The organism is Micromonospora sp. CV4, from assembly GCF_003667455.1.
Taxonomy (GTDB): domain Bacteria; phylum Actinomycetota; class Actinomycetes; order Mycobacteriales; family Micromonosporaceae; genus Micromonospora.
Map to the genome: position 1 here is coordinate 1 of NZ_RCVI01000231.1, position 57671 is coordinate 57671.

At 72.2% G+C, this 57671-nt stretch carries 50 protein-coding genes (1 of these 50 running past the window's edge); 37 read left to right on the top strand and 13 right to left on the bottom strand.

Going from position 1 to position 57671, the window contains the following annotated elements; translation table 11 throughout:
- The 3 genes from EAD98_RS10745 to EAD98_RS10755 all read right to left on the bottom strand — a co-directional run.
- Window positions 1-1322, bottom strand: a 1322-nt coding sequence (locus EAD98_RS10745) for an FAD-binding oxidoreductase (protein ID WP_121653970.1), incomplete at its 3' end; no start/stop codon positions are given.
- 14 nt (window positions 1323-1336) lie between these two features.
- Window positions 1337-2683 carry an aspartate aminotransferase family protein gene (locus tag EAD98_RS10750; protein ID WP_121653910.1) on the bottom strand — a complete coding sequence of 449 codons (1347 nt, stop codon included), beginning with the start codon at window positions 2681-2683 and terminating at the stop codon, window positions 1337-1339.
- Between the two features lie 367 nt (window positions 2684-3050).
- The gene (locus EAD98_RS10755; RefSeq protein ID WP_089017637.1) at window positions 3051-3563 is read right to left on the bottom strand and encodes an Lrp/AsnC family transcriptional regulator; all 513 of its coding nucleotides are present in this window, start codon (window positions 3561-3563) and stop codon (window positions 3051-3053) included.
- 206 nt (window positions 3564-3769) lie between these two features.
- On the opposite strand from EAD98_RS10755, the gene EAD98_RS10760 reads away from it, so the two are divergent.
- From EAD98_RS10760 to EAD98_RS10795, 8 genes are all read left to right on the top strand, one after another.
- Complete coding sequence (locus tag EAD98_RS10760) at window positions 3770-4954, top strand: spermidine/putrescine ABC transporter substrate-binding protein (protein WP_121653911.1); 1185 nt, start codon at window positions 3770-3772, stop codon at window positions 4952-4954.
- A gap of 4 nt (window positions 4955-4958) precedes the next feature.
- Complete coding sequence (locus tag EAD98_RS10765) at window positions 4959-6110, top strand: ABC transporter ATP-binding protein (RefSeq protein ID WP_121653912.1); 1152 nt, start codon at window positions 4959-4961, stop codon at window positions 6108-6110.
- On the top strand, window positions 6107-7021 hold the full coding sequence (locus tag EAD98_RS10770) for an ABC transporter permease (protein WP_121653913.1): 915 nt from the start codon (window positions 6107-6109) through the stop codon (window positions 7019-7021). The genes EAD98_RS10765 and EAD98_RS10770 overlap by 4 nt, the downstream gene beginning before the upstream one ends.
- Complete coding sequence (locus EAD98_RS10775) at window positions 7022-7864, top strand: ABC transporter permease (protein WP_121653914.1); 843 nt, start codon at window positions 7022-7024, stop codon at window positions 7862-7864. It abuts the gene before it with no gap.
- Window positions 7861-9282, top strand: coding sequence for an FAD-binding oxidoreductase (locus EAD98_RS10780; RefSeq protein WP_121653915.1), 1422 nt, complete (start codon window positions 7861-7863; stop codon window positions 9280-9282). Before EAD98_RS10775 ends, EAD98_RS10780 begins: the two co-directional genes overlap by 4 nt.
- Window positions 9282-10484 carry a saccharopine dehydrogenase family protein gene (locus EAD98_RS10785; RefSeq protein ID WP_121653916.1) on the top strand — a complete coding sequence of 401 codons (1203 nt, stop codon included), beginning with the start codon at window positions 9282-9284 and terminating at the stop codon, window positions 10482-10484. Before EAD98_RS10780 ends, EAD98_RS10785 begins: the two co-directional genes overlap by 1 nt.
- Entirely contained in the window at window positions 10481-11494 is a 1014-nt protein-coding gene (gene speB, locus EAD98_RS10790; protein ID WP_121653917.1) for an agmatinase, read from the top strand. The genes EAD98_RS10785 and speB overlap by 4 nt, the downstream gene beginning before the upstream one ends.
- Window positions 11495-11716: 222 nt before the next feature.
- Complete coding sequence (locus EAD98_RS10795; protein ID WP_233583795.1) at window positions 11717-12460, top strand: G5 domain-containing protein; 744 nt, start codon at window positions 11717-11719, stop codon at window positions 12458-12460.
- A gap of 153 nt (window positions 12461-12613) precedes the next feature.
- On the opposite strand, the gene EAD98_RS10800 is transcribed toward EAD98_RS10795, so the two are convergent.
- Genes EAD98_RS10800 through EAD98_RS10810 form a run of 3 tightly spaced genes read right to left on the bottom strand, consistent with a single transcriptional unit; the run spans window position 12614 to window position 15789 of the window.
- Window positions 12614-12961 carry a DUF779 domain-containing protein gene (locus tag EAD98_RS10800; RefSeq protein ID WP_121653971.1) on the bottom strand — a complete coding sequence of 116 codons (348 nt, stop codon included), beginning with the start codon at window positions 12959-12961 and terminating at the stop codon, window positions 12614-12616.
- On the bottom strand, window positions 12958-14463 hold the full coding sequence (gene adh / locus EAD98_RS10805) for an aldehyde dehydrogenase (RefSeq protein ID WP_121653919.1): 1506 nt from the start codon (window positions 14461-14463) through the stop codon (window positions 12958-12960). Before adh ends, EAD98_RS10800 begins: the two co-directional genes overlap by 4 nt.
- 48 nt (window positions 14464-14511) lie before the next feature.
- Window positions 14512-15789, bottom strand: a complete 1278-nt coding sequence (locus tag EAD98_RS10810; protein ID WP_121653920.1) for a GAF domain-containing protein — start codon at window positions 15787-15789, stop codon at window positions 14512-14514.
- A 237-nt stretch (window positions 15790-16026) separates the two neighbouring features.
- On the opposite strand from EAD98_RS10810, the gene EAD98_RS10815 reads away from it, so the two are divergent.
- The 6 genes from EAD98_RS10815 to EAD98_RS10840 all read left to right on the top strand — a co-directional run bounded on the left by EAD98_RS10815 (window position 16027) and on the right by EAD98_RS10840 (window position 21435).
- Window positions 16027-16692 (top strand): response regulator transcription factor, encoded by a 666-nt coding sequence (locus EAD98_RS10815; protein ID WP_121653921.1) that lies wholly within the window; start codon window positions 16027-16029, stop codon window positions 16690-16692.
- The gene (locus tag EAD98_RS10820) at window positions 16689-17753 is read left to right on the top strand and encodes a HAMP domain-containing sensor histidine kinase (protein WP_121653922.1); all 1065 of its coding nucleotides are present in this window, start codon (window positions 16689-16691) and stop codon (window positions 17751-17753) included. Before EAD98_RS10815 ends, EAD98_RS10820 begins: the two co-directional genes overlap by 4 nt.
- A gap of 117 nt (window positions 17754-17870) precedes the next feature.
- Window positions 17871-18899, top strand: a complete 1029-nt coding sequence (locus tag EAD98_RS10825; RefSeq protein WP_121653923.1) for a threonine/serine dehydratase — start codon at window positions 17871-17873, stop codon at window positions 18897-18899.
- Window positions 18896-20026 carry a D-alanine--D-alanine ligase family protein gene (locus EAD98_RS10830; RefSeq protein ID WP_121653924.1) on the top strand — a complete coding sequence of 377 codons (1131 nt, stop codon included), beginning with the start codon at window positions 18896-18898 and terminating at the stop codon, window positions 20024-20026. Before EAD98_RS10825 ends, EAD98_RS10830 begins: the two co-directional genes overlap by 4 nt.
- Window positions 20023-20694 carry a M15 family metallopeptidase gene (locus EAD98_RS10835; protein WP_121653925.1) on the top strand — a complete coding sequence of 224 codons (672 nt, stop codon included), beginning with the start codon at window positions 20023-20025 and terminating at the stop codon, window positions 20692-20694. Before EAD98_RS10830 ends, EAD98_RS10835 begins: the two co-directional genes overlap by 4 nt.
- Before the next feature lie 63 nt (window positions 20695-20757).
- Window positions 20758-21435, top strand: a complete 678-nt coding sequence (locus EAD98_RS10840) for a DUF5979 domain-containing protein (protein WP_121653926.1) — start codon at window positions 20758-20760, stop codon at window positions 21433-21435.
- A 97-nt stretch (window positions 21436-21532) separates the two neighbouring features.
- On the opposite strand, the gene gabT is transcribed toward EAD98_RS10840, so the two are convergent.
- Both gabT and EAD98_RS10850 read right to left on the bottom strand, forming a co-directional pair.
- Window positions 21533-22804, bottom strand: coding sequence for a 4-aminobutyrate--2-oxoglutarate transaminase (gene gabT, locus EAD98_RS10845; protein WP_121653927.1), 1272 nt, complete (start codon window positions 22802-22804; stop codon window positions 21533-21535).
- Window positions 22805-22807: 3 nt separating this feature from the next.
- Window positions 22808-24244, bottom strand: a complete 1437-nt coding sequence (locus EAD98_RS10850; RefSeq protein WP_121653928.1) for a gamma-aminobutyraldehyde dehydrogenase — start codon at window positions 24242-24244, stop codon at window positions 22808-22810.
- 143 nt (window positions 24245-24387) lie between these two features.
- Here EAD98_RS10850 and EAD98_RS10855 point away from each other — a divergent pair, with 143 nt between their 5' ends.
- Window positions 24388-25827 carry an aldehyde dehydrogenase family protein gene (locus tag EAD98_RS10855; RefSeq protein WP_121653929.1) on the top strand — a complete coding sequence of 480 codons (1440 nt, stop codon included), beginning with the start codon at window positions 24388-24390 and terminating at the stop codon, window positions 25825-25827.
- A gap of 39 nt (window positions 25828-25866) precedes the next feature.
- On the opposite strand, the gene EAD98_RS10860 is transcribed toward EAD98_RS10855, so the two are convergent.
- Complete coding sequence (locus tag EAD98_RS10860) at window positions 25867-27108, bottom strand: SUKH-3 domain-containing protein (RefSeq protein ID WP_121653930.1); 1242 nt, start codon at window positions 27106-27108, stop codon at window positions 25867-25869.
- 78 nt (window positions 27109-27186) lie between these two features.
- Between EAD98_RS10860 and EAD98_RS10865 the strand changes: the two genes are divergently transcribed.
- From EAD98_RS10865 to ahcY, 13 genes are all read left to right on the top strand, one after another.
- Window positions 27187-27609 carry a YbaB/EbfC family nucleoid-associated protein gene (locus EAD98_RS10865; protein WP_121653931.1) on the top strand — a complete coding sequence of 141 codons (423 nt, stop codon included), beginning with the start codon at window positions 27187-27189 and terminating at the stop codon, window positions 27607-27609.
- Window positions 27606-27938 (top strand): hypothetical protein, encoded by a 333-nt coding sequence (locus EAD98_RS10870; RefSeq protein ID WP_121653932.1) that lies wholly within the window; start codon window positions 27606-27608, stop codon window positions 27936-27938. The genes EAD98_RS10865 and EAD98_RS10870 overlap by 4 nt, the downstream gene beginning before the upstream one ends.
- A gap of 16 nt (window positions 27939-27954) precedes the next feature.
- Complete coding sequence (locus tag EAD98_RS10875; RefSeq protein ID WP_121653933.1) at window positions 27955-32109, top strand: toxin glutamine deamidase domain-containing protein; 4155 nt, start codon at window positions 27955-27957, stop codon at window positions 32107-32109.
- Window positions 32081-32368, top strand: a complete 288-nt coding sequence (locus EAD98_RS10880) for a hypothetical protein (RefSeq protein ID WP_147457365.1) — start codon at window positions 32081-32083, stop codon at window positions 32366-32368. Before EAD98_RS10875 ends, EAD98_RS10880 begins: the two co-directional genes overlap by 29 nt.
- 131 nt (window positions 32369-32499) lie before the next feature.
- Window positions 32500-32811: a hypothetical protein gene (locus tag EAD98_RS10885; RefSeq protein WP_121653935.1), complete on the top strand. Its 312-nt coding sequence runs from the start codon at window positions 32500-32502 to the stop codon at window positions 32809-32811.
- Window positions 32812-32957: 146 nt separating this feature from the next.
- Entirely contained in the window at window positions 32958-33590 is a 633-nt protein-coding gene (locus EAD98_RS10890; protein ID WP_233583793.1) for an endonuclease V, read from the top strand.
- Window positions 33591-33752: 162 nt separating this feature from the next.
- The gene (locus EAD98_RS10895; RefSeq protein WP_121653972.1) at window positions 33753-34817 is read left to right on the top strand and encodes a hypothetical protein; all 1065 of its coding nucleotides are present in this window, start codon (window positions 33753-33755) and stop codon (window positions 34815-34817) included.
- Window positions 34818-34885: 68 nt separating this feature from the next.
- Complete coding sequence (locus EAD98_RS10900) at window positions 34886-36271, top strand: phosphomannomutase/phosphoglucomutase (RefSeq protein WP_121653937.1); 1386 nt, start codon at window positions 34886-34888, stop codon at window positions 36269-36271.
- 61 nt (window positions 36272-36332) lie between these two features.
- Entirely contained in the window at window positions 36333-36518 is a 186-nt protein-coding gene (locus EAD98_RS10905; protein ID WP_091394023.1) for a Trm112 family protein, read from the top strand.
- A complete protein-coding gene (locus EAD98_RS10910) occupies window positions 36515-37711 on the top strand; it encodes an SIS domain-containing protein (RefSeq protein ID WP_121653938.1) in 1197 nt (398 codons plus the stop codon). Before EAD98_RS10905 ends, EAD98_RS10910 begins: the two co-directional genes overlap by 4 nt.
- A 67-nt stretch (window positions 37712-37778) precedes the next feature.
- A complete protein-coding gene (locus EAD98_RS10915; protein ID WP_121653939.1) occupies window positions 37779-38786 on the top strand; it encodes a cation diffusion facilitator family transporter in 1008 nt (335 codons plus the stop codon).
- A 3-nt stretch (window positions 38787-38789) separates the two neighbouring features.
- Window positions 38790-39953, top strand: coding sequence for a mannose-6-phosphate isomerase, class I (manA, locus tag EAD98_RS10920; RefSeq protein WP_121653940.1), 1164 nt, complete (start codon window positions 38790-38792; stop codon window positions 39951-39953).
- Between the two features lie 275 nt (window positions 39954-40228).
- Entirely contained in the window at window positions 40229-41728 is a 1500-nt protein-coding gene (gene ahcY / locus EAD98_RS10925; RefSeq protein WP_121653941.1) for an adenosylhomocysteinase, read from the top strand.
- A gap of 92 nt (window positions 41729-41820) precedes the next feature.
- Here the strand turns inward: ahcY and EAD98_RS31240 are convergent, their stop codons facing one another.
- Window positions 41821-41973 carry a hypothetical protein gene (locus EAD98_RS31240; protein ID WP_199723367.1) on the bottom strand — a complete coding sequence of 51 codons (153 nt, stop codon included), beginning with the start codon at window positions 41971-41973 and terminating at the stop codon, window positions 41821-41823.
- Between the two features lie 156 nt (window positions 41974-42129).
- Between EAD98_RS31240 and efeU the strand changes: the two genes are divergently transcribed.
- From efeU to raiA, 8 genes are all read left to right on the top strand, one after another.
- Entirely contained in the window at window positions 42130-43086 is a 957-nt protein-coding gene (gene efeU, locus EAD98_RS10930; protein WP_233583794.1) for an iron uptake transporter permease EfeU, read from the top strand.
- Window positions 43087-43109: 23 nt separating this feature from the next.
- Entirely contained in the window at window positions 43110-44243 is a 1134-nt protein-coding gene (gene efeO / locus EAD98_RS10935; RefSeq protein WP_121653942.1) for an iron uptake system protein EfeO, read from the top strand.
- Between the two features lie 25 nt (window positions 44244-44268).
- Window positions 44269-45546: an iron uptake transporter deferrochelatase/peroxidase subunit gene (gene efeB, locus EAD98_RS10940; protein WP_121653943.1), complete on the top strand. Its 1278-nt coding sequence runs from the start codon at window positions 44269-44271 to the stop codon at window positions 45544-45546.
- Between the two features lie 220 nt (window positions 45547-45766).
- Window positions 45767-46456: an MtrAB system response regulator MtrA gene (gene mtrA / locus EAD98_RS10945; protein WP_109818783.1), complete on the top strand. Its 690-nt coding sequence runs from the start codon at window positions 45767-45769 to the stop codon at window positions 46454-46456.
- A gap of 108 nt (window positions 46457-46564) precedes the next feature.
- Entirely contained in the window at window positions 46565-48223 is a 1659-nt protein-coding gene (gene mtrB / locus EAD98_RS10950; protein ID WP_233583796.1) for an MtrAB system histidine kinase MtrB, read from the top strand.
- Entirely contained in the window at window positions 48220-50013 is a 1794-nt protein-coding gene (locus EAD98_RS10955; protein ID WP_121653945.1) for an LpqB family beta-propeller domain-containing protein, read from the top strand. Before mtrB ends, EAD98_RS10955 begins: the two co-directional genes overlap by 4 nt.
- Window positions 50014-50017: 4 nt before the next feature.
- Complete coding sequence (locus tag EAD98_RS10960) at window positions 50018-50725, top strand: ComF family protein (protein ID WP_121653946.1); 708 nt, start codon at window positions 50018-50020, stop codon at window positions 50723-50725.
- Between the two features lie 245 nt (window positions 50726-50970).
- A complete protein-coding gene (raiA, locus tag EAD98_RS10965; RefSeq protein ID WP_121653947.1) occupies window positions 50971-51606 on the top strand; it encodes a ribosome-associated translation inhibitor RaiA in 636 nt (211 codons plus the stop codon).
- Between the two features lie 88 nt (window positions 51607-51694).
- Here the strand turns inward: raiA and EAD98_RS10970 are convergent, their stop codons facing one another.
- On the bottom strand, window positions 51695-52807 hold the full coding sequence (locus EAD98_RS10970; protein WP_121653948.1) for a GNAT family N-acetyltransferase: 1113 nt from the start codon (window positions 52805-52807) through the stop codon (window positions 51695-51697).
- Window positions 52804-53955 (bottom strand): GNAT family N-acetyltransferase, encoded by a 1152-nt coding sequence (locus tag EAD98_RS10975; RefSeq protein ID WP_121653949.1) that lies wholly within the window; start codon window positions 53953-53955, stop codon window positions 52804-52806. Before EAD98_RS10975 ends, EAD98_RS10970 begins: the two co-directional genes overlap by 4 nt.
- A 168-nt stretch (window positions 53956-54123) precedes the next feature.
- Between EAD98_RS10975 and secA the strand changes: the two genes are divergently transcribed.
- Window positions 54124-57048 carry a preprotein translocase subunit SecA gene (gene secA / locus EAD98_RS10980; RefSeq protein WP_121653950.1) on the top strand — a complete coding sequence of 975 codons (2925 nt, stop codon included), beginning with the start codon at window positions 54124-54126 and terminating at the stop codon, window positions 57046-57048.
- Between the two features lie 428 nt (window positions 57049-57476).
- On the opposite strand, the gene EAD98_RS10985 is transcribed toward secA, so the two are convergent.
- Window positions 57477-57671, bottom strand: the final stretch of a protein-coding gene (locus tag EAD98_RS10985) for an Rv3235 family protein (RefSeq protein WP_121653951.1). It continues 504 nt past the right edge of the window; only the last 195 of its 699 coding nucleotides appear in the window; its start codon lies off the right edge, out of view — the gene reads right to left on this strand; its stop codon occupies window positions 57477-57479.

Genomic DNA, 57671 nt, shown 5'->3' on the forward strand with positions numbered 1-57671 from the left:
TCCGTCGCGTCGGCGTTGGTCAGCACCCGTAGGGCGGTGTTGACCGCCAGCCACCGCAGCGGCTCGGGCTCCCAGCGGCGGGAGTGGTGGTTCACCCAGGGCAGGGCGGTCAGCTCGGTGCGCTCACCCCGGATCAGGTCTGCCAGGGTGCGGCCGGCGAGGTTGCTCGAACCCACCCCGTCCCCGACGTAGCCGCCCGCCCAGGCCAGCCCGCTCGCCCGGTCGAAGCCGACGGAGGCCGCCCAGTCCCGGGCCACCCCCAGCGGGCCTCCCCAGGTGTGCGTCACCGGCACATCCGGGCCGAGCGCCGGGAAGAGCTCCCCGAGCGTCCGCCGCAGAGCCGCGAAGACCCGTGGCTCGCGGTCGTAGCCGGGGGAGACCCGGGACCCGAAATGGTACGGAGCGCCACGCCCGCCGAAGGCCAGCCGACCGTCCGCGGTGCGCTGCCCGTAGATGATCACGTGTCGGTGGTCGGAGAACGTCTCCCGGCGGGCCAGTCCGATCCGCTCCCAGGTCTCGGGCGCAAGCGGTTCGGTGGCCACCATCAGCGAGTACACCGGCGCCACGGCGCGGCGCTGACCGGGCAGCGTGGGCGTGTACCCCTCGGTCGCCCGGACCACCACCGGCGCTCGTGCCGTGCCGGCCGCGGTGACCGCCGCGCCGGCCCGGATCGCGGTGACCGCGGTCCGCTCGTGAATGGTGACCCCGAGACGTTCCACCACCCGGGCCAGGCTGCGGACCAGCTTCGCCGGGTGCACCGCCGCGCAGTGCGGGGTGTACGTCCCACCGCGTACCCCCTCGGCGGCGCAGCGGGCGGCGGCCTCGCCGGGGTCGAGGAGCGCCAGGTGCTCCGCGCCGAAACCGAACGCGCGGGCCTCGTCCACGGCGGCCCGGGCCCGGGCGAGCTGCGGGCCGGTGCGGGCCAGGGTGACCGTGCCGCCGTCCGCCCAGTCGCAGTCGATGCCCTCCGCCGCGACCACCCGGCCCACCTCGCGCACCGTCTCGTGCAGGGCCCGCTGCATGGCGACCGCCGCGTCCCGGCCGTGCCGGCGGGCCAGGCCGGTCAGCGACGTGGGAAAGAGCGCGGAGCACCAGCCGCCGTTACGGCCGGACGCGCCGTACCCCGCGATCTCCTTCTCCACCACGATGATCCGCAGCGCCCGGTCCGCCCGGGCCAGGTGGTACGCCGTCCACAGTCCGGTGTACCCGGCGCCCACGATCACCACGTCGGCGTCCGCGTCACCGGGTAACGCGGGCCGAGGTGTCAGCGGCTCGTCCAGGGTGGACAGCCAGTACGACAGCTCCCGATAGTGGGACGTCACGGCCGCACCGCCGGTCAGAGCCGTGCCCACGCCTCCGTGAGCACCGTTCGTAGAATCTGCTCGATCTCGTCGAAGTGCCGCTGCTCGGCGATCAGCGGCGGGGCGAGCTGCACGACGGGGTCGCCCCGGTCGTCGGCCCGGCAGTAGAGCCCGGCCTGGAACAGAGCGGTGGAGAGGAAGCCGCGCAGCAGCCGCTCCGACTCGGCCTCGTCGAAGGTCTCCCGGGTCGTCTTGTCCTTGACCAGCTCGATGCCGTAGAAGTAGCCGTCGCCGCGCACGTCGCCGACGATCGGCAGGTCGTTGAGCTTCTCCAGAGTGGACCGGAACGCGTTCTCGTTGGCCCGTACGTGACCGACCAGGTCCTCGCGGGCGAAGACCTCCAGGTTGGCCAGGGCGACCGCGCAGGAGACCGGGTGGCCGCCGAAGGTCACCCCGTGGGCGAACATGCCGGTCTCGGTGAGGAACGGCTCCATCAGCCGGTCACTGGCGATCATCGCGCCGAGCGGGGCGTACCCGGAGGTGATGCCCTTGGCGGTGGTGATGATGTCCGGCTGGTAGCCGTAGCGCACGGCGCCGAAGTATTCGCCGAGCCGCCCCCAGGAGCAGATCACCTCGTCGGAGACGAGCAGCACGTCGTACGCGTCGCAGATCTCCCGTACCCGCTCGAAGTAGCCGGGTGGTGGTGGGAAGCAGCCGCCGGAGTTCTGCACCGGCTCCAGGAAGACCGCGGCGACCGTGTCCGGCCCCTCCCGCTCGATCGCCCGGCCGATCTCGTCGGCGGCCCAGCGGCCGAACGCCTCCGGGTCGTCGCCGTGCTCGGGCGCCCGGTAGAAGTTGGTGTTCGGCACCTTGATCCCGCCGGGCACCAGCGGCTCGAAGTCACTCTTGATCCCGGGCAGGCCGGTGATCGACAGCGCGCCCATCGAGGTGCCGTGGTAGGCGATGTACCGGCTGACCACCTTGTGCTTGTTGGGCTGGCCGGTGCGCTTGAAGTAGGCCCGGGCCAGCTTCCACGCCGCTTCGACGGCCTCCGAGCCGCCGGTGGTGAAGAAGACCCGGTTCAGGTCGCCGGGGGTGAGTGACGCGATCTTCTCGGCCAGCTCCACGGCCTTGGGGTGGGCGTACGACCAGAGCGGAAAGTACGCCAGCTCGCCGGCCTGCTTGGCGGCCGCCTCGGCGAGTTCGGTGCGGCCGTGGCCGGCGTTGACGACGAAGAGCCCGGCGAGCCCGTCCAGGTAGCGGCGGCCCTGCGCATCCCACACGTACGCGCCCTCGCCGCGCACGATGGTCGGCACCTCGCCGGCGGAGTAGCTCGCCATCCGGGTGAAGTGCATCCAGAGGTGGTCGGTGGCGTTGGCCATGTCAGCCCCATCGGTCGTCGGGCCGGTCCAAGGGGTGACGCCGGCCGCTCTGCCCACGGTTATCGCACAGCACGACCCGCGAAAGCAAGTGTGATCGATGGTAGTTGGGCGGCATGGCGACGGATTCAGCGAGAACCTGCCTTACTCGCGACGGAATCCGCACGCCGCAGTCGGCCTGTCAGGTTGGTGGTTTGTCGGCCGGGTGGGCCTGCCGGGTGATCAGTTGTTCGTCGGCCACGATCCACTCCGTTTCGCCGATGTCGGGGTGCTGATCCACTCGGGATCAAGGATGTCGGGCTGTCGGCGCGGCGTGGACATCGCGACTTCCGGAAAGTCGAGTGGATCAAGCGGCGGGACGGCGTGCGCGTCAGGCCGTACCCCAGGTGTAGGTCTGCTTGCGCAGCTTGAGGTAGACGAACGCCTCGGTGGACAGCACGCCGGGCACCGCGCGCAGCCGTTGCAGGATCTCCAGCAGGTGGTCGTCGTTGCGGCAGACCACCTCGGTGAGCAGGTCGAACGACCCGGCCGTGATCACCACGTAGTCGACCTCCTCCAGCTCGGCCAGCCGGTCGGCCACCGCCTCCAGGTCGCCGTCGGTACGCAGGCCGATCATCGCCTGCCGGGGGAAGCCGAGCTGGAGCGGATCGGTCACCGCGACGATCTGCATCACGCCGGAGTCGAGTAGCCGCTGCACCCGCTGACGAACCGCCGCCTCGGAGAGCCCGACCGCCTTGCCGATGGTGGCGTACGGTCGGCGGCCGTCCTCCTGGAGCTGTTCGATGATCCGCTTGGCCACGTCGTCCAGCAGAGCGTGATTGGCACCTTCACGGACAGCGACGCGTCGGCCGCCGTTGCCGTTCTCGTGCTGCCGGTTCGTCATCGTCCGCTCCCCATGTCCTGAATCGTGATGTCGCGCGTGTGTCCTCGCGCAGTCTGGCGTATTTCGTCGTGCATCGCTAACACCGCAACGGAATCCCTTGTAAGGAAGGTCACCTCATGTCAGGATCAGTCGTCCATGGCACCTGACCCTCCCGCCGGCGCGCCACCCCCGTCCCGCCCGCCGACGATGACCCTTTAGGAGTCGTCATGCGTACTCCCCTCCGGCCCCTCACCCGGCGTGGACTGCTCACCGGCACTCTCGGTTCGGCCGCGCTCCTCGCCACGGGCGGCAGCCTCGCCGGCTGCGGCACCAAGGGCGCGCAGCAGACCGAGGCCGGCTGCGTCAGCGAAGACCTCTCCGGCACCGAGAAGAAGCTTGCCTTCTCCAACTGGCCGCAGTACATGGACGTGGACGAGAAGGACGAGTCCAAGCGACCCAGCCTGGACGGGTTCATCACGAAGACCGGCATCCAGGTCACGTACACCGAGGACATCAACGACAACAACGAGTTCTTCGGCAAGGTGCAGAACCAGCTCGCGGCCTGCCAGAGCACGGACCGGGACCTCATCGTGCTGACCGACTGGATGGCGGCCCGGATGATCCGGCTCGGCTGGATCCAGAAGCTCGACCCGGCGAAGATCCCGAACGTCCAGGCCAATCTGCTTCCGTCGCTGCTCAACCGCTCCTTCGACCCCGAGAACCGGATCTCCATCCCGTGGCAGTCCGGCCTCGCCGGTCTGGCGTACAACGGCGACGTCACCAAGGAGCTGCGCACCGTCGACGAGCTGCTCACCCGTCCCGATCTCAAGGGCAAGGTGACCGCGCTCAGCGAGATGCGCGACACGATGGGCCTGCTGCTCGGCTCCAACGGGCACGACCCGGCCAACTTCACCACCGCCCAGTTCGACGACGCGCTCAACAAGCTGAAGAAGGCCGTCGACTCCGGGCAGATCCGCAAATTCACCGGCAACGACTACGCACCCGACCTGGCCAAGGGTGACATCGCCGCGTGCATCGGCTGGTCCGGGGACGTCATCCAGCTCTCCAGCGAGAACGAGAAGGTGCAGTTCGTCGCGCCCGACTCCGGCGTGATGCTGTTCAGCGACAACATGATGGTCCCCAACAAGGCCACCCACAAGGGCAACGCCGAGGCGCTCATCAACTACTACTACGAGCCGGCCGTCGCCGCGACGCTCGCCGCGTACGTCAACTACATCTGCCCGGTCAAGGGCGCCCAGGCCGAGATGGAGAAGATCGACCCCGAGCTGGCCGCCAACCCGCTGATCTTCCCCGATGAGGCGCTGCTGTCGAAGTCCAAGGTGTTCATGGCCCTGGACGAGAAGCAGGAGAAGGAGTACGAGGGCAAGTTCCAGCAGGTCATCGGGGCGTGACGGGATGACGCGCGAAACACCGGCCGGCGACCTGCGCCTGGCCAACCTCACCAAGCGGTTCGGCATCTTCACCGCCGTCGACGACCTCAGCCTGACCGTCCCGCAGGGCTCGTTCTTCGCCCTGCTCGGCGCGTCCGGCTGCGGCAAGACCACCACGCTGCGCATGATCGCCGGCCTGGAGGAGCCGACCAGCGGTCAGGTGCTGCTCGGCGACCGCGACATCGCGCGGCTGCGGCCGTACAAGCGGCCGGTCAACACCGTGTTCCAGAGCTATGCGCTCTTTCCGCATCTGAACATCTTCGAGAACGTGGCGTTCGGGCTGCGCCGGCGCGGCATCCGCTCGGTCGACGACGAGGTCCTGCGGATGCTGTCGCTGGTGCAGCTCGACGGCTACGGCAACCGCCGCCCGGCACAGCTCTCCGGCGGCCAGCAGCAGCGGGTGGCGCTGGCCCGTGCGCTGATCAACCAGCCGCAGGTGCTGCTGCTCGACGAGCCGCTGGGTGCGCTCGACCTGAAGCTGCGCCGGCAGATGCAGATCGAGCTGAAGCGGATCCAGACCGAGGTGGGCATCACGTTCGTGCACGTCACCCACGACCAGGAGGAGGCCATGACCATGGCCGACACCGTCGCGGTGATGAACGCCGGCCGGATCGAGCAGCTCGGCGCACCGGCCGACATCTACGAGTTCCCGGCCACCGCGTTCGTCGCGAACTTCCTCGGCCAGTCCAACCTGCTCGCCGGCGAGGCCGCCGGCACCGCCGGCGGCGAGGTGGCGGTGACGGCACACGACGCGCGGTTCTCGGTGCCCGCCGGCCGCGCCCGGGCCGACCGTGGCCCGATCCACCTGGGGGTACGCCCGGAGAAGCTGCAGCTGGTCGGCTCCGCCGACCAGGTGCCCGCCGGCCATCAACACGTGACCGGGGTGGTCACCGACGCCTCCTACGTCGGGGTCAGCACGCAGTACCTGCTGCGGACCGGCTGGGGCACCGAGCTGTCGGTCTTCACGGCCAACAGTGGAGCGGTGGCTCAGGTGCCGGTCGGCAGCGAGGCCGTGGCGTACTGGGATCCGCGGCACGCGTTCCTGCTGCCCCGGGACGTTGCCGACAGCGACCGGACCGCGCCGGTGGTCGACGAGCCGGTGGGTGCGTCGTCGTGACCGTCCTGGCCCAGGTGCCGACGGGATCGGGGCAGCCGCCGCCCACGCCGCCGGCAGCCCGGTCCGGGCGGCACCGCCTGCTGCCGTACCTGTTGCTGCTGCCGGGCGCGGCCTGGCTGCTGATCTTCTTCGGCGTGCCGCTGCTGCAGCTCGCCGCGGCCAGCCTCTACGACCCCAGCGGCTCGCTCTCCACCGGGTACGCGATGACCTGGGCGTTCGGCAACTACCCGGACGTGTTGCAGGCGTACTGGCCGCAGTTCCTGCGCTCGTTCGGCTACGCCGGCGTGGCCCTGGTGCTGGCGCTGCTGCTCGGCTACCCGCTGGCGTACGCCATCGCGCAGAAGGCCGGCCGCTGGAAGAACCTGCTGCTGGTCTGCGTGGTCGCGCCGATGTTCACCAGCTTCCTGGTCCGCACGCTGGCCTGGAAGACGATCCTGTCGGACAACGGCGCACTGGTCGGCGTGCTGCGCGACGTGCACCTGCTCGCCCCGGACGGCCGGCTGCTGGCCACCCCGTTCGCGGTGGTGCTCGGCCTGACGTACAACTTCCTGCCGTTCCTGGTGCTGCCGCTGTACGCGAGCCTGGAGCGACTGGACCACCGGCTGCTGGAGGCGGCCAGCGACCTGTACGCGAGCCCGGTGCAGGCGTTCCGCCGGGTGACGCTGCCGCTGTCCATGCCGGGCCTGGTCGCCGGCACGCTGCTGTTCTTCATCCCGGCCAGTGGCGACTACATCAACGCCGAGCTGCTCGGCACCCCGAACGAGTACATGATCGGCAACGTCATCGACTCGGCGTTCCTGGTCCGGCTGGACTACCCGCAGGGCGCCGCGCTGTCGTTCCTGCTGATGGCGGCGATCCTCGCGGTGGTCTTCGGCTACCTCCGTCGGGCCGGCACGGAGGAGGTGCTCTAGATGAGAGTGTCCCGCTGGTTGGCCGACCGCTGGGTGATGATCGTGGCGCTGCTGGTGCTCGGCTACCTGGCGCTGCCGATCCTGGTGGTGGCCGGGCTGTCGTTCAACCGTCCGTCCAGCCGGCTGTCGTACGACTTCAACGAGTTCACGCTGGACAACTGGCGTCAGCCGTGCGCCACGTCGGACATGTGCGACGCGGTCGTCCGCAGCGTGCAGATCGGTTTCATCGCCACGGTGGTCGCCACCGTGCTCGGGACCCTGATGGCGTTCGCGCTGGTCCGGCACCGCTTCCGCGGTCGTTCCGGCGTCAACGTGCTGATCTTCCTGCCGATGGCGACCCCGGAGCTGGTGATGGGCACCTCGCTGTTGGCGCTCTTCGTCTCCGCCGGGGTGCCGCTGGGCTTCTGGACGATCGTCATCGCGCACGTGATGTTCTGCGTCTCGTTCGTGGTGGTGACGGTCAAGGCGCGGCTGGCCGGGATGGACCGGCGGCTGGAGGAGGCCGCCATGGACCTCTACGCCAGCGAGTGGCAGACCTTCCGGCGGATCACCCTGCCGCTGGTGCTGCCCGGCATCGTGGCCGCCGCGCTGCTGGCCTTCTCGCTCAGCTTCGACGACTTCATCATCACGAACTTCAACGCCGGCACCACCGTCACGTTCCCGATGTACGTCTGGGGCGCTGCCCAGCGGGGCATCCCACCGCAGGTCAACGTCATCGGCACCGCGATGTTCGCGATCGCGCTGCTGCTGGTCGGGCTCAGCTCGCTGCGGGGGCGGCGGGCCCGCCGCGCCGATCTGCTGGCCGGTCCGGCCCCGGCTCGTCCGGCCCGTCGGTCGTCATGACCCTTCCGCACACCGGCCGGGCGCTCGCCGACGCGGCCCCCGTGCCGTACTGGCTCGACCGTCCGGACCGCCCGGACCCGCTGCCGCCGCTCACCGGCCCGCGGACCGCCGACCTGCTGGTGATCGGCGGCGGGTACAGCGGGCTCTGGGCCGCCCTGCTGGCCAAGCAGGCCGACCCCGACCGTGACGTGCTGCTGGTCGACGCGGGCACCTGCGGCTGGGCCGCGTCCGGGCGCAACGGCGGGTTCTGCGCCGCCTCGCTCACCCACGGCCTGGCCAACGGCGTCGACCGGTTCCCCGACGAGGTCGGTGAGTTGGAACGCCTCGGCCGGGAGAACCTGGACGCCATCGCCGCCACCGTCGCGAAGTTCGACATCGACTGCGACTTCGAGCGCACCGGCGAGCTGGCGGTCGCCGTCGAGCCGTACCAACTGGCCGGGCTCGCCGACGACGCGGAGCTGGCCCGCCGGTACGGCCACCGGGTGCGGCTGCTGGACCGCGACGAGGCGCGCGCCGAGGTGCACTCGCCCACGTACCTGGGTGGCATGTTCGACGCCGACCGGGTGGCCATGCTGGACCCGGCGAAGCTGGCGTGGGGGCTGCGCCGCGCCTGCCTCGACCTCGGCGTCCGGGTGCACGAGCACACGCGGGTGACGGGGCTGCGCGCCGACGGCCCCGCGCTGCACGCGCGGACCGCCGGCGGGCCGGACGGCGCGCCCGGGTCGGTGCGGGCCCGGCGGGTGGTGCTGGCCACCAACGCCTTCCCGCCGCTGCTGCGCCGGCTGCGGGCGTACCTGGTGCCGGTCTACGACCACGTGCTGATGACCGAGCCGCTCACCCCGGCCCAACGGGACGCGATCGGCTGGCGCAACCGGCAGGGGCTGGCCGACACCGGCAACCAGTTCCACTACTACCGGATCACCTCGGACGGGCGCATCCTGTTCGGCGGCTACGACGCGGTCTACCACTACGGCAACCGGGTCGCCCCCGAGCTGGAGCAGCGCGAGGCCACCTTCACGGCTCTCGCCGAGCACTTCTTCACCACGTTCCCGCAGCTCGCCGACGTGCGCTTCAGCCACCGCTGGGGTGGCGTCATCGACACCTGCACCCGGTTCTGCCCGTTCTTCGGCACCGCGTACGGGGGTCGGCTGGCGTACGCGGCCGGCTACACCGGTCTCGGCGTGGGCGCCACCCGCTTCGGTGCCCGGGTGCTGCTCGACCTGCTGGCCGGCGGGGAAACCCCGTTGACCGGGCTCGATCTGGTCCGCCGTAAGCCACTGCCGTTCCCACCGGAACCCGTCCGCTCGGTCGGCATCAATCTCACCCGCTGGTCACTGGCCCGCGCCGACGCGCGCGAGGGCCGGCGCGACCTCTGGCTCCGTACTCTCGATCGTCTCGGTTTGGGGTTTGATTCCTGATGCGTGTCCTGCTCGTCGGCGCCGGTGGCGTCGGCTCCGCCGCCGTAGCCATCGCCGCCCGACGCTCCTTCTTCGAGACCATGGTGGTCGCCGACCACGACCCGGGCCGCGCCGAGCGCGCCGTCGCCGGGCACGGGGACCGCTCCGTCGCCGCCCAGGTGGACGCGTCGTCGGCGGAGGCGGTCGCCGCGCTCTGCCGGGAGCACCGGATCACCCACGTGCTCAACGCCGTCGATCCGCGCTTCGTCATGCCGATCTTCGACGGCGCGTTCGCGGCCGGCGCGGACTACCTCGACATGGCGATGTCGCTGTCACACCCGCACCCGTCCCGCCCGTACGCCGAGACCGGAGTGATGCTCGGCGACGCGCAGTTCGCGCTCTCCGACGACTGGTCCGCGGCCGGCCGGCTGGCCCTGTGCGGCATCGGTGTCGAGCCCGGCCTGTCCGACGTCTTCGCCCGGTACGCCGCCGACGAGCTGTTCAGCGAGATCGACGAGATCGGTGTCCGGGACGGGGCGAACCTCACCGTCGACGGCTACGACTTCGCGCCCTCGTTCTCCATCTGGACGACGATCGAGGAGTGCCTCAACCCGCCGGTGGTGTGGGAGCAGGAGCGGGGCTGGTACACCACCGAGCCGTTCAGCGAGCCGGAGGTCTTCCACTTCCCCGACGGGATCGGGCCGGTCGAGTGCGTCAACGTGGAGCACGAGGAGGTGCTGCTCATCCCGCGCTGGGTCAAGGCCCGCCGGGTCACCTTCAAGTACGGCCTCGGCGAGGAGTTCATCGAGGTGCTCAGGACGTTGCACAAGCTCGGGCTGGACTCGACGGCGCCCGTCAACGTGCGCGGCGTCCAGGTGTCCCCGCGCGACGTGGTGGCCGCCTGCCTGCCCGACCCGGCGACCCTCGGTGAGCGGATGCGCGGCAAGACCTGCGCCGGCACGTGGGTGCGCGGCCTGGGCCCGGACGGGCAACCGCGGGAGGTCTACCTGTACCACGTGGTCGACAACGAGTGGTCCATGCGGGAGTACGGTCACCAGGCGGTGGTCTGGCAGACGGCGGTCAACCCGGTGGTCGCGCTGGAACTGATCGCCGGCGGCGCCTGGTCCGGCGTCGGGGTGCTCGGCCCGGAGGCGCTGCCCCCGGTGCCGTTCCTCGACCTGCTGGCCGGCTACGGGTCGCCATGGGGGATGGAGGAGCGATGAGCCGCTACGGAGCCATGTACGGGCCGGACGTCACCTTCCTGGGCGTGGACCGGTGCGCGCTCGACGACCCCGGGTCGTACGCCGACGCCGACGTGGTGATCGTCGGTGCGCCCTTCGACGGCGGCACGTCGCACCGGCCCGGCACCCGGTTCGGACCGTCGGCGATCCGGCAGGCGTGCTACCTGGCCCACGACGGCTCCCGCCCGTCGCTCGCGCTGCGTGTCGACGCGCTGCGCGACCTGCGGGTGTACGACGCCGGCGACGTGGAGATGTTCTCCGGGGACATCGAACGTTCGCTGGGGGCACTGGAAGCCGCGGTGTACGCCGTGTCGTCCGCCGGCGCCATCCCGGTGGTGCTCGGCGGGGACCACTCCATCGCTCTGCCGGACGCCACCGGCGTGGCCCGGCAGCACGGGCACGGGCGCGTGTCGCTGGTGCACTTCGACGCGCACGCCGACACCGGAGAGATCGAGTTCGGCTCGCTGCACGGGCACGGCCAGCCGATGCGCCGGCTCATCGAGTCCGGCGCGGTACGCGGCGACCGGTTCCTCCAGATCGGGCTGCGCGGCTACTGGCCCGGCCCGGACATCCTGTCCTGGATGGCGGAGCAGCGGATGCGGTCGTACGAGATGACCGAGCTGGTCGCTCGTGGCCTCGACCCGTGCCTCACCGAGGCGTTCGCCATCGCGGTCGACGAGTGCGAGGGAGTGTTCCTCTCCGTCGACGTGGACGTGGTCGACCCGGGGATGGCGCCCGGCACCGGCACGCCCGAGCCGGGCGGTCTGACCTCGCGGCAACTGCTCGACGCGGTCCGCCGGGTCTGCTACGAGCTGCCCGTCGTCGGGGTGGACGTGGTCGAGGTCGCCCCGCCGTACGACCACGCCGACATCACCGCGTACCTGGGCAACCGCGTGGTCCTGGAGGCGCTCTCGGCGATCGCACGCCGCCGCCGCGACGCGGCCGGCGGTCCACCGTGGAACCCGCGACAGCCTCTCCTGGACGCCCGCTGATAAACGGTGATTCGCGGCGTTGATGCCCGTGTGGGGCCGCACGATCGGCCCCGCCCGGTCCGGCCGAGCGGAGGCCAGGCATGTCGTCCCGTCGCCGGCCAGAAACGGTCGGGCGGCCGGGCTTCGCCCCTCGATCAGCGGCGGGGGAGCGAACGGCGCAGGTGACGAGCGCTACGGTGGATATTGCACGTCGTGATTGCGACGACACTCATCGCCGTGACGATGTATCCGCCGCCCGCGCCACGCCCGCCCGCCGCCCCGAACTGGTTCCGCCGGGCCAGCCCGGGCCGCCGCGTCGCCGTGATCCTCGGCTCGGTTGCCCTGTCGTTCCTGCTGCTCTGCTGCGCCGGTACCGCCATCGTCGGCGCGCTGGTCGGCGATCCGGAGCCCACCCGGACCGGCACCGCGGCCGAGCAACCGCAGCAGCCCATCGTGGCGGCGCCCGCCGAGCCGACCGAGGAGGCCCCCGCGCAGGAGGTGTCGCCGGTCGCCGAACCCTCTCTTCCCGCCGCCCCCTCGCCGACCTCAGCCGCGTCCAGCGCCGCAGCCGCGCCCGTGGTGCAGGTGACCACCGTGACGGAGCGAGCCACCATCCGGTACGGCCAGCGGACTGTCAAGGACTCGTCCCTCGCCGAGGGCAAGCGGGTCGTGCGGACCAAGGGCGTCAACGGTGTGAAGACGCTGACCTACGAGGTGACCACCACCGACGGCGTGCGGACGGCCAAGAAGCTGGTCAAGTCCGTCGTGACGAAGCAACCGGTGACCCAGGTCGTCGCCGTCGGCACCAAGAAACCGCAGCAGGCGACGTGCGACCCGAACTACAGCGGCTGTGTCCCGATCGCCAGCGACGTCGACTGCAAGCCCGGCAGCGGCAACGGCCCCGCCTACGTCACAGGCCCGGTCAGGGTCATCGGCGACGACATCTACGACCTGGACCGCGACAACGACGGCTACGGCTGCGACTGATCCCGCGGCGCGCCCAACGGTCACGCAGCGTCATCTCGTGCGGCGGGGACTGGGTTTCGAGCGTGATACCTCTGAGTCATATTTATGCCTCAGAGGTATCACGCTCTCTAGGGCGGCATGCCTCCGCTGCCCACGCCGCTGGTAAGGGGTGACCTAGGCGGCGAGGTGGGAGCGGATGAGGAAGCGGAGGCCGTCGGGGGCTTCCAGGGAGAAGCCGCTGCCTCGGCCCGGGACCACGTCGACGGTGAGCCTCGTGTGTTTCCACAGCTCCCACTGGGCGGTGGACATCCAGAACTCGACCGGCTCCGGCACCCCGTCCACGACGAGCGAGGCGAGCAGGACGTCGGACGAGCCGGTACGGAACTCACCCGCCGGGTAGCACATCGGGGCGCTGCCGTCGCAGCAGCCGCCGGACTGGTGGAACATCAGCGGGCCGTGCCGCCCCCGCAACGACCGGATCAGGTCGGCCGCCGCGGGGGTCACGGAGACGACGGACATCAGAAGAAGCCGAGCTTCTGGGTCGAGTAGCTGACCAGCAGGTTCTTGGTCTGCTGGTAGTGCTCCAGCATCATCTTGTGGTTCTCCCGGCCGATGCCGGACTGCTTGTACCCGCCGAACGCGGCGTGCGCCGGGTACGCGTGGTAGCAGTTGGTCCACACCCGGCCCGCCTGGATGGCCCGCCCGGCCCGGTACGCGGTGTTCATGTCCCGGGTCCACACGCCCGCGCCCAGCCCGTACAGGGTGTCGTTGGCGGTCTTCACGGCGTCGTCGAGGTCGGCGAAGGAGGTCACCGAGACCACCGGGCCGAAGATCTCCTCCTGGAAGACCCGCATCGAGTTGTCGCCCTCGAAGATCGTCGGCTCGACGTAGTACCCGCCGGACAGTTCCCCGCCCAGGTCCGCGCGGGAGCCGCCGGTGAGCACCTTGGCGCCCTCCTGCCGGCCAATGTCCAGGTAGGACAGCATCTTTTCCAGCTGGTCGTTGGAGGCCTGCGCGCCGATCATCGTGTCGGTGTCCAGGGGATGCCCGGCGACGATCGCCTTCGTGCGGTCCACCGCCGCGGCGAGGAAGTCGCTGTAGTGGCCCTGCTGGATCAGCGCCCGTGACGGGCAGGTGCAGACCTCGCCCTGGTTGAGGGCGAACATGGTGAAGCCTTCCAGCGCCTTGTCCAGGAAGTCGTCGGAAGCAGCGCTGACGTCGTCGAAGAAGATGTTCGGGCTCTTGCCGCCCAGTTCCAGGGTGACGGGCTTGATGTTTTCGCTGGCGTACTGCATGATCAGCCGCCCGGTGGTGGTCTCACCGGTGAACGCCACCTTGGCCACCCGCGCCGAGGATGCCAGCGGCTTGCCGGCCTCCACGCCGAAGCCGTTGACGATGTTGAGCACGCCCGGCGGCAGCAGGTCCGCCACCAGCGACAGCCAGTAGTGGATCGACGCCGGGGTCTGCTCGGCCGGCTTGAGCACCACGGCGTTGCCGGCGGCCAGCGCGGGCGCCAGCTTCCAGGTGGCCATCAGGATCGGGAAGTTCCACGGGATGATCTGCCCGACCACGCCGAGCGGCTCGTGGAAGTGGTACGCGATGGTGTCGTCGTCGATCTCGCCGAGCGAGCCCTCCTGGGCCCGGATCGCCCCCGCGAAGTACCGGAAGTGGTCGATGGCCAGCGGGATGTCGGCGGCCATCGTCTCGCGGATCGGCTTGCCGTTCTCCCAGGTCTCGGCGATGGCCAGCGACTCCAGGTTCTCCTGCATCCGGTCGGCGATGCGATTGAGGATCAGCGCCCGTTCGGCCACCGAGGTGCGCCCCCAGGCGTCGGCGGCGCCGTGCGCGGCGTCCAGGGCCTTCTCGACGTCCGGGGCGGTGCCCCGGGCCACCTCGGTGAAGGTCTGCCCGGTGACCGGGGTCGGGTTTTCGAAGTAGTCGCCACCGTGCGGCTTGACGTACTCGCCGCCGATGAAGTGGTCGTAACGGGACTGCCAGTGGGTGGGCGCGTCGTAGCGCGTCATGGTTACCTCCGCCGTCGTTGTGCGGGTGTGCCGACGGCGACGGTAGTTTCAGGAACGTTGCAGCCACGTTGCGCGCGGTAGGTCGTACTCCCCGGCGAGCTGGTCGATGCGGGCGAGCGCGAGCGGCCGGCGTGGCGCGCCGGTCGGCAACGCCCGCGCCAGGGCCTGCCACGCGGTCAGGTCGTCGGCCCCGGCGGACGTCGCGGTCCAGGCCGCGAGCAGCGCCGGGTCCGTGGTGGCCAGCACGGCCGCGCGGAGCTGGCCGTCGATGAGCCGGCGTAGTCGCGTCACTCCCGGCGCGTCCGAGCCGGGCAGCAACGGCCCGGAGTACGCGTCGAGCGCGCCCGCCGGATCGCCCTGGTCCAACCGGTCGGCGACGGTGGTGAAGTCGGCGCGGACGGTGCCGCGCAGCCGGTACGGGCGGGAGTCGAGCAGCTCGGGGCCGAGCACCCGGCGCAGCCGGGACAGCTCCGCGCGCAGGGTGACCGGGTGCAGCCGGTCGTCCCCGTAAAGGTCGAGGCCGAGCTGTTCGCCGGTGCGTCCCTCGGGATGGTGCAGCAGCAGCACCAGCAGCTCGCTGTGCCGTCGGCCGAGCCGGATCCGTCGCCCGTCGACCCGTAGCTCCACCTCGTCCCGGCCGAGCGCGGTCACCGTGGCGACGCCGGGCTCCACCGGTCGGTCGGTGGCGAGCTGCGCCTCGGCGGCCCGGGCGGTGGCCCGGACCAGCGCCAGGCTGTGCGGGTTGGCCAGGTGGTCGCCGCCGGTGATGTCGACGGCGCCGAGCAGCCGCCCGGTGGCCGGGTCGTGGATCGGGGCGGCGGCGCAGGTCCAGCGCTGCACCGGCCGGCTGAAGTGCTCGGTGGCGAAGATCTGCACGCTGTGGTCGACGGCCAGCGCGGTGCCGGGGGCGTTGGTGCCGGCGTGCCGCTCGTCCCACAGGGCGCCGGGCACGAAGTTCATCCGCTCGGCGTGCCGGCGCACCCCCGGGTGGCCCTCCACCCAGAGCAGCCGCCCGTACGCGTCGCAGACCGCCATCAGGTGCGCGCCGTCCTGGGCGATGCCGCCCAGCAGGTCCCGGAACAGCGGCAGCACCCGGGCCAGCGGGTGAGCGGCCCGATAGCCCGCCAGCGCGTCGTCGGTCAGGTCGATCGGCGGGGTGGCCTCCGGGTCGAGCCGCGCCGACCGTTCCCACGAGCGGCGGACCACTTCCCGCACCCGGTGCGGCGCGGCGCCGGCGGCCAGGAACGCCTCGTGGGCGGCGCCGACCTGCGCGATCCGCTCCGCCGGATCGACGCCGAATTCCAAGGCGAGCCACGGGTCAGCCATCGGGCGACCTCCTCGGCCCCCATCGTGACGCAGCTCACCCTCGATCGCCAACCGCCCGGTCTCCCGGGGACGGATGGCGCAAGGAGCATGGCGTGGGGACGAAGCCGACGCAGCCTGGCTTGCACTGGTTTGTCCGGCGGGCGGCGCGGTGGAGGATGGCTCGGCGGGTGCTTACAGAACCCTTAACCCCGGCCTGCGACGGTATGCCGGACGAGCTGAACCACGGGGAGCGGAAGCGTGCGGGTGCTGGTGGCGGACGACGAGCGGTTGTTGGCGGACACGGTGGCCGAGGGGCTGCGACGCCTCTCGATGGCCGTCGACGTCTGCTACGACGGCGACGGTGCGCTGGAGCGGATCGGGGTGAACCGGTACGACGTCGCGGTCCTGGACCGGGACATGCCGGGGCACACCGGTGACGAGGTGTGCCGCGGCATCGCCGGCTCCCAGGTGGGCACCCGGGTGCTGCTGCTCACCGCGGCGGCGGGCATCCGGGACCGGGTGGCGGGTCTGGACCTCGGCGCGGACGACTACCTGACCAAGCCGTTCGCGTTCGCCGAACTGGTCGCCCGGGTGCAGGCCCTCGGCCGGCGGTCCACCCCGGCGCTCCCGCCGGTGCTCGAACAGGACGGTGTGGTGCTGGACGTGGCCCGGCACGTGGCCACCCGGGACGGCCGCCCGCTGGCGCTGAGCCCGAAGGAGTTCGCCGTGCTGCACGTGCTGCTGCGTGCCGCCGGGCAGGTGGTCAGCGCCGAGGAGCTGCTGGAGCAGGCCTGGGACGAGTTCGCCGACCCGTTCACCAACGCCGTACGGGTCACCGTGATGACCCTGCGCAAGAAGCTCGGCGACCCGGCGGTCATCCACACCGTGCCCAAGGCCGGTTACCGGCTCGGCGGCCCGGCGTGAGCTGGACCCCCCGTCGCCGGGTGCTGCTGGTGGGCCTGCTGGCCCTGCTGGCCGGGCCGCTCCTGCCGACGGTCGGCAGGTGGCTGGCCGGGCTGATCTGGTTCCGTGGCCAGGAGCTCTGCGACCTGCCCGTGCCCGGCCTGCTGGACGTCTGCGGGTCGGTACGCCAGAGCGCGTTCGTGCTGCCCGTGGCGGCCGTGCTGGTCGTGGTCCTGGCCACCCTGGTGGCGCTCTGGTTCGGTGCGGCGTGGTGCCTGCGTCCGGTCCGCGACCTGGCCGGGCCGATCGAGCACCTGGGTCCGCAGAACCTCGGCCACCGGATCCGGCCCCGCGGCAGCGACGAACTGGCCCGGCTGGCCCGGGCGATCGACGAGATGATGGAGCGGGTCTCCGCCGGGTACGAGGGGCAGCGGCGGTTCGCCGCGAACGCCTCGCACGAGCTGCGCACTCCGCTGGCGGTGCAGCGGACGCTGATCGAGGTCGGGATGGCCCGGTCTCTCACCGCTGAGCAGTTGGAGCTGTTGACCGGCCAGCTGCTGGAGACCAACGAGCGCAACGAGCGGCTGATCGAGGGCCTGCTCGCGCTCAGCGAGTGCGAGGAGGGACTGCGCTCGCGTACCCCGCAGCGGCTCGACGAGATCGTCACCTCGGTGCTCACCGGGTACCTGGACCGCGCCCGGGACGCCGCCGTGACGATCGACAGCCACCTCACGCCCCGGGTCGTCGTCGGCGAGCGGGTGCTGCTGGAACGCCTGGTCACCAACCTGGTGGAGAACGGGATCAAGTACAACCGGCGCGGCGGCTCGCTGACCGTCACGGTCGGCGGCACGCCCGCGCTGTCCGTGGTCAACACCGGGCAGCCCGTACCGGCCGAGGCGGTGGCCAGCCTCTTCGAGCCGTTCCGCCGCCTCGCCCGGGACCGCACCTCGCACGGCGGCGGGGCCGGCCTCGGCCTGGCCATCGCCCGCTCGATCACCCAGGCGCACGAGGGCATCATCGCGGCCCGACCCGCCGAGCACGGCGGCCTGCGGGTGGACGTCCAGCTACCCACTCCGCCCTAGCACCCAGAACCCACCAGCCCAAGGGTCCGCGTCTCGCGGCATCCCTGCCTCCGGCGTGCCCGAAAACGACCAGCTGTGCGGACCGAACCGGCGCCAGCGTCGACCGAAGGAGAACCCATGTCACCCACCGCCGCGCCGGCCGTCCTGCACCGCGCCGACATCGAGGAGACCGCCCGCTGGCTGTCCCGCCGGGTGGTCCGCACTCCGGTGCTGCGATCCCCGGTGATCGACCGGCTGGCCGGGGCCCGGGTCCTGCTCAAGGCGGAGAACCTCCAGAACGGCGGCTCGTACAAGATGCGCGGCGCGCTGCGGGCGGTCGGCCGGCTCGCCGCTGCCGGCCAGGACGGGGTGATCGCGCAGAGCACCGGCAACCACGCGGTGGCGGTGGCGTTGGCGGCCCGGCAGCACAGGCTCGCGGCCACCGTGGTGCTGCCGGTCGACGCGTCCCCGACCAAGGTCGAGCGGGCGCGGGCCGCCGGCGCGCGGGTGGTGTTCGCCGGCACCGGCGTCGAGGAGCGGGTGGCGGTGGCCCGGAGGCTCTCCGACGAGACCGGTCACCCCGTGATCGACGCGTACGACCACGCGGACGTGATCGCCGGGCAGGGCACCGCCAGCCTGGAGCTGATCGAGCAGGCCGAGCGCGCCGGCACACCGCTGGACGCGTTGGTGGTTCCGGTTGGTGGTGGCGGCGGGGTGGCGGGCGCCTGCCTGGCCGCCGCCGGCACCGGCATCGAGGTGTACGGCGTGGAGCCGGTGGGCTGCGACTCCCTGGCGCGCAGCCTCGCGGCCGGCGAGCGGGTTCCGGTCGCACCGGCGCCCACGATCGCCGACGGGCTGCGGCCGTCCTGCGTGGGGGAACTGCCGTTCGCCATCCTGCGGACCGCCCTGCGCGGGGTCGTCCGGGTCGACGACGAGGAGATCGCGGCGGCCTTCCGGCTGCTCCTGATGGAGCTGAAGGTGCTGGTCGAGCCGTCCGGGGCGGCCGGTCTGGCCGGTGCGCTGCGGCTCGCCGCCGAGGCCGGTGTGCGGCGGCATCGAACGGTCGGCGTGGTGCTGACCGGCGGAAACGTGGAGGCGGAGCTGGTGGCCCGGTTGACGGTCCAGCGCTTCGCCGAGGTGACAACTGTGGAAGGAGCGGCGGCATGAGCGCGCCGATTCGGATCGGAATCCTGTTCGGTGGCCCGTCGGCGGAGCACGAGGTCTCCTGCGCCTCCGCGCTCGGCGTGGCCCGGGCGCTGGCCGGCGGGGGATACCGCACGGTCGCCATCGGTGTCACCCGCACCGGCGGGTTCCGGCTGGTGCCGGACGCGGTGCTGGCCGAGTTGCGCGACCGGCCCGCCGCCGAGCGGGCCATCGACGACCGGCTGACGGTGACCGGGCCGGCGGTCGAGCTGCGCGCCGGTCCCCGCCCGGGCACCGTGCAGATGTCCGCGGTGAACGCCCCCGGCGCGGTGCACGCGGAGCTGGACGTGGTCTTCCCCGTGCTGCACGGCCCGTTCGGTGAGGACGGGGTGGTGCAGGGGCTGCTGGAGTCCCTGGACGTGCCGTACGTCGGGTGCGGCATCCTGGCCTCGGCGGTGGGCATGAACAAGGTGGCGATGAAGCGGGCGCTGCGCGCCGACGGCATCCCGATCACCCCGCACGTCGCGTTCGACGCGCACACCTACCGGGCGACCGACGACCCGGAGAAACTGGTGGTGGGGCTGCGTCGCCCGCTGTTCGTCAAGCCGGCCAGCATGGGCTCCTCGATCGGCATCTCCCGGGTCGCGGAGGGCGACGATCTGGCCGCCGCGATCGAGGAGGCGCTCCGCCACGACCAGCTCGTCATGGTCGAGCAGGGCGTCACCGGCCGTGAGCTGGAGTGCGCGGTGCTCGGCGGCTGGCGTCCGGAGGCGTCGGCGGTGGGCGAGGTGCGCGTCGCCGGCGGCTGGTTCGACTACCAGCAGAAGTACTTCGGGAACGCCGACCCCATGATCGTCCCGGCGGTGCTGCCCGACGACGTGACCGAGCGCGTTCGCGAGCTGTCGCTGCGCGCGTTCGCCGCGATCGGCGGCTGGGGCCTGGCCCGGGTCGACTTCCTGTACGACGAGACGACCGGTGAGCTGTACGTCAACGAGCTGAACACGATGCCCGGCTTCACCGCGCACTCCATGTACCCGAAGGTGTGGGCGGCGGCCGGCGTCGGCTACCGGGAGGTGGTGGACCGGCTGGTCGAGCTGGCCCGTACCCGGCACGCGGAGCGCGCCGCGACCGCCGTCCGGGGCGCCCGATGATCCTGCTGTCCGATCCCCGGGTGGCGGCGGTGCCCAGCGGCGACGACGGCGACCCGCTGGTGGACCTGCGTGAGCTGCCGGAGCTGCGACTGGACGGACGCGCGGCCGACCCGTCCGGCGCGTACGCCCGGCTGCGCGTCGGTGTCGCGGACCGGTTGCTGGCCGCGCAGCGTGCGCTGCCCAGCGGGGTGCGCCTGCTGGTCATCGAGGGGTACCGGCCGTACCGGGCGCAGCTGGCCATCTTCACCGGCTACCGGGACGAGCTGCGCCGGCGGCATCCGGACTGGACCCCGGAGCGGCTGCACCGGGAGACCACCAAGTTCGTGTCGCCGGTCGAGGTGGCCCCGCACGGCACCGGCGGGGCGGTGGATCTGACCCTGTGCACCGACGACGGCGTGGAGCTGGACCTGGGCACGGCCGTCGACGCCACGCCGGAGGACAGCGCGGACGCCTGCTTCACCGACGCCCCCACCATCGGCGCGGCCGCCCGGCGGCACCGGCAGCTTCTGGTGGACGCGCTCGGCGGCGCCGGGCTGGTGAACTACCCGACCGAGTGGTGGCACTGGTCGTACGGGGACCGCTACTGGGCGCTGACCACCGGGGCGTCGCGCACCCGGTACGGGCCGGTGGATCTGGCCGCCACGTCGATCGGTGCCCGTGTGGGCTGAACGGTAGGGCGCTCCCATCCGTACCAGGCGGTGAAGGACACACCGAGGACGGGAGTGACGGCGATGAGGGTGCAGCGCAAGCACGTGCTGGCGGCGACCGTGGCGGTGCTCGCCGCGGGGGGCGTGGCGGTGGGGACCGGTTTCGGGTTCGCCGGCACCGCACCGGCGCGGCAGTCCGCCTGCACGGGCTCGGTCACCTTCTCGGCGGAGGGCGGCGCGCCGGCGGCGACCAGTGACCGGTTCCCGGTGGGTACGCGCCTGCGGGTGACCAATCTGGACAACAACCGGGCGGCCACGGTGACGGTGACCGGCCCGTCGGGCAGTTGTGTGCTGCTCAACGCCGCCGCGATGGAGCTGGTCCGTGAGCCCGGAAAGAACGTGATCCGCCGCAACGTGGTGGAGCGGCTCGACGGCGAGGCCGCGCCGCCCGCCGGGCCGCCGGCAGCCGAAACGGTCCGCCCCGGTGCCGCGTCTCCCGGCGCGCCGGGCCCGGCGCCCCGTTCGGCCTGCTCGGGTTCGGTCACCTTCTTCGCCGAGAACGCCGCGCCGGCGGCGACCAGCGGGCAGTTCCCTGTGGGTACGCGGCTGCGGGTGACCAACCTGGACAACAACCGGGCGACCACGGTGACGGTGACCGGCGTGTCGGGCAGTTGCGTGCTGCTCAACACCGCGGCCATGGACCAGATCCGTGAGCCGGGCAAGAACGTGGTCCGCCGCAACACCGTCGAGGTGCTCCGCTGACCCTGCGATGAGCAGGGGCCCCGTCCGGAGAGGGGCCCCTGCCTCGGAGCCGGAGAGGGGCCCCTGCCTCGGAGCCGGAGAGGGGCCCCTGTCGGAGTCAGCCGAAGGCGGCGTCGAGGATGTCGGCGCCGCGGGTGAGCTGTTCGTCGGAGATCACCAGCGGGGGCAGGAAGCGCAGCACGTTGCCGTACGTGCCGCAGGTCAGGGTGAGCAGGCCGGCGGCGTGACAGGCGGCCGAGACCGCCGCCGTGGCCGACGGGTCGGGAACGAGCGTGCCCGGCTGCACCAGCTCGACGGCGAGCATCGCGCCCCGACCGCGTACCTCGGCGATCCGGGGGTCCCGCTCGGCGACGGCCCGTAGCCGGGGCGCCAGCAGGGCCTCGATCCGGCGGGCCGCGCCGGCCAGGTCCAGCTCGTGCATGGTCTCGATGGTGGCCAGCGCGGCGGCGCAGGCGAGCGGGTTGCCGCCGTACGTGCCGCCGAGCCCGCCGACGTGCACCGCGTCCATCAGTTCGGCCCGGCCGGTCACCGCCGCCAACGGCAGGCCACCGGCGATGCCCTTGGCCAGGGTGACCAGGTCGGGCTCGACGCCCTCGTGCTGGCTGGCGAACCAGTCGCCGGTGCGGCAGAAGCCGGTCTGGATCTCGTCGGCGACGAAGACCACTCCGGCCGCCGTCGCCCAGCCGCGCAGTGCCGGCAGGAAACCCGGCGCGGGCACCACGAAGCCGCCCTCGCCCTGGATCGGCTCGATCAGGAGTGCGGCGACGTTCTCCGCGCCGACCTGCTTCTCGATCATCTCGATCGCCCGCGCCGCCGCGTCCGCGCCGGACAGCCCACCGTCGCGCAGAGGGTACGACATCGGCACCCGGTAGATCTCACCGGCGAACGGCCCGAACCGGTGCTTGTACGGCATGTTCTTCGCGGTCAACGCCATGGTCAGGTTGGTGCGGCCGTGGTACGCGTGGTCGAAGACGACGATCGCCGGCCGTCCGGTGGCGTGTCGGGCGATCTTCACCGCGTTCTCCACCGCCTCTGCCCCGGAGTTGAACAGGGCCGAGCGCTTCTCGAACCCGCCCGGCGTCAACGCGTTGAGCTGCTCGCACACCGCCACGTACGACTCGTACGGCGCGACCATGAAGCAGGTGTGGGTGAACCGCTCGACCTGCGCCCGTACCGCCTCGACCACCTTCGGCGCGGAGTTGCCGACGCTGGTCACCGCGATACCGGCGGCGAAGTCGATCCACTCGCGGCCGTCCACGTCGGTGAGCGTCCCGCCGCCGGCGCTGTCCACGTAGGACCCGATGACGCTGCCGACACCCCGGGCGACGGCGCCGCCGCGCCGTTTGTGCAGTTCCTCGGAGGACGGCATGGGTCAGCCCTCGATGTTGTGCATGACGTGCTTGATCCGGGTGTAGTCCTCCAGGCTGTAGACCGAGAGGTCCTTGCCGTGCCCGGAGTGCTTGAACCCGCCGTGCGGCATCTCGGAGACGAACGGGATGTGCGTGTTCACCCAGACGCAGCCGAAGTCGAGCCGCCGGGTCATCCGCATGGCTCGACCGTGGTCCTTCGTCCAGACCGACGCCGAGAGGCCGTAGTCGACGCCGTTGGCCCAGCGCACCGCCTCGTCCTCGTCGGAGAACCGCTGCACGGTGATCACCGGCCCGAACACCTCATCCTGGATGATCTCGTCTGCCTGGCGCAGCCCGGAGACCACGGTCGGCGCGTAGAAGTAGCCGCGCTCGCCCTGCCGGGAGCCCCCGGTCTGGATCGCCGCGTGGTCCGGCAGCCGGTCGACGAAACCGCTGACCCGGGCGAGCTGGTTGGCGTTGTTCAACGGGCCGTAGAGCACGTCGGCGTCGTCCGGTGCGCCGGTCTTCGTGCCGCGGGCCTGCTCGGCGAGCGCCGCCACGAAGTCGTCGTGGACGCCCGGCCCGGCCAGCACCCGGGTGGCCGCCGTGCAGTCCTGCCCGGCGTTGAAGTAGCCGCCCAGCGCGATGGCCTCGGCCGCCGCCGCCACGTCCGCGTCGTCGAAGATCACCACCGGGGCCTTGCCGCCCAGCTCCAGGTGGGTCCGCTTCAGGTCGGGGGCCGCCGCGGCGGCGACCTCCATGCCCGCGCGGGTCGAGCCGGTGATCGACACCAGCTGCGGGGTCGGGTGCGACACGAGGGTACGACCGGTGTCCCGGTCGCCGCAGACCACGTTGAACACCCCCGGCGGGAAGAACTCCGCGGCGATCTCGGCGAGCAGCAGCGTCGACACCGGCGTGGTGTCCGACGGCTTGAGCACCACCGTGTTGCCGGCGGCGAGCGCCGGGGCGATCTTCCAGACCGCCATCATCAGCGGGTAGTTCCACGGGGTGACCTGGGCGCAGACACCGATCGGCTCGCGTCGCACGTACGACGTGTGGCCGGCCAGGTACTCCCCGGCGGAGCGCCCCTCCAGCAGCCGGGCGGCGCCGGCGAAGAAGCGGAACTGGTCCACCGCCGGCGGCAGCTCCTCCTCGTCGGTGAGCTGGCGCGGCTTGCCGGTGTTGCGGACCTCGGCGTCGACCAGCTCCGCCGCCCGGGCCTCCACCGCGTCGGCGAGCTTGAGCATGGCCCGCTGCCGCTCGGCCGGGGTGACCTCCCGCCAGCTCTCGAAGGCGGTCGCGGCAGCGGTCATCGCCGCGTCCACGTCCGCCGCGCCGGACACCGGGGCCTGGGCGAACACCTCACCGGTGCAGGGGTCGATCAGGTCGGCGTAGCCGCCGTCGACCGGTTCGACGTAGGAGCCGTTGACGAAGTTGCGCAGCTGCTGCTGGTCACTCATGACTGGATCTCTCCCGAAGGGGGTCGGGGTGCGGTCGGCGGCGGTTATCGCAATCTGTCTGCCATCTTGGCTACTGAATTCGCGGCAGACAAGGGCTGCGGCGACTGTTTCCGTCGGCTGTTCTCTCGTCTACGCTGCTCGGCGTGGAGCCCGCAGCCTTCTTCGTCGCCTCCCGCCCCGCCCATGGCGAGGGCGAGCTGACCGTCCACCACCCGTTCGACGGTCGCGCGGTGGGGCGTACCACCCTCGCCACGGCCGACCAGGTCGAGGCCGCCGTCGCCGCGGCGGCCGCAGTGGCCGCGCAGGCCGCGGCCCTGCCCGCACACGCCCGCGCGGCGGCCCTGGACCACGTCTCCCGGCGGCTCGCCGACCGCGCCGACGAGGTCGCGGCGCTGATCACCGCCGAGAACGGCAAGCCGGTGAAATGGGCCCGCGCCGAGGTCGGGCGGGCCGTCTCCACCTTCCGGTGGGCGGCGGAGGAGGCTCGGCGCTTCTCCGGGGAACTGCAACGCCTCGACACCGACCCGGCCGCCAACGGGCGGATCGCGCTGGTGCGGCGAGTGCCCAAGGGGCCGGTGCTGGGCATCACGCCGTTCAACTTCCCGCTCAACCTGATCGCGCACAAGGTGGCGCCGGCCATCGCGGTCGGCGCGCCGATCATCGTCAAGCCGGCCCCGGCGACGCCGCTGTCCGCGCTGCTGCTCGGCGAGCTGCTGGCCGAGACCGAGCTGCCGGCCGGCACGTTCTCCGTCCTGCCACTGCCGAACTCACGCGCCGCCGAACTGGTCACCGACCCCCGACTGCCGGTCGTGTCGTTCACCGGCTCCGGGCCGGTCGGCGCGGCCATCCGCCGGCAGGCGCCGGAGAAGCACGTGACGCTGGAGCTGGGCGGCAACGCGGCCGCGGTGATCTGCGCGGACTGGACGACCGACGAGGACCTGACCTTCGCCGCGCAGCGGATCGCCACCTTCGCCAACTACCAGGCCGGCCAGTCGTGCATCGCCGTCCAACGCGTGTACGTGCACCACGAACTCTTCGCGGATTTCCTGCCCCGGCTGGTGGCGGCGGTACGCGCGCTGCGTACCGGCGATCCGGCCTCCGAGCTGACCGACGTCGGCCCGATGGTGTCCGAGGACGCGGCCCGCCGGGTCGAGACGTGGGTGGCCGAGGCGGTCGCGGCCGGCGCCACCGTCGAGGTGGGCGGCGAGCGCGACGGCGCGACGTACCCCCCGACCGTCCTCACCGGCGTGCCGGCGGGCGCCAAGGTCGTCGCCGAGGAGGTGTTCGGCCCGGTGCTCGTGGTCGCCCCCGTCGCCGACGACCAGGCCGCGTTCACGGCCGTCAACGATTCGGCGTACGGGTTACAGGCGGGCGTGTTCACCCACCGCGTCGACGTGGCCTTCGCCGCCGCCCGGTCACTGGAGGTCGGCGGAGTGATCGTCGGCGACGTGCCGTCGTACCGGGCGGACCAGATGCCCTACGGCGGGGTCAAGGGCAGCGGCGTCGGCCGGGAGGGGCTGCGCAGCGCGATGGACGACTACACCGAACCGCGGGTCATGGTGCTGACCGGGCTCGCGCTTTAGGGCCTGGTCAAGGTCCTCGGCTCGACCTTGACACAGGCCCTAGCCGACCTGCCAGGTGCCGTCGTCACGGACCCGGGCGGGGGCACGGCCGAGCAGCAGGGTGATCAGCGCGGCGTCGATGGTGTCGCCGAGGAACCACTCGCCGGCCTGGTCCAGTGCGAAGACCCGGCCACGCTCGTCCACCGCGAGGATGCTGTCCTGCTGTTCGGTGCCGATCGGGAAGAGCCGTACGCCGAGCACTGCCCCGAAGTCGGCGAGCGTGTCGGCGGTGCGCGCGATGGTGTGCGGGCGGATGTCGAAGCGGGAGATCCACACCTGCTCGCCAGGGCCGCGCCGCGCACCGACGAGGCTGGGGAACGCGGTCAGCGCCTCCACCGCGGCGGGAAAGACCGCGTGCTGATGGGCCCGCCCCGGCACGGCGGTGACGTCCCGCACCGCCGCGGCGGCCATGAGCTGGTCCCCGATGTGCGGTCGCCAACCGGCCGCCACCAGCGCGTTGGCGACCTCCGGCGGGAAGCGGCCCGGGTCGGGGTCGGGCGCGGCCTCCGGGTGCCAGGGCTGCGAGAAGGCCCGCTGCGAGATCGGCAACACGTTGGTGTGCACCAGGAAGTTGATGCAGGAATCGCAGGGGCGTTCGGCCGGACCGCCGGCCGGATCGCCCGGCTCACGCACCCGGAAGGTCTCGAACCGGGCGTCCTCCAACAGCGTCGCCGCCTCGCCCGGACCCATCGGAGCGATGCCCTCGGCGGCCCGGCGGTGGTCGTACTCGTGCAGCACGTCGGAGACGACGATCAGCTCGGCGTGCCGGTCGCCGCCGCGCACCAGCGCACCGGCCGGCAGCCCGTCCAGGTAGGCCCGGACCAGCGGATGGTGACGCAGTCGTACGTCGCCCTTCGCGCCCTGGGCCGTCCAGATCCGACCCCCCACGGTCAGGCGCGCGACGGTGTCCGGGGTCGGCAGCCGGTGGATCTCCCGCAGTAGCCGGCCCTCCGGCTCGACGGTGCGCGGGGCGGTGGGGCCCTCGGGTCGGCTGCGCCGGTACATCTCCGCCACGACCTGGGTCGGCACCCGCGGCCACGTGGTCACCTCGCCGGTCGCCTTGTCGACCACGGTGGTCGGCAGGTCGCCGGGGAGCGCCCGCTCCCGGGTGGCCACAGTGGACACGATGACGTAGCCGAGGTCGAATTCGTCGACCGTCGGCGTGCACTCGTAGCCGAGGCGCAGGGAATCCCGGTGGGCCCAGGTGGCCGCGAGCTGCTCGGCCTGTTGGCGGTCGATCACGCACCGAAACTACCGGACTACGCGGATCCGTGGCAGCCGGTATGGTTCGCCCTACCGACGGTGACGGGAGGAACGGCGGTGAGCGAACGCGCGGACCGGGACGCCAATCGCGAGCTACGGGCCCGATTCGACGATGTGTACGGCCAGTACGAGCAGCTCAGGTCCAACCTGGACGATCTGCGGACGCGCCTCGCCGAGCTGCGGGTGACCCGGCGGTCAGCCGACGGTCAGGTGAGCGCGACCGTGGGCGCCCGCGGCGAGGTGGTCGCGGTCGAGCTGGACCCGGCCGTCTACCGGGACCGGGACGCCGAGGCGCTGAGCCGGAAGATCACCGAAACGGTCCGCGCCGCCACGGCCGCCGCCACCGAAGCCACCCGTGAGCTGGTGGCCGCCAGCATGCCGACCGGCTCCGGGTCGGCCGAGTTCCTGCGTACCGGTGATTACGGCGCGCTGCTCGGCCGTGCCGACGCCGTGCTCGGGCGGGGCGAGGGGGCGGCATGACCGGCGAGCAGCTCTGGCTCGATCCGGGCCGGGCCCGCCGGGGCGGTGCCGACCTGGCCCTCGCCGGCGAGGCGGTGACGGCCCGCCGCGCGGCGGAGGGCGGCGAGATCGAGGCCGTCAGCGCCGCTCGGCCCTGGGGCCGCGACGACATCGGGGCCGCGTTCGAGCGCAACTACCGCGGCATCGAGCAGACCGTCCTGCGGGCCTGGACGGGCGTCGGGCACCGACTCGCCGAGCTGGGCACCGACGTGGTCCGCTCCGTCGACGCGAGCGTGCAGACCGACGGGACCAGCGCCGCCCGGCTCGACCGGGCCGCCGACCAGCGCTGACGGCGGGCCGACCCGGATGAGCGTGCTGCCCAGCCCGATTCCGCACCCACTGGACTACGCACCCTGGGACGTGCCCGGCTGGATCTACGAGGCCCTCGACTGGGCGGTCGGCGTGCAGTGGCCCGAGGGGAACGAGCGGGCCGTCTGGGACGTCGCCGACCGGTGGTACGACGTCGCCGCCGTGCTCGCCGGCCCGCACACCGACGCCGCCGCGGCCGCCGCCGAGGTACGCGGCGGATACGGCGGCGTCGGAATGGTCGACGCCGCGTTCGGGGCGGCCTGGCGGGCGATCGCCGAGGGCGACGACGCGCCGCTGCCGGTGCTGCTCGCGGTCACCGCCGACCTGGGCCGCCTGGTCGAGGAATGTGGCTGCGACATCGAGGGCGCCAAGCTGGAAGTCTGGATCGAGCTGGGCATCCTGGTCATCGAACTGCTCGCGGTCGCGGTGGCGGCCCTGCTCACCGCCGGTGCCGCATCCCCGGCCGCCGGCGCGGCGATCACCGCGACCCGGCTGCTGATCCAGCAGATCGTCAAGCGGCTGATGGGACAGCTGGCCAGCAAGTCCCTCAAGCACGGGCTCAAGGAGGCCGGCGAGCGAGCGGCCAAGGAGGTCACGCGGGGCGGTGTGCGTGGGCTGGCCTCGCGCGCCGCCCGTGGGGGGTTGGAGGAGGCGGCGGAGGAGGCCGGCGTCAGCCTCGCCACCCAGGCGTACCAGAACTCGACCGGACGCGCGCACGGCGTGGACCTCACCGACCTCGGCGCGTCGGCGGTCGGTGGGCTCGCCGGCGGGGCGGTAGCGCCGCTGGCCGGACTCGGTCGGCACGCGACCGGGCGCGCGGCACGGGTCGGCGAGCACCTTGGTCGGGAGATGACCGGCGAAATGCTGGCCGAGAGCGCCGCCAGCCTCGCCACCGGTCAGGGCCTGACCTCCGTGGAGGACGCGGTGCGGGCCGCCGCGTCCGGGGCCACCGGCTCGGCGACCGCGCAGGCCGACCGCGCGCTGCACGCCCGGCTCGACGCGCAGACCGCCGCGCTCAACGGGGTCCCGCTCGCCGGACCCTCCCTCGCACCGGTCATCCCTGCCGCGGTGGTCTCCTCCGAGGCGGCCTCTTCCGAGGCGGCCTTCTCCGCTGAGGCGACTTCTGCGGTGGCTTCGACCGGTGCGGATCCCTCCCTGGCGGTCCAGTCCTCAGTGGATTCGTCTTCAGCGGGTTCGTCCTCGGTGGGTTCGTCTTCGGTGGGTTCGTCCTCCGTGGGTTTGTCTTCGGCTGTTCCGTCTTCGGTCGGTTCGTCGTCGGCCGTTCCGTCGTCAGCCGTTCCGTCGTCGGTGGTTCCGGCGCAGGCGTCGGCTTTCGTCGCCGGGGTGGACGTGGTCGCCTCGCCCGAGACCGATCACGGGCCTCCGGTGCGCGGAGAGGATCCGCCGTACTCGGGCGCCGGCCTGCCGCACGCGGTCGACCTGCCGCAATCCCCGAACGGGTCGTCGCCGCCAGCCGTCGCCGGGCTGTCCGAGCTCGCAAACGGCCCGGCCTATGCGTTGCTTCCACCCGAGACCGGGCCGTCGTCGGACGAGCCGGGCGGCGTGCCCTTGATGCCTGCGGCCGACCGATCGGCTGCGTCGTCCCCGGTCGCCGTCGATCCCACGTCCTTCCCCGTGGCCGCCGATCCCACGCTCTCCTCGGTCGCCGCGCCCGCGCCCGCAAGCCTCGAGGCGATCAGCGGACCGGCCGCCGGTGCCCCGGCCAGCCCGCACGCCAGCACCCCCGGGGCGGTTGCCCCCACCGTGCCCGGTCCGCCGCCGCAGGTCACGTCGACCGGCTCGCCGCCGAGCGCCGGGACTCCGCCGGGTGCGCCGTTCACCGGCGCTTGGAGCACAACGACCACCGGACCGGGCCGCTATGGGAACGCCGCACCCTCGCGCTCCCCGGCCCGGGACGCGCCCGAGCCGGTCCGCGTACCCGCGCATCCGGCTCGCGGCCGGGCACCGATCCCCGCCGACGTGGCGGCGTTCGACGACCCGTCGCTGCCCGCCCCGGAAGACAGCGACTGGTACGCGGCCCGGTGGGCCGCCGAGGCGGACGCCGTCGAGCGGCGGCGCTACCAGGGCTACTACGAGTCGCAGCGGACCTCGTTCGAGAACAACCGCCGGCAGTCCGAGGCCGGTCGGATGCGCGCCCGGGCCGCGGAGCACGACCGCCGCGCCGCCGAGTACTCCAGTTACGCCCGGCAGTTGCGCCAAGCGGGTCACCCGCGCTGGGCCGACGGCTGGCAGCGGACCGCGTACGACGAGCTGCGCGCGTACTCCGAATGGCATGACCTGGCCGACGCGGTGCTGGCCGGCACCACGGCGCCACGGGTCGTGGACATCGGCGACGCCCACTTCCGGCAGGCCAACGAGGACGTCGGCGCCCTCGCCCTCGGCGCGGTGGAGACCGTCGACCGGTCGGTGCTGACCGGCGACGACGTGCCGCCGCCGATCGACGACTCCCGTCCGTACGGGCGGCCCGGTGGGCTCCGACCGCCGCTGGCCCTCCATCAGGTCGACGTCGAACGGCGGATGCCCCGCGAGCCGGACGGCACCGTCACCCGCACCGCCGATCCCCGCCGCGGCGGCTGGTTCCGGCTCCTGAACGACGGCGGTCCCCGAGCCGACGCCACCCGGGGCATCAACTGCCTCGACTGCACCCTGTCGTTGTTCGAAACGTGGGTGCACGGACGGCCACGGGTGTCGGCGCCGCGTACCTTCGACGGCTACCTGGACGGTGACACCCGCCGCCCGATCCGCGGTGAGGCGGGCGGCCCGGGCCGGGTCGAGGACGTGACCGGTGGCCGCTTCCAGCAACTCCTCGCCCCGCCCACCGGCCAACGGCCGCACCCGGAGCAGGCACGGCGTACCGCCGAGCGGAGCTACGCCAACCTGCATGACCAACTGCTGCTGGGGGGCCACGGCAGCTACGCGTTCCTGGTCACCGAGTGGGCGCACGGTGGCTCGCACGCCTGGGTGGCGCTCAACCAGAACGGCACGGTCCTCTACGTCGACCCGCAGACCGGCCTCATCCGGGACCGGCCGCTGTACCCCGACGTGGTCGGCATCGACGCGCTGGTGCTGAGCGGGGACGGCCGGCCGATGCCGCTCGGCGGGCTGCCCCGGGGCCGGTTCAGCGAACGCCCCGACCTGCCGGACCACCCGCCGGCAAACGAGGACGGCGGTCACGGCGACCCGTACATCAACCGGATGCACCTGCTGCTGGACGGCCCGGGCTCGGCGCAGCCGCCGGTCCCGTCTGGTGGTGACGCGGCTGAAGCCGACGGACCGAATGCTCAGTCTGTTGAGCTGGCGCGGCTCACGGCGACCGAGCGGGCCGTGCTGACGGACCTCCGTGAACGGGCACTCGCCAACGCTGATCGCATCGAGAACGCGCTGACTCAGATCGGGCGGAACGTGGCGGAGACCATGGGCCTGAGTGAGCCGGTGCAGCTGCGGGACCGGGAGTTTCGCGTCAAAGGGCTGGAGTCGCTGGCACGGAAGTACCTCGACGAGGCGCGCGGTCTACAGGTCGGTGTCGAGGAGTTCGCGGGGACGGTCAATGACGTCCTGAGGTTCTTGTTCGAGATGCCGTCAGGGGAGCAGTATCCGCCTGCTGTCCAACTGGTGCTTACCGGCCTCGCGGAAGCCGGCTTCTCTGTCCCGCCGTCGGCCCTCAAGAACTTCTGGCGAGTCGGCAACAGGTTCTACGGATTCAACTGCACCCTCCGATCGCCCGACGGGTTCCTTCTCGAGTTGCAGCTGCACACCCGCGAGTCGCGGGAAGCGTGGGCGCAGACTCACGGCGACTACGAGATCCTGCGCCGCGTCTCAGCACGGCCGGAGGAGCATGTGCAGGCGTTTCTGCGCATGCTGGCCACGAACCGAGAGCATCGGTTGTCGGACCATGTCCCGCCCGGTCTGGAAAGTGTCGCCCCCGCCAAGGACGCCAGCTTCGCAAGGTGGTTGAGCGGCAGCGGAAACGTCTGGCAGGCGTATCGATCGTGGCTTGACCGCCAAGGGGCAAGCTTCTCGCAGGTGGTGCAGGATCTGGGCCTCAGGTCCAGCGACTTCCCCGTGACGGAGGACATCGCACCCAGGTTGGAGCAGGAATTTGTTGACCTATTACGTGATCTACCGAAATGATCAGCGAACGGGAGGGCCGGCGGGACTGTTCGTGGCCGATGCATTCTCGGCGATCCTTTGGGATCACCGGAGCCAAGAATGGGCCTTCGACCCCGGCCTGGTCATGAGGTTCGTCAACGACCATCGCAACGTCGATCGTTTCGAGACCGTCGATCGCGCGACGGCGGAGAGTGTGGCCGAGACCGTCACGGGTGGCACGAGCCTGCCTGACGAGGACGCCATCCGCGCCATGTTCGCAGCAGGGGACCGGCCGTCGTGACGCCCATGGACGACTCCGACGCCCACCCCGGTGCCGAGGCGAAGGCATCCGACAGGGAGCCATCGCGGGTTGTTGACTGCCGTGGACGGCGGGACGTCCGGAAGCTTCGCAGCGCCGAATAACATTGGTGCATGGCGACGTCCGACACCAAGAGCAGTAAGTCGAATGCCTGGGCCTGGCCGGTGGGCATCCTGATCGGTCTGGCGATCGGCATCCCCATGTTCGGTTCGACGGGTGGTGTTGCCTTCGGCGTCGCCATCGGTCTTGCCTTCGCGATCGCCCTCGGCGCCACCACGAATCGGGCTGAAGGTGACACCCCCGTTGGCGAGCCGCAGGGGTCTGCCAGCGGCGCCGCCGATGACCGCCCGATCGAGCCCTCCAACCAGGATGAATCGGACGGCGGTACCCCTGAAGGCCCCGCCGACGGACCCCGTCGACCGTGATCGACTCGGTATCGGTGATGTCGGGGTATCAGACGGCCTCGGATACCCCAATTTCGCCGATACCGAGTGGATCAAGCCCCGCGACCCCGTCCGCGCCTCCGCCGGAGGCGTGGCAGGGGGCGGGGCCGCGCAGTGTGGCGGCTGCGGTGGCCGTACAGGAGGAGTTGCGGCCGCTGGTCGACCTGGTGGGGCCGGGGCCGGCCGCGCCGGCCACGGTGGCTGGCCTGGACGTCGCGTACGCGAAGAGCGGCGACCTTCTCGCGGCGGCGGTGACCGTGCTGGACGCCCGGACGTTGGCCGTGGTGGATTCCGCGGTCAGCGTGGGCCGGCCCGCGTTCGGCTACGTCCCGGGGTTGTTCGCCTTCCGTGAGCTGCCCGCGTTGCTCGCCGCGCTGGACCGGCTGACCACCGCTCCGGCGCTGCTGGTCTGCGACGGGCACGGGCTGGCCCATCCGCGCCGGTTCGGGCTCGCCTGTCATCTTGGGGTGGTCACCGGGCTGCCCGCGATCGGGGTGGGGAAGACGCCACTGGTCGGTGAGTGGGCGCCGCCGCTCACCGAGCGGGGTGCCTGGTCGCCGCTGCGTGACGGGGGTGACGTCGTTGGCCGGGTGCTGCGGACCCAGGCCGGGGTGAAGCCGGTCTTCGTCAGCGTCGGGCACCGGATGAGTCTGGCCAACGCCACCGCGCAGGTGCTCGCGCTGACGCCGCGCTACCGGTTGCCGGAGACCACCCGCACCGCCGACCGGCTCTGCCGGGACGCCCTCGCCGGTGCGGTCTGACCAGCCGGGAAGCGACGGCACGGGGCGAGCGTGGCAGGTCGGCGGGTCGGGGTGGCAAACCGTAACGCCGCACACATGCGGGCCGCTCTATGACCGGTGGTGGGGGTGGCCCGGTAGTAGCCTGACCGCGGACCCCACCCGGGGAGGAACGGTGAGGTGATCATGACGGTACGTCGGCGCGTGGCGCGTCTCGCGACGGTCTGTGGTCTGGTGGGCGGCCTGGTGATGCTCGGTGCGTCGCCCGCGCTGGCCGACGACGACTCCGTCCGGGTGGGTGCGGCCAGCAGCTTCGCCGCCGGCGGCTCCCCGCAGGGGGTGAACGTCGCGGTGCGCAAGCGCTCCGACGGGTGCGTCCTGCTGCGTACCGCCCTGGGCCTGCGCCTTGAGGGTCTCCGGCCGGACCAGGTGGCGGTGCACGTCAACGCGGGTGGGCGCTGGTTCCCGGTGCCTGTCGCCGGCGGTGGCGGCAGCGTGGCGACCGGGCAGACCTCGCCGGCGAAGCCGACCCTGTGCAAGGGCAAGGGCATCACCGTGCGGTACCGGGTGGCGTTCGCCGCCGGTGCGCCGGCTGGGCGGCTCGCGGTGACCGGCGTGGCGCTCAGCGCGGCCGGGCAGGAGTTGGGTCGGGGTTCCGACTCGTCGAAGCTGAACAGCCGGGCCTCCGCCTCGCCCACGCCGACCCCGTCGAAGAAGCCGTCGCCCACCCCGAAGGTGACCACCGAGGCCGCCCCGGCCGGCGACGCGGTGAACGAGGCCGCGCTCGGTGGCGTGTCCCGCGGGCCCGACACCACGGCGACCGCGGCCGAATCTTCTGGCGGCTCGCCGGTGATGTTCTTCGGCATCGCGATGGTGGCGGTCGGACTGCTGCTCATCGTGCTGCTGTTCCGTCGCTCGCGTCAGGACCGGAAGCCGACCGACGACCTGACCGCGCCGCTGCCGGGCAACCCCGGCGGCACCACCTACCGCTCCGGTGGTGGGTCGCCGGCCGTGCCCGGCCAGCCCGGCCCGGTGTACGGGCAGCAGCCGCCGCCCGGCGGTTACGGCGCGGTGCCGGCTCCCCGGCCCGCGACCGGCGGGGTCTACGGTGCCCGCCCGGCCGGGCCCGCGTCGCCGCCCGAGGCGACGCAGGCCATGCCGGGTACTCCGGGTGGCCAGTCGGGGCCCGATGACCCGCCCGCCGAGGGCGGGGGCGACCACACCGTGTTCATGCCTCGGCTCCCCGGCTGAGCGGGGTCCGACCCTGACCCTCCGATACGCTCAGGTCCGGTGGAACCTGCGGCCAAGGAGCGGAACCTGTGTCTGATCTGTCCCAGATCGTGAAGGCGTACGACGTCCGAGGGACGGTGCCGGACCAGTGGGACGAACGGGTCGCCGAAGCCCTCGGTGCGGCCTTCACCCAGCTGCTCAACAGCACCGACGAGCCGGGCGACGCGGTCGTCATCGGGTACGACATGCGGGCCACCTCGCCCGGGCTGGCCGCGGCCTTCGCCGCCGGCGTCCGCGCCGAGGGGCGTTCGGTGATCGAGATCGGGCTGGCCTCCACCGACCTGCTCTACTTCGCGTCCGGCTCGCTCGATCTGCCCGGCGCGATGTTCACCGCCAGCCACAATCCCGCGCAGTACAACGGCATCAAGATGTGTCGCTCCGGTGCCCGGCCGATCGGCCAGGCCAGCGGTCTGGCGGAGATCCGTGAGCGGGCCCAGGCCCTGCTGGACTCGGGCGCGGCCCGCCCGGCCGGCGATCCGGTCCGGCCGGCCGAGCGGCGGGACCTGCTGCCCGACTACGCCGCCTACCTGCGCAAGCTGGTCGACCTCTCCGGCATCCGGCCACTGAAGGTCGTGGTCGACGCCGGCAACGGGATGGGCGGCTTCACCGTCCCCACGGTCCTCGGCGACGCCGCCCTGTCGGCCCTGCCGTTGGACATCGTGCCGCTCTACTTCGAGCTGGACGGCACCTTCCCCAACCACGAGGCCAACCCACTGGACCCGGCGAACCTGGTCGACCTCCAGCGCGCCGTGGTCGAGCACGGCGCCGAGATCGGGCTGGCCTTCGACGGCGACGCCGACCGTTGCTTCGTGGTGGACGAGCGCGGTGAGCCCGTCTCGCCGTCGGCGATCACCGCCCTGGTAGCCGCACGTGAGCTGGCCAAGCACCCGGGCTCCACGGTGATCCACGGTCTGATCACGTCCAGCGCGGTGCCGGAGATCATCCGGGAGCACGGTGGGGAACCGGTGGTCGCCCGGGTCGGGCACTCCTTCATCAAGGCGGAGATGGCCCGCACCAACGCCGTCTTCGGCGGGGAGCACTCCGCGCACTACTACTTCCGGGACTTCTGGTTCGCCGACACCGGGATGCTCGCCGCGATGCACACGCTGGCCGCGCTCGGCGAGCAGTCGCTGCCCCTGTCCGTGCTGGCCGGCGAGTACGAGCGCTACGTCGCCTCCGGTGAAATCAACTCGACGGTCGTCGACCAGGCGGCGGCGGTGGCCGAGGTGCGGGCCGCGTACCCCGAGGGGGTGGCCGACGAGATGGACGGGCTCACCCTGCGTTTCCCCGACGGGGCCTGGTTCAACCTGCGAGCCTCCAACACGGAGCCGTTGCTGCGGCTCAACGTGGAGGCGCCCACCCGCGAGCGGATGGTCTCGCTCCGCGACGAGGTGCTGGGCCGGGTTCGCCGATAAGATCGCCTGCGCCGGTCGGCACCGCCGCCGGTGAAGCCGCACACGTGGAAGGAGCCGCGCCATGGCCCTGGATCCGCAGTTGCTCGAGATCCTCGCCTGTCCGGACACGCACCACGCCCCGCTCACCTACGACGCCGAGGCGCAGACGCTGACCTGCACGGAGTGCGGCCGGATCTTCGAGGTCCGTGACGACGTGCCGGTGCTGCTGCTCGACGAGGCGCGCGGCGGCCCCGGGCAGTCGTCATGATCGACGGTACGGCCGGGGTCAGTGGACGTCGCGACGCCGACGAGGCCCTGCTCGACAGCCCGGAGGCACTGGCCGAGCACGACCCGGGTGGCATGCTCCGGCACACCGCCTCGGCCGGCGCGCAGGTCCGCGAGTCGGCCGCGCTGGCCGCCGAGGCGAACCTTGCTGTGCTCGCCGACGACGGGCGGCCCCGGGCCGTGGTGATCGCCGGCATCGGCACCGCCGGGCGCACCGGGGACGTGCTGGCCACGGTCGCCGGGCCGCGCTGCCCGGTGCCGGTGATCGCGCACCGCAGTGCCGGCGTACCCGGTTGGGTCGGCGCGGCCGACGTGGTCATCGCGGTGAGCGCGTCCGGCCGCAGCCCGGAGGCGCTCGGCGCCGCTGAGGCGGCGCACCGGCGTGGTGCCCGGCTGGTCGCGGTGGGCGCACCCGACTCGCAGTTGCAGTCGGTCGCCGAGCGGGCCCGGGCGCCGTTCATCCCGGTGCCCCGGCGCGCTCCGGCCCGGGCCAGCCTGTGGGCGCTCACCGTGCCGGTCCTGCTCGCCGCCCGTACCCTCGGGCTGGTGAAGGTCAACGAGGCGGACCTGGCGGAGACCGCGGCCCGGCTGGACGCGGACGCGGACCGCTGCCGGTCCACCGCGGAGTCCTTCGTCAACCCGGCGAAGTCGCTGGCCCTGGGCCTGGCCGGCTCGGTCCCGATCGTCTGGGGCTCATCCCCGCTGGCCACCGTGGCGGCCCGCCGGTTCGGCGACACCCTGTCGGCGAACGCCCGCTACCCGGTGGTCACCGGGGCGCTCGGCGAAGCCGGCCGGGGCCGGGTCGGGCTGCTGGACGGTGTCTTCGGTGGCCTGGCCGAGGGGGAGCGGGACATCTTCGCCGATCGTGCGGAGGACGACGGCGAGGGGACCCGGCTGCGGCTGGTGCTGCTGCGTGATGGCGGGCTCAACGCCGAGGACGACACGGACGAGCCGCTGGCCGTCGAGGAGCGCCGCGCCGACGCGGTGCAGACCCTCGCCGAACGCCGCGGTGTGCGCTGCGACGTGGTGACCGCCGAGGGCGGGTCCGCGCTGGAGCGGCTGGCCTCGCTCATCGCCGTACCGGACTTCGCCTCGATCTACCTCGCCCTGGCCCACGGACTGGACCCGATGGCGGTCCCCGCCATCACCGAGATGAAGGAGCTGTCGAACCAGTGAACGGACCTAGGCGGCGACGCGGCACGCGCGCACCGGGCAACGCGGCGCGGCGAAGCGGAGCGGTGGCGTGAGCGCGAACGGCGGGACGAAGGCGATTGTCGCCGCCCTGCTGGCCAACATCGGCATCGCCGTCACCAAGTTCATCGCGTTCCTGCTCTCCGGTTCGTCGTCGATGCTGGCCGAGTCGATCCACTCGGTCGCCGACTCCGGCAACCAGGGCCTGCTGCTGCTCGGTGGTAAGCGCGCCAGGCGGGAGGCGACCCCGCAGCACCCGTTCGGGTACGGCCGGGAGCGCTACATCTACGCGTTCATCGTGTCGATCGTGCTGTTCAGCGTCGGTGGCCTGTTCGCCCTGTACGAGGCGTACCACAAGTGGGATCACGAGGAGGGCATCAAGTCCTGGCACTGGCTGCCGGTGGTCGTGCTGGTGGCGGCGATCATCATGGAGTCGTTCTCCTTCCGGACGGCCATCAAGGAGTCCAATCACATCCGGGGCAACCAGTCCTGGGTGCGCTTCATCCGCCGGGCCAAGGCGCCGGAGCTGCCGGTGGTGCTGCTGGAGGACTTCGGCGCGCTGGTCGGTCTGGTCTTCGCGTTGTTCGGCGTCGGGATGACTCTGATCACCGGCAACGGCCGCTGGGATGCGGCCGGCACCGCCATGATCGGCATCCTGCTGGTGACCATCGCCGTCGTGCTGGCCATCGAGACCAAGAGTCTGCTGCTCGGTGAGGGCGCCGAAGCCGCCGAGGTGGCGGCCATCGAGCGCGCGATCACCGATGGCCCCGAGGTGGAGCGGATCATCCACATGAAGACGCTCTACCTGGGGCCGGAGGAGCTGATGGTGGCCGCGAAGATCGGGGTGCCGGCCTGCGAGAGCGCCCAGGATCTGGCCCGGGGCATCAACGCCGTGGAAGCGCGGATCCGCGTCGCGGTGCCGATCGCCCGGGTGATCTACCTGGAGCCGGACATCTTCAGCGCCGCCGCGGCCGCGGCCGGCACCGGCGCCGCCGCCGACACCGCCGTACCGCAACCCCAGAACGCGTCGGGCGAGGCGGCCGGGCGGCCCGGGGGCTGACGGGTGGAACTGCTCTACGGGCCGATCCGGGACTACGCCTGGGGGTCCCGCTCCGCGATCGCCCTGTTGCAGGGGCGGCCGGTGCCCAGTGCCGGCCCGGAGGCGGAGCTGTGGCTGGGCGCCCACCCGGGCGCACCGGCCAGCGTGGATCGGCACGGTCTCCGGGTCAGCCTCTGCGACCTGGTGCGTGACGAGCCGGGGCAGTGGCTCGGCCAGCGGGTGTCCGAGCGCTTCGGCACCCGGCTGCCGTTCCTGCTCAAGGTGCTCGCCGCCGACGCTCCGCTGAGCCTGCAGGCCCATCCGGACGCCGAACAGGCCCGGGTGGGCTACGCGGCGGACGCGGGCCGCCCTCCGGGGGAGCGCAACTACTCCGATCCGCACCACAAGCCGGAGCTGCTGGTGGCGCTCACCCCGTTCGAGGCGTTGTGCGGGTTCCGGGACCCGACGGTGTCGGCCGAGGCGCTCGCCGCGTTCGACGTACCGGCGTTGGCGCCGGTCGTCGCCGCGTTGCGGACGGGGCCGGTGGGGCTGCGGACGGCGGTGCAGACGCTGCTCGCCTGGCCGGTCGCGGAGCGCGACGAGCTGCTGGGCTCCGTGCTGGCGGCGTCGGTCGACGGCCCGGACGCGGAGCTGGCCGCCCGGCTGGCCGTGGCCTACCCGGGGGACCCGGGCGTGCTGGTCGCGCTGCTGCTGCACCACGTGCGCCTGACGCCGGGGGAGGCGATCTGGATGCCCGCCGGCAACCTGCACGCCTACCTGAGCGGCTGTGGAGTGGAGATCATGGCGGCCAGCGACAACGTGCTGCGCGGCGGGCTGACCCCGAAGCGGGTCGACGTCGACGAGCTGCTGCGGGTGCTGCGGTTCGAGGTGCTGGAGGATCCGGTACGGACCGCTGAGCCGGTCGAGCCGGGGTTGGACTGCTGGTCGGTGCCGGTGGACGACTTCGCGCTGCACCGGGTGCGGGTCGGAACGGCCGTGCCGTCGGTCACGCTGCCGCTCCCCGGGCCCCGGGTGGTGCTCTGCGGCGCCGGATCGGTCACCGTGGACGACGGCGCCGGCGCGGTGACGCTCGCGTCCGGCCAGGCCGCGATCGGCACCGCGGCCGGCGAGCCGCTGCGGATCAGCGGTGACGGTGAGGCGTACGTGGCCACCGCCGGGCTGCGCTGACGCCCTCGCCGCCACGCCACAAGTCCGACTTTCCCGGAATAGCTTGACGCTGCCGTATCTGAGTGTGACTCTATGAGTACGCAGCGTTATCGCGACGACGGTCCGACAACGTGCGGGGAACCAAACCGGGGGGATGCACGGGGCGGCGGGAGTGGACGGAGTTTCTGTCCATCACCGACCGCCCCGTGCGCTGTTCGCCGACCGTCCCCCGGGCGCCCGTCGCAGGCGCGCGTAAGGTGGAAGGTCGGCGCAGACATCGTTCGACAGGAGCTTTCATGACCAGCACCCTCCCGGCGTCCGCCAGCGGTACGCCGTCCGAGGCCCGGCCGAGCACCCTCGCCGAGGGCGACTTCAAGGTGGCGGATCTGTCGCTCGCCGAGTTCGGGCGCAAGGAGATCCAGCTCGCCGAGCACGAGATGCCCGGCCTGATGTCGATCCGTCGGGAGTTCGCCGAGGCGCAGCCGCTCGCCGGCGCGCGGATCACCGGCTCGCTGCACATGACCATCCAGACCGCCGTCCTCATCGAGACGCTGGTCGCCCTCGGCGCACAGGTCCGCTGGGCGTCCTGCAACATCTTCTCCACCCAGGACCACGCCGCCGCCGCGATCGTCGTCGGCCCGGACGGCACCCCCGAGGCCCCCGCCGGCGTCCCGGTCTACGCCTGGAAGGGCGAGACCCTGCCGGAGTACTGGTGGTGCACCGAGCAGGTGCTCGCCTGGCCGGACGGGCAGGGCCCGAACATGATCCTCGACGACGGCGGCGACGCCACCCTGCTGGTGCACAAGGGCGCCGAGTTCGAGAAGGCCGGGGTCGTTCCGCCGGTCGAGTCCGCGGACTCGGAGGAGTACGCGGTCATCCTCGAGCTGCTGCACCGCTCGATCGCCGAGGACGGCCAGCGCTGGACCCGGATCGCCTCCGGCATCAAGGGCGTCACCGAGGAGACCACCACCGGCGTGCACCGGCTCTACGAGATGCACCGCGCCGGCACGCTGCTCTTCCCGGCCATCAACGTCAACGACTCGGTGACCAAGAGCAAGTTCGACAACAAGTACGGCTGCCGGCACTCGCTGATCGACGGCATCAACCGGGCCACCGACGTGCTGATCGGCGGCAAGATGGCCGTCGTGATGGGCTACGGCGACGTGGGCAAGGGCTGCGCCGAGTCGCTGCGCGGTCAGGGCGCCCGGGTCGTGGTGACCGAGGTCGACCCGATCTGCGCGCTCCAGGCGGCGATGGACGGCTACCAGGTGGCCACCCTGGACGACGTGGTCGAGCAGGCGGACATCTTCATCACCGCCACCGGCTGCTTCAACGTCATCACCAACGAGCACATGGCCCGGATGAAGCACCAGGCCATCGTCGGCAACATCGGCCACTTCGACAACGAGATCGACATGGCCGGCCTGGCCAAGCGTTCCGACGTCGAGCGGGTCAACATCAAGCCGCAGGTCGACCTGTGGCGCTTCGCCGACGGGCACGCCATCATCGTGCTCTCCGAGGGCCGCCTGCTGAACCTGGGCAACGCCACCGGGCACCCGAGCTTCGTGATGTCGAACTCGTTCGCCAACCAGACGATCGCCCAGATCGAGCTGTTCACCAAGACCGAGGAGTACCCGGTCGGCGTCTACGTGCTGCCCAAGCACCTGGACGAGAAGGTGGCCCGACTGCACCTGGGCGCGCTCGGCGCCAAGCTGAGCACGCTGACCAAGGAGCAGGCCGCCTACCTGGGCGTCTCCACCGAGGGCCCGTTCAAGCCGGACCACTACCGCTACTGATCGACGCTCGCGTACCGGGTCGGCTGCTCTCGCGGCCGGCCCGGTTCGTCGTTTCCGCACCCGGTGCGGGCGGGCGGAGTTGGGCCGCCGGGTCAGCCCGATCGGCGGCGGGTGGGCCGGAACCAGGTCAAGACGCACCAGGCCAGCCAGCCGAGCGAGACGGCGGTGGCCAGCGGCCGCAGGCGCAGGGCGCTGAGCAGCAGCACAACGGCCAGCACCGCCAGCCACGGCAGGAATGCCTTCACGGCGGGCATCTTTTCACAGGGGCGCGGCGCCGGTTGATCCTCGATCCGCCCAGGGCCGGTGACCTCGTCAAGAACGACTTGACGAGGCCTCTGAACAGGAGGAAGGTATGGCTGCCCTAAGTTAGCTGAGGCGTTCCTAATGATCTCGGAGCTCGGATGTTCGCCACGTACCTGATCGGTCTGCGGGAGGGTCTGGAAGCGACCCTGGTGGTCAGCATCCTGGTCGCCTTCCTGGTGAAGTCGCAGCGCCGGGACCGGTTGCCCCAGGTCTGGGCGGGCGTCGCCCTGGCCGTGGCGCTCTCGGTGCTCTTCGGTTGGCTGATCGAGTACACCTCCAGCTCGCTGCTGGCCCGCTCGGAGGACCGCGAGCTGTTCGAGGCGATCACCTCCGTGGCCGCCGTGGTCTTCGTCACCTGGATGATCTTCTGGATGCGCCGGGCCGCCCGGACCATCGCCGGCGAGCTTCGCGGCAAGCTCACCGAGGCGCTGGCCGTCGGGTCCCTCGCGGTCGCCGGGATGGCCTTCCTCGCGGTGATCCGGGAGGGTCTGGAGACCGCGCTGATCTTCTACTCCGCCGCCCAGGGCGCGGCCGGCGACAGCGGACCGCTGCTCGCGCTGATCGGCGGCATCGCCACCGCCGTGGCGCTCGGTGTGCTGCTCTACGCCAGCGCCCTGCGCATCAACCTCAGCAAGTTCTTCACCTGGACCGGGGCGCTGCTGATCCTGGTCGCCGCCGGCATCCTCAAGTACGGCGTGCACGACTTCCAGGAGGCCGGCGTCCTGCCCGGCCTGAACGACCTGGCCTTCGACGTCACCACCACGCTCGACCCCAGCACCTGGTACGCCGCGCTGCTCGCCGGGATGTTCAACGTGACCCCCGCGCCCACCGTGCTGGAGACGATCGCCTGGATCGGGTACGCCGTACCGGTCCTCCTGCTCTTCCTGCGCCCGGCCCGTCGTACGCCGGCCCCCGTCGCGGCGCCGACCGGACCCGCGGCCGAGACGGTCCCGACGACCGGCGCGAGCGACACCGCGACCACCACCACCGTCACCGAGCGCGGGGCCGACACCGGCACCGGGGCCGAGGCGGCGTCCACGCCGCAGCGTGCCTGACCCCACGAGGAGAGACAGCTCAGATGCGTACCACCCGATTCTTCGCGCTGGCCGCTGCCGGCGTGCTGGCCACGACCGGCGTCGCCGCCTGCTCCGACTCCGACAAGGGTGAGGCGACCGGGGCCGGTGGCCCGATCGTGGTCAAGGCCAGCGACACCGCCTGCGAGGTCGGCGCCACCGACCTCGGCGCCGGAACCGCCACCTTCAAGATCACCAACTCGGGCGCGAAGGTGACCGAGTTCTACGTGTACGCGTCCGGCGACCGGGTGATGGGCGAGGTCGAGAACATCGCCCCCGGGCTGAGCCGCGAGCTGCACGTGGAGCTGCCGGCCGGCACGTACGAGACGGCGTGCAAGCCGGGGATGAGCGGCAAGGGCATCCGCGGCGCGCTCAAGGTCAGCGGATCGGCCGAGCCGCTGACCGCCGACGCCGCGCTGGCCGGCGCGACCGACAACTACCAGCGCTACGTCAAGAGCCAGACCGCCGCGCTGCTGGAGAAGACCGAGGAGTTCGTCGCCGCGGTCAAGGCCGGCGACGTGGCGAAGGCCAAGGCCCTCTTCCCGGTCGCCCGCACCTACTGGGAGCGGATCGAGCCGGTGGCCGAGATCTTCGGCGACCTCGACCCCAAGATCGACGGTCGCGAGGAGGTCATCGAGGAGGGGATGGAGTTCACCGGCTTCCACCGGATCGAGAAGGACCTCTGGCAGTCCGGCGACATCAGCAAGGACGGCCCGATCGCCGACCGGCTGCTGGTCGACGTCAAGGAGATCGTCGCCAAGGCCAACGCGGAGAAGCTCTCCCCGCTCCAGCTCGCCAACGGCGCCAAGGAACTGCTCGACGAGGTGGCCAGCGGCAAGATCACCGGCGAGGAGGACCGCTACTCGCACACCGACCTGTGGGACTTCGCCGCCAACCTGGAAGGTTCCAAGGCTGCCGTGTCCGCCCTCCGTCCGGCGCTGGAGCAGCGCTCGCCGGAGCTGGTCAAGCAGCTGGACACCGAGTTCGCCAACGTCGAGGCGTTGCTCGGCAAGCACCGCGACGGCGACGGCTGGAAGCTGCACACCGCGTTGAGCAAGGCCGAGCTCAAGGAGCTCTCCGACGGCATCAACGCGCTCGCCGAGCCGATCAGCAAGGTCGCCGCAGTCGTCGCCAAGTGACCGGACGTCAGGGAGGGTCGAGTCGATGAGCGGGAGCAGGTTGACCCGCCGGCGAGCGATCACGCTCGCCGGCGCCGGGGTGGCCGGAGTCGCCGGGGTGGCCGCCGGCGCGGGCGCGCTGATCAACGGCTCCCGTGACCCGGCCGCGGCCAGCGACCACCCCGCGGGGGCGGTGCCGTTCCACGGCGAGCACCAGGCCGGCATCGTCACGCCGGCCCAGGACCGGCTGCACTTCGTCGCCTTCGACGTGATCACCAAGGATCGCGCCCGGCTGGTCGAGATGCTCCAGGAGTGGACGGCCGCCGCCGCCCGGATGACCGCCGGGCGGGACGCCGGGGTGCTCGGCGCGGTGGGCGGGATGCCGGAGGCCCCGCCGGACGACACCGGCGAGGCGCTCGGCCTGCCCCCCTCGCAGCTCACCCTCACCATCGGCTTCGGGTCGACCCTGTTCCGCGACGCCGACGGCCGGGACCGGTTCGGTATCGCCGACCGGCGCCCGGCCGCGCTGGCCGAGCTGCCCAAGTTCCCCGGCGACGCGTTGCAGGCGCAGCTCTCCGGCGGCGACCTCTGCGTGCAGGCGTGCGCCAACGATCCGCAGGTGGCGGTGCACGCGATCCGCAACCTGGCCCGGCTCGGCATGGGCGTGGTGAGCGTCCGCTGGTCGCAGCTCGGCTTCGGCCGTACCTCGTCGACCTCGCGCGACCAGGCCACGGCGCGCAACCTGTTCGGATTCAAGGACGGCACGGCCAACCTCAAGGCCGAGGAGACCGACCTGCTGCGCGACCAGCTGTGGGTGCAGCCGGGCGACGGGCCGGACTGGATGACCGGAGGCTCGTACCTGGTCACCCGCAAGATCCGGATGCTCGTGGAGACGTGGGACCGGACCTCGCTGGCCGAGCAGGAGGAGATCGTCGGTCGGACGAAGGGCAGCGGCGCTCCGCTGGGCCGCACCGACGAGTTCGACGAGCCGGATTTCGCCGCGCGCGGTGACGACGGGCAGCCGTTGATCGCCGAGCACGCCCACGTCACGCTGGCCCACCCCAGCCGGAACAACGGCGCGCACCTGCTGCGCCGCGGCTACAACTTCGTCGACGGCTCGGACGGCCTCGGCCGGCTCGACGCGGGTCTGTTCTTCATCGCGTACCAGCGGGATCCGCGCCGGCAGTTCGTGCCGATCCAGACCCAGTTGGCCCGGCACGACGTGATGAACGAGTACCTCCGGCACGTCTCCAGCGGCCTGTTCGCCTGCCCGCCCGGTGTGCGGGACGGCGGGGACCACTGGGGGCGGACGCTCTTCGGCTGACGGCCGTCCGGATCGCGACAGGCCGACCGGCCGAGGCAGCGGTGGCGCCGGGCGGCACCGAAGGGGGATCATGGGTGGCCCGGCCAGGGTTTCTCCCCTGCCGGACCCGCACCACGTGGCGCCGCCGCCGCGGGTCGCGGTGCGACGCTTGCCGGCGGCGCTATCCGTTACCGGGTGACGCCGGTCCCACCGAACTGAACGGGGATGCAATATTAATCCCATGAGAGCCCGGGTACTGGTGGTCGACGACGACCCCGCACTCGCCGAGATGCTCGGCATCGTGCTGCGCAGCGAGGGTTTCCTGCCCTCGTTCGTGGCCGACGGCGAGCGGGCGTTGGCGGCGTTCCGCGATAGTCGTCCCGATATCGTCCTGCTTGACCTGATGCTGCCCGGGATGAGTGGCATCGATGTCGCTCGGTCGATTCGAGCCGAGTCCGGCGTGCCGATCGTGATGCTGACCGCCAAGAGCGACACCGTCGACGTGGTGCTCGGCCTGGAGTCGGGCGCCGACGACTACGTGGTCAAGCCGTTCAAGCCCAAGGAGCTGGTCGCCCGGATGCGGGCCCGGCTGCGCCGGGGCGAGGACGTGGCACCGGAGATGCTGACCATCGGGCCACCCGGCAACCAGATCACCATCGACGTGCCCGCGCACACGGTCAGCCGCAACGGCGAGGAGGTGAAGCTGACTCCGCTGGAGTTCGATCTGCTGGTCGCGCTCGCCCGCAAGCCGCGTCAGGTCTTCACCCGCGAGGTGCTGCTGGAGCAGGTCTGGGGCTACCGGCACGCAGCCGACACCCGGCTGGTCAACGTGCACGTGCAGCGGCTGCGCGCCAAGATCGAGCCGGATCCGGAGCGGCCGGAAATCATCCTCACCGTGCGGGGCGTGGGCTACAAGGCGGGGACCGGATAGCCTGGTCACACTGTGTCAAGCTCCCCGCCCCCGCACCCTCAGACGACTGCCCGCCGGCCCCGCGCCGGCTGGGAGCTCTGGCGTGCGCTGAGCGGACGGGCCGCCCGGATGGTGGCGCGGGTGCACCAGACCTGGCGCCGCTCGCTCCAGGTCCGGGTGGTGACCATCACGCTCGTCGCCTCCAGCCTGCTGGTCGGCGGCTTCGCGTACCTGATCGCTGACAAGATCACCACGATCCTGCTCGACAGCGCCCGCACCGACGTCCGGCAGCGCGTGAATAGCGGCGCCGGCTACGCGGCCAAGCAGGTCTCCCTGTACGGCCAGCCGCAGGAGGCGCAGCTCCAGGAGACCATCGAGGACACGGTCAACTATCTGGCCGGCGGCGACCCCGAGCAGATCAGTGGTGTGGTGGTGGCGATCACCGCCGACGGCTATCCGAACGTCATCCAGGCACGCACCGCGCCCGCGGCGAACGTCCAGCCGCTGATCAGCCAGGAGCTGCGGGCCGCGGTCGCCAGCGGCAAGGTGGCCAGCCAGATCCGCACCGGCCGGCTGACCGGAGAGCCCACCAAATATCTGGTCTACGGCTCGCCGGTGCCCACCCGGTTCGGTCAGATCGAGCTCTACTACCTCGTGCCGTTGACCCAGCAGGACCGCACCGCCGCCGACGCCCGAGCCACCGTGGTGGCCACCGGGGTCGCCCTGGTGATCCTGCTCGGGCTGCTCGCGGCCCTGGTCACCCGGCTGGTGGTCAATCCGGTCCGGGTCGCCGCGCGGACGGCCCAGCGGCTCTCCGCCGGCCTGCTCGACCAGCGGATGGTGGTCAACGGCGAGGACGACCTCGCCCTGCTCGCCGCGTCGTTCAACCAGATGGCGACCAACCTGCAACGGCAGATCCTCCGCCTGGAGGAGATGTCCCGGTTGCAGCGCCGGTTCACGTCCGACGTCTCGCACGAGCTGCGTACACCGTTGACCACGGTCCGGATGGCCGCCGACCTGATCTTCGCCGAGCGCGACGAGTTCGACCCGGCGGTGGCCCGCAGCGCCGAGCTGCTCCAGGCCGAGCTGGACCGGTTCGAGGAGCTGCTCACCGACCTGTTGGAGATCAGCCGGTTCGACGCCGGCTTCGCCATGCTGGACGCCGAGCCAACCGACCTGGTGCCGGTGGTGCACCGGGTGGTCGACCGGCTCGCCGGCCTGGCCGAGCGCGTGGGCGTCCCGATCGAGTTGGACCTGCCGGGCACGCCGGTGATCGCCGAGGTCGACCCGCGCCGGGTCGAGCGGGTGCTGCGCAACCTGGTCGGCAACGCCGTCGAGCACGGTGAGGCACGTCCCGTGCTGATCACTCTCGGCATCGACGAGACCGCCGTGGCGATCACCGTCCGGGATCGCGGCGTGGGGCTCAAGGTGGGCGAGGAAAAGTTGGTGTTCAACCGGTTCTGGCGGGCGGACCCGTCCCGGGCCCGGCAGACCGGTGGCACCGGTCTGGGCCTGTCCATCAGCCTCGAGGACGCCCGGCTGCACGGCGGTTGGCTGGAGGCGTGGGGTGCGCCCGGGCAGGGCGCGCAGTTCCGGCTCACCCTGCCGGCCCGCGCGGGTGACCGGCTGACCACCTCGCCGCTGCGGCTGGTGCCCGCCGACGCCGCACTGCCGTTCGGTGGCCCCCGGGATGGCGGCCCGTTGGCCATCGGTTCCGGCGCCGGCGGCACGCTGGCGATCGCCCCGGCGCCCGCCGAGGACGGACACCGTGCGGAGGTGCGATCGTGAGGCGCCAGGTCATGGTCGGGGCACTCGGCGCGGCGCTGTTGCTCGGCGGGGCGTGCGGCATTCCGGCGTCGTCCGACGTGCGGGTGGACGGCAAGGGCGGGACCGCGACGGAGGCCGGCTCGAACAACGGCGGTCGAAGTGAGCCGCCGACGCGCACGGCCAGCGGCAGCGACATCGACGCGTTCGTGCGCAACTTCCTGGACGCCGCCGCTGGTGAGCCGGACCGGGCCTACGAGCGGGTCAAGCTGTTCGTCGCGCCGGAGCACCAGTCCAAACTGCAGGAGAAGAAGGGCAGCGAGGTCGCGCTGAACGTGGTCCGGCTGCGGGAGGCGGTCTTCACCGGCAACAGCGACCTGACCACCACCGTGAAGATCAAGGTGCAACAGCTCGGCCTGTTGCGGTCCAACGGCACCCTGGCCCCGCCGGTGGCGACCGAGACGGGGTACGAGTTCCGGGTGCGCAGCGCGGCGTTCGGCGGTGACGACGAGCGCGCCGGCCTGTACGTCCTCGACCCGCCGAACGTGCTGCTGCTCAGCGACAACGCCCTACAGCAGTACTACCAGGACGAGTCGATCTACTTCTGGAGTTCCGACGGCAGCCGTCTGGTGCCCGATCAGCGCTATCTGCCGGCGTCGGTACCGGACGAACGCCGGGTCAACGAGGTGGTGAAGTGGCTGGTCGGTGGCCCGTCCGACTGGCTGCGCCCCGGCGTCGTCGGGCTGCCCGACCGCACCGAGCTGGTCAACAACGCCACCGGCGCGCACAACCGGTGGGAGGTCAACCTGGACATGTCCGGTGACGACCAGACCCAGATCGACCGGTTGATCACCCAGTTGGCCTGGTCGCTGGGCGACCTGCGGGGCGAGCTGGCGCTGAAGATCCGCAACAACGCGCTGCCCGTGCAGGATCTGGAGGCGCGCCGAAACTCCGAGGCGCTCTACCCGATCACCGAGGGCCCGCAGCGGTTCGGCGTCTACGAGGGCGCCATCCGCCCGCTCGACTTCGCCGGCGAGCCCAGCGGCGCCGTGCCGTTGTCGGGCGAGGTCAACCGCAACATCGTGTCCGCGGGGCTCGCGCGGGCCGAGGGCCGGATCCTCGCCGCGATGGTGGTGAACAGCGGCAAGGGAAGGCAGCGACTGGCCGTGGGCACCGGCCCCGCCCTCAACCGGAGCGGGAAAGACTACGCCTCGATCAGCCGTCCGGTCTGGCTGCGCACGGTCGACTCCCGCCCGGGCCGGGGCCTGGTGGTGGCCGACGGCCGTCTCTACCGCTTCGACGAGGCAGCCGGGATGTACCAGGTGCCGCTGAACCTGCCCACCCCGGAGGTCACCGCGGTGGCCGCATCTCTGGACGGCCAGCGGGTCGCGTTGATCGCCGGCGGCCGGCTGTACGTCGCGGCGGTCAACCTGGACGGCGGCGGGGTCTCCATCGGCCCGCCCCGGGCGCTCGTCACCTCGCTGACCGGCCTCAGCGCCGTGGACTGGAGCGGGGAGGGCCGCCTGGTGGTGGCCGGGTCGGCCGGCCAGCCGGCGATCTACGGGATCAGCGTGGACGGGGCCCTGGAGACGCCGCTGAAGACCGACGTCGGTGCCAAGGTCAACCACCTGACGGCGTACCCGACCAACGACGAGGTGCCGTCACCCAGCGTGGGATACATGTACGAGGCGAACGGGGTGGCCTACCGCAGCAGCCCGTTCGAGCGGATCGAGCCCGGACAGGTACGGGACGTCGCTCCACCGCCGGCCGGGCTCCGCCCGAGCAACCCGTCGGCCCCGTTCTTCCTCTACTGACGTCGTGCGCGGGCTCTGGGCCGATCTCGGCGACCTGGTCCTGCCCACCGACTGCGCGGGCTGCCGAGAGCGTCGACCCGGTCTGCGGCACGGGATCTGCCCGACCTGCGTGACGGCGCTGAGCGCGTTGCGTCCGCGCCCGGTCCGTCCGACTCCCGCCCCGCCGGGCCTGCCGCCCTGCGTCGCCCTCGGTCCGTACGCCGGCCCGCTGCGCGAGGCCCTGCTGGCGTACAAGGAGCACGGCCGGCACGGGCTGGCCCGCCCGCTCGGCGCGCTGCTCGCCGAGGTCGTCGCGGCGGCGGTCGGCGGTGCCCGTCCGCTGGCGTTGGTGGCGGTGCCGGACACCGCAGCGGCGGCCCGGGCCCGCTACGGGGACCACCTGGACCGGCTGGCCCGGCACTGCGCGGCGCGGCTGAGCCGGGCCGGTTGGCCGGTTCGGGTGCACCGGCCGCTGCGGGCGCTGCCCCGGCCCGACTCGGTGACGCTGGACAGCGCCGGCCGGGCGGCGGCGGCCGAGGCGGCCTTCCGGCCGCGTCCGGGTGCCCGGCGTGGGGGCGGCGCGTCGGGCGTGGCACCCGTCGTGGTGTTGCTGGACGACATCGTCACCACCGGGGTCACCCTGGCCGCGTCGGCCCGGGTGCTGGCCGCCACCGGGCAGGCACCGGGTGTCGCCGCGGTGCTCGCGGCGACCGAGAAAAGACGCCGTTCGTAACCGTTCGTGTTTCCGTTTCACCCGTTGGTGTATGAGCTGCGAAAAATCCCGGGCGGTCTCGGCAACATGGGGTGACTGCCGGGCGAACAGGAGTTAGCGTTTCGCTGTCGGGGGTAGGAGGTCATTCCACCCGCCTCCGGCGGTGAGAGGAGGCGTAGCCGCACTGACCGGTCGACGCCAGCGGGGCTCCCCAGGGCGCGCGGCCGGGTAACCGGATCGAAGACCGTCCGAACAAGGGAGGTCACGTGGACATCGTGGTCAAGGGCCGTAACGTCGAAGTGCCGGACCATTACCGGGTGCACGTAGCCGAGAAACTCGCAAAGATCGAACGCTACGACCACAAACTCATTCGTGTCGATGTCGAGCTGTTTCACGAGCGCAATCCGCGCCAAGCCGACCACTGCCAGCGGGTGGAGATCACCTGCGTTTCCCGAGGCCCGGTGATCCGGGCCGAGGCGTGCACGAATGACTTCTACAGCGCGCTCGACGCGGCCATCGCCAAGCTCGACACCCGGCTGCGCCGTGCGGCCGACCGTCGCCGCGTACACCGGGGCCGGCACGCGCCGATCTCCGTCTCCGCCGCCACCGCCGGCCTACCGGTCGCGGACCTGGTGGCCGCCCCGCTGAGCGCGCCGGGTGACGGCGCCCGCGCCGGCACCGCCGTCGCCGAGCGGGCCGAAGACGAGTACGACGAGCAGCCGTGGCACATCGCCCGGGAAAAGGTGCACCCGGCGGAACCGATGACCATCGACGACGCGCTCTTCGAGATGGAACTGGTCGGCCACGACTTCTACCTGTTCCAGGACAAGGAGTCCGGCCGCCCCAGCGTCGTCTATCGCCGGCACGCCTACGACTACGGCATCATCTCCCTCGCCACCTGACCGGTTCCGACCCGCGTTGACCACGGAGTCGTGGTGGTACGGGAGCCGCGAACCGGTGCGGACCGTCCACCACGACTCCGTGATCTGCTCAGCGGAGGTCGGCGGGTAGCAGGGCGAAGGTCAGGTCGTCCAGGCGGGTGCCGGCCAGACCCGGCAGCCGGCCACGTTGCAGGGCCTCCCGCTCGAAGCCGACCCGCTCCAGCACCCGGTGGGAGGCCGTGTTCTCCGGGACGGTGCCGGCGGTCAGCCGGGCGATACCCGCCGGCCCGAACGCCCAACCGGCGAGCAGCCGGACGGCCCGGGTGGCGTACCCCCGACCCCGCCAGTCGGGCAGCAGCGCGTAGCCGAGCGACGCCTCCCCGCTGGCCACATCCGTGTACGACAACCCGCAACTGCCCGCCGGCTCGCCGGTGGCCAGTTCGGTGATCAGCAGTCGGGCGATGTCCCCGGTCAGCCACGCGCTCTCCGCGAGCCGGCAGCGCCGCTCGATCGCGGCCCGCTCCGGCGGCACCGGCGGCGCCTGATTCGCCACCACCTCGGGCCGACTGTGCAACCGGTACATCAGCTCGGCGTCGTCCGGAGCGAGCCGGCGCAGCGCCACCACCTGATCGGTGAGCACCCCGCCGGGCAGGTCCGGCAGCAGCCGGGCGGTCGGGCCGGTCGGGTCGTCGGCGAGGCGTACCCAGGCCAGCAGGTCGTGCCGGCCACCGCCCCGACCTGAGCCGGCCGACCGGCGTACGCCCTCGTACTCGAAGCCGGCGGCCAGCGCGACCCGTTGACTGGGCGCGTTCTCCGCCTCGGTGAGCAGCTCCAGCCGGACGGTTCCGGTGGCGAACGCGTGCTCGCTCAGCGCGCGGGTGGCCGCGGCGGCGATCCCGCGTCCACGCGCCGCCGGCCGCACCCAGTAGCCGATCTCGGCCTGACCCCGTTCGGGCAGCGGGTTGTTGAGACCCACCGCGCCGAGCAGCCGGTCCGTGGCCGGGTCGGCGATGGCATACGCGGCACCGCCGCCGGTCCAGGCCGCCGGTGCGCCGGCGTCGATCCACCAGCGGGCGTCGGCCTCGGTGTACGGGGAGGGCAGGCTCGACACGAACCGCTGGCTCACCGGATCGGCGCAGCCGTCGACCACGTCGGCGGTGTCCTCGGCGCGGAACGGCCGCAGCCGCACCCCGTGCGCCTCGATCACCTGCGGCGGAGTCACGTCAGGTCCTGGGCGAGCATCGCGGCCGTCCAGACGTCGACCCGCTCACCTCGGTGTTGCAGGCCACCCCGGGCCGTCCCCTCGAATGCGAAGCCCGCCTTCTCGGCGACCCGGCGGGAGGCGGTGTTGCCCACGTGCGCCTTCCACTCGATCCGGGCCAGGCCCAGCGTGGTGAAGCCCCATGCGCTCAGTGCGGCCAGCGCGGCCGGCATGTAGCTGCGGCCACGGGCCGCCGGGGCGGCCATGAAGCCGACGTCGGCGAGCAGCGGATCAGCGGGGGAGAGCCGCAGGTCGATCGAGCCGGCGTACCGGTCATCGGGGTCGGCGATCACGAAGCAGGCGGCGTCCCCCCGTGCCCAGGCGTCCCGGATGAAGCCGAGGTACCCCTGCGCGTCGGCACGCTCGTACGGGTCCGGCACCGTCGTCCAGCGGATGGTCTCCGGATCGCGGCAGGTCTCCACCACGGCGTCCAGGTCCTGCTCCTCCATCGGCCGTAGCAGCAACTCGCCGGCCCCGGCGGTGGCGAACAGAGTGGGCTGCGGGCGGCCGAAGGCGGCGGCCCGCCGAGCGGCCAGGGTGCCCGGGCCGGCCGGCCCGGTGGCCCCGGGAGCGGGCACCTCGCCGGGCAGCAGCGACCCGACCCAGCCGTCCGCGCTGCCGCCGGGCGCCGGGTCCGCCAGCCGCAGCCGGCCGTCGATCCGGAACCCGGCGCGGAGCGCGACCAGCCGGGAGGCGTGGTTGCCCACCTCGGCCTGCCAGATGAGCCGGCGCAGCCCGAGCGTGTCGAAGGACCAGCGGGCCACCGCGCGGGCGGCCCGGACGCTCACCGCCCGCCCGCGCGCCCACGGGGCCGTCCAGTAGCCGATCTCGCCGGTGCCGGCGCTGGTGATGGAGACGAGCCCGCACGAGCCGAGGAGTTCGCCGGTGACCGGGTCGCAGACCGCGAATGGCGCGCCGGTGCCCTCCGCCCACGCGCGCCCGCTCAACTCGGTCACGAATCCGTAGGCGTGTTCCGGCAGATACGGGCGCGGTACGGTGGTCCAGCGCTGGATGTCCGGGTCCTGGCACGCGCGGTGCACGGCGTCGGCGTCGGTGTCCCGCCAGGGCCGCAGCAGCAGGCCGTCCTCGATGATCTCCACAGGCTCCACCCGTGCATCGTGCCGGAACGTTCGCCCACGGCGTAACCGGATAACCTGCGCGACGCACCCGCTGCGCGAGTTATGTCGGGTTCGGCGGGGTGGACCGCCGCCACCAGTGACCATCGCGCCGGTGGAGCGCCTACGATGGTTCGAGACTGTCTAGGGGAGCGTTGATCCGTGTCGATTCTGGAAAAGGTCCTTAACGCGGGCGAGGGCCGCATGGTGCGCCGGCTCAAGGCCATCGCCGCCGCCGTCAGCTCGATCGAGGACGACTACGTCAACCTCACCGACGAGGAACTGGGCGGCATGACCGAACAGTTCCGGGAGCGGCTCGACGAGGGTGAGACCCTCGACGACCTGCTGCCGGAGGCGTTCGCGGTGGCCCGCGAGGCGGCCGCCCGGGTGCTGGGCCAGCGCCCGTACGACGTCCAGGTGATGGGCGGCGCGGCGCTGCACTTCGGCAACATCGCCGAGATGAAGACCGGTGAGGGCAAGACGCTGACCTCGGTCATGGCCGTCTACCTCAACGCGCTCTCCGGCAAGGGCGTCCACGTGATCACGGTCAACGACTACCTCGCCCAGCGCGACGCGGCCTGGATGGGCCGGGTGCACGAGTTCCTCGGGCTGACCGTCGGCGTGGTGCTGCCCAACCGGCCGGCCAGCGAGCACAAGGCCGCCTACGAGTGCGACATCACCTACGGCACCAACAACGAGTTCGGCTTCGACTACCTGCGCGACAACATGGCCTGGTCGAAGGACGAACTGGTCCAGCGGGGTCACAACTTCGCGGTGGTCGACGAGGTCGACTCGATCCTGATCGACGAGGCGCGTACCCCGCTGATCATCTCCGGCCCGGCCGAGCACTCGGCCCGCTGGTACGGCGAGTTCGCCGGCGTGGTGGCCCGCCTCCAGGCCGGCACCGACGGCGAGGGCGACTACGAGGTCGACCACTCCAAGCGCACCATCGCGGTCACCGAGCGCGGCGTCGCCAAGGTCGAGGACCGGCTCGGCATCGACAACCTGTACGAGTCGGTGAACACTCCGCTGGTCGGCTACCTGAACAACGCCATCAAGGCCAAGGAGCTGTACAAGCGCGACAAGGACTACATCGTCAGCGACGGTGAGGTCCTGATCGTCGACGAGTTCACCGGTCGCATCCTGCACGGCCGTCGCTACAACGAGGGCATGCACCAGGCGATCGAGGCCAAGGAGGGGGTGGAGATCAAGCAGGAGAACCAGACCCTGGCCACCATCACCCTCCAGAACTACTTCCGCCTCTACGAGAAGCTGTCCGGGATGACCGGTACGGCGCAGACCGAGGCGAGCGAGTTCAACAAGGTCTACAAGGTCGGCGTCGTGACCATCCCGACCCACCGCCCGATGGTTCGCGAGGACCGGCCCGACGTCATCTACAAGACGGAGAAGGCCAAGTTCAACGCCGTCATCGAGGACATCGCCGAGCGGCACCAGATGGGCCAGCCGGTGCTCGTCGGCACCGTCTCGGTGGAAAACTCCGAGATCCTCTCCCAGCTGCTGCGCCGCCGTGGCATCCCGCACAACGTGCTGAACGCCAAGTTCCACGCGCGGGAGGCCGAGATCGTCGCCCAGGCGGGGCGCAAGGGCGCGGTCACCGTGGCGACCAACATGGCCGGCCGCGGCACCGACATCCTGCTCGGCGGCAACGCCGAGTTCCTCGCCGCGAACGAGCTGCGCCAGCGTGGCCTCGACCCGCTGGAGAACGAGGAAGAGTACGCCAAGGCGATGGAGGAGGTCCTGCCCACGTGGAAGCAGGCCTGCGACGCCGAGGCGGACGAGGTCGCGGCCGCCGGGGGCCTGTACGTGCTGGGCACCGAGCGGCACGAGTCCCGGCGGATCGACAACCAGCTGCGCGGTCGCGCCGGCCGGCAGGGTGACCCGGGCGAGTCCCGCTTCTACCTGTCACTCCAGGACGAGCTGATGCGGCGCTTCCGGGCCGGCGCGGTCGAGGCGGTGATGGAGCGCTTCAACATCCCGGAGGACGTGCCCATCGAGTCGAAGATGGTCACCCGGCAGATCAAGAGCGCCCAGGCCCAGATCGAGGGCCAGAATGCCGAGATCCGCAAGAACGTGCTGAAGTACGACGAGGTGCTCAACAAGCAGCGCCAGGTCGTCTACGCCGAGCGGCTCCGGGTGCTCAACGGTGAAGACCTCTCCGAGCAGGTCCGCAACATGATCGACGAGACCGTCGAGGCGTACGTGCGCGGCGCCACCTCCGAGGGCTACGGCGAGGACTGGGACCTGGAGCAGCTCTGGTCCAGCCTCAAGCAGCTCTACCCGGTCGGTGTGACGATCGACGAGCTGGAGGAGGAGGCCGGCGGTTCCCGTGCCGGCATGGACGCCGACTTCCTGGTGGCCCGGCTCAAGGAGGACGCGCACGCCGCGTACGACCGGCGCGAGGAGCAGCTCGGCGCCGAGGGGGTGCGCCAGCTGGAGCGGATGGTGCTGCTCCAGGTGATCGACCGCAAGTGGCGCGAGCACCTCTACGAGATGGACTACCTCCAGGAGGGCATCAACCTCCGGGCGTACGCCCAGCGCGACCCGGTGGTGGAATACCAGCGCGAGGGCTTCGACATGTTCGCCACCATGATGGACGGCATCAAGGAGGAGACGGTCGGCTTCCTCTACAACGTGGACGTCCAGGTGACCGAGCCGGAGCCGGCCGCGGAGTCGGACGAGGTCACCCTGCTCGACAAGCCGGTGGAGATCCGGGCGAAGGGGCTCAACCGCGCGCCGCAGCGACAGGGCCTGCAATACTCCGCCCCCACCATCGACGGCGAGGCCAGCCCCGGTGCGGTGGCCGTCGAGCAGGCCGAGCAGCAGGCTCCGGCGCTCGGTGTGGGCCGACCGGCCCCGGGTGCCCCGGCGGCGCCGGGGCGGACGGCTCCGTCGGCTCCGCAGCGGCCGGCCTCCGGGCTGCGTGGCCCGGCGGTCCCGTCGGCCGCCGCGCGACGGCCCGCGCCGAACCAGGCGGAGGCCAGCAACGGCCCGTCCCGCAATGCCCCGTGCCCGTGTGGCTCGGGTCGCAAGTACAAGCGCTGCCACGGCGCCCCCAACGGCGGCTGACCGACAGCACCGAAACGGGCCCCGGCCGATTGGCCGGGGCCCGTTCGTGTCCCCGGACCCGCGTGCGGCTCGTTGACCCGTCCGCCGCGCCGCCGGCTCGGCTCCCGGGCTACCTGTTCCTGGTGAGGGCTATACCTGTGAGTCATAAATATGACCCACAGGTATAGCTCTCCTTCGGCACATGCCTGCCGGGCGGTGGCCACGAAGAAGCCGGGACGTGCCCGCCGGGCGGTGGCCACGAACAAGTCGGGGACGTGCCCGCCGGAGCGGTGGCCACGAAGAAGCCGGGACGTGCCCGCCGGAGCGGTGGCCACGAAGAAGCCGGGACATGCCCGCCCCGGCGGCGGCCACGAAAAGGTCGGGTGTCAGCGGTCCTCCGACGGCCCGATCTTCGGTGAGCCGGGGCGATCGTCTGGTCTGGAGCCGGGTCAGAGGACCTGGAGGGCGGTGCAGAGCCAGCGGCCACGGCGGTGTTCCAGGCGCAGCGCCATCGCCCAACTGCTGCCGCCCGCGCCGGTGAGCACCGCGGCGGCCTCCACCGCCGCCTCCCGGGGCTCACAGGCTCGCAGCCGGCGCAGCCGGACCACCGGCCGCTCGGCACGGCGGCGGGACATCCCGGCTCG

Bases quoted from the DNA above. Each gene is read 5' to 3' on its own strand.
- mtrA (WP_109818783.1), top strand. From the start codon at position 45,767: ATGAGAGCCCGGGTACTGGTGGTCGACGACGACCCCGCACTCGCCGAG.
- EAD98_RS10885 (WP_121653935.1), top strand. From the start codon at position 32,500: ATGGCGACGTCCGACACCAAGAGCAGTAAGTCGAATGCCTGGGCCTGG.
- EAD98_RS10830 (WP_121653924.1), top strand. From the start codon at position 18,896: ATGAGCGCGCCGATTCGGATCGGAATCCTGTTCGGTGGCCCGTCGGCG.
- efeB (WP_121653943.1), top strand. From the start codon at position 44,269: ATGAGCGGGAGCAGGTTGACCCGCCGGCGAGCGATCACGCTCGCCGGC.
- EAD98_RS10910 (WP_121653938.1), top strand. From the start codon at position 36,515: ATGATCGACGGTACGGCCGGGGTCAGTGGACGTCGCGACGCCGACGAG.
- EAD98_RS10870 (WP_121653932.1), top strand. From the start codon at position 27,606: ATGACCGGCGAGCAGCTCTGGCTCGATCCGGGCCGGGCCCGCCGGGGC.
- EAD98_RS10750 (WP_121653910.1), bottom strand. From the start codon at position 2,683: ATGGCCAACGCCACCGACCACCTCTGGATGCACTTCACCCGGATGGCG.
- EAD98_RS10755 (WP_089017637.1), bottom strand. From the start codon at position 3,563: ATGACGAACCGGCAGCACGAGAACGGCAACGGCGGCCGACGCGTCGCT.
- EAD98_RS10895 (WP_121653972.1), top strand. From the start codon at position 33,753: ATGACGGTACGTCGGCGCGTGGCGCGTCTCGCGACGGTCTGTGGTCTG.
- EAD98_RS10905 (WP_091394023.1), top strand. From the start codon at position 36,333: ATGGCCCTGGATCCGCAGTTGCTCGAGATCCTCGCCTGTCCGGACACG.
- speB (WP_121653917.1), top strand. From the start codon at position 10,481: ATGAGCCGCTACGGAGCCATGTACGGGCCGGACGTCACCTTCCTGGGC.
- EAD98_RS10775 (WP_121653914.1), top strand. From the start codon at position 7,022: ATGAGAGTGTCCCGCTGGTTGGCCGACCGCTGGGTGATGATCGTGGCG.
- EAD98_RS10825 (WP_121653923.1), top strand. From the start codon at position 17,871: ATGTCACCCACCGCCGCGCCGGCCGTCCTGCACCGCGCCGACATCGAG.
- adh (WP_121653919.1), bottom strand. From the start codon at position 14,463: ATGACGCGCTACGACGCGCCCACCCACTGGCAGTCCCGTTACGACCAC.
- efeO (WP_121653942.1), top strand. From the start codon at position 43,110: ATGCGTACCACCCGATTCTTCGCGCTGGCCGCTGCCGGCGTGCTGGCC.
- efeU (WP_233583794.1), top strand. From the start codon at position 42,130: ATGTTCGCCACGTACCTGATCGGTCTGCGGGAGGGTCTGGAAGCGACC.
- EAD98_RS10765 (WP_121653912.1), top strand. From the start codon at position 4,959: ATGACGCGCGAAACACCGGCCGGCGACCTGCGCCTGGCCAACCTCACC.
- EAD98_RS10850 (WP_121653928.1), bottom strand. From the start codon at position 24,244: ATGAGTGACCAGCAGCAGCTGCGCAACTTCGTCAACGGCTCCTACGTC.
- EAD98_RS10840 (WP_121653926.1), top strand. From the start codon at position 20,758: ATGAGGGTGCAGCGCAAGCACGTGCTGGCGGCGACCGTGGCGGTGCTC.
- EAD98_RS10835 (WP_121653925.1), top strand. From the start codon at position 20,023: ATGATCCTGCTGTCCGATCCCCGGGTGGCGGCGGTGCCCAGCGGCGAC.
- gabT (WP_121653927.1), bottom strand. From the start codon at position 22,804: ATGCCGTCCTCCGAGGAACTGCACAAACGGCGCGGCGGCGCCGTCGCC.
- EAD98_RS10795 (WP_233583795.1), top strand. From the start codon at position 11,717: ATGTATCCGCCGCCCGCGCCACGCCCGCCCGCCGCCCCGAACTGGTTC.
- EAD98_RS10810 (WP_121653920.1), bottom strand. From the start codon at position 15,789: ATGGCTGACCCGTGGCTCGCCTTGGAATTCGGCGTCGATCCGGCGGAG.
- mtrB (WP_233583796.1), top strand. From the start codon at position 46,565: ATGGTGGCGCGGGTGCACCAGACCTGGCGCCGCTCGCTCCAGGTCCGG.
- EAD98_RS10875 (WP_121653933.1), top strand. From the start codon at position 27,955: ATGAGCGTGCTGCCCAGCCCGATTCCGCACCCACTGGACTACGCACCC.
- EAD98_RS10785 (WP_121653916.1), top strand. From the start codon at position 9,282: ATGCGTGTCCTGCTCGTCGGCGCCGGTGGCGTCGGCTCCGCCGCCGTA.
- EAD98_RS10780 (WP_121653915.1), top strand. From the start codon at position 7,861: ATGACCCTTCCGCACACCGGCCGGGCGCTCGCCGACGCGGCCCCCGTG.
- ahcY (WP_121653941.1), top strand. From the start codon at position 40,229: ATGACCAGCACCCTCCCGGCGTCCGCCAGCGGTACGCCGTCCGAGGCC.
- EAD98_RS10760 (WP_121653911.1), top strand. From the start codon at position 3,770: ATGCGTACTCCCCTCCGGCCCCTCACCCGGCGTGGACTGCTCACCGGC.